This window comes from Nocardioides sp. NPDC004968 (assembly GCF_040608935.1).
GTDB lineage: Bacteria > Actinomycetota > Actinomycetes > Propionibacteriales > Nocardioidaceae > Nocardioides.
The window spans coordinates 1-53243 of the sequence record NZ_JBEXJF010000003.1 but is presented as its reverse complement, the minus strand read 5'-3'; the positions used below and the strand labels follow the sequence as shown (position 1 = coordinate 53243).

70 protein-coding genes (1 of these 70 running past the window's edge) are annotated in these 53243 nt (G+C 68.0%); 11 read left to right on the top strand and 59 right to left on the bottom strand.

The window, feature by feature from the left end:
- Nucleotides 1-596, bottom strand: partial view of a tRNA pseudouridine(38-40) synthase TruA gene (truA, locus tag ABZU72_RS04960; protein WP_355017768.1) — the 5' portion only. 271 nt of this gene lie to the left of the window's left edge; only the first 596 of its 867 coding nucleotides appear in the window; its start codon is at nt 594-596; the stop codon falls past the left edge of the window.
- 44 nt (nt 597-640) lie between these two features.
- On the opposite strand from truA, the gene ABZU72_RS04955 reads away from it, so the two are divergent.
- Nucleotides 641-1588, top strand: coding sequence for a 2-dehydropantoate 2-reductase (locus tag ABZU72_RS04955; RefSeq protein WP_355017767.1), 948 nt, complete (start codon nt 641-643; stop codon nt 1586-1588).
- A gap of 71 nt (nt 1589-1659) precedes the next feature.
- A complete protein-coding gene (locus ABZU72_RS04950) occupies nt 1660-2331 on the top strand; it encodes a hypothetical protein (protein WP_355017766.1) in 672 nt (223 codons plus the stop codon).
- A 48-nt stretch (nt 2332-2379) separates the two neighbouring features.
- Here ABZU72_RS04950 and rplQ read toward each other — a convergent pair whose 3' ends face one another.
- The 39 genes from rplQ to rpsJ form a co-directional block, all read right to left on the bottom strand.
- On the bottom strand, nt 2380-2880 hold the full coding sequence (rplQ, locus tag ABZU72_RS04945) for a 50S ribosomal protein L17 (RefSeq protein ID WP_355017765.1): 501 nt from the start codon (nt 2878-2880) through the stop codon (nt 2380-2382).
- 73 nt (nt 2881-2953) lie between these two features.
- Entirely contained in the window at nt 2954-3970 is a 1017-nt protein-coding gene (locus ABZU72_RS04940; protein ID WP_008361061.1) for a DNA-directed RNA polymerase subunit alpha, read from the bottom strand.
- Nucleotides 3971-4119: 149 nt separating this feature from the next.
- The gene (gene rpsD, locus ABZU72_RS04935; protein WP_141806200.1) at nt 4120-4728 is read right to left on the bottom strand and encodes a 30S ribosomal protein S4; all 609 of its coding nucleotides are present in this window, start codon (nt 4726-4728) and stop codon (nt 4120-4122) included.
- A gap of 34 nt (nt 4729-4762) precedes the next feature.
- On the bottom strand, nt 4763-5164 hold the full coding sequence (gene rpsK / locus ABZU72_RS04930; protein ID WP_091052417.1) for a 30S ribosomal protein S11: 402 nt from the start codon (nt 5162-5164) through the stop codon (nt 4763-4765).
- Between the two features lie 86 nt (nt 5165-5250).
- Nucleotides 5251-5628 (bottom strand): 30S ribosomal protein S13, encoded by a 378-nt coding sequence (gene rpsM / locus ABZU72_RS04925; protein ID WP_008361056.1) that lies wholly within the window; start codon nt 5626-5628, stop codon nt 5251-5253.
- A 160-nt stretch (nt 5629-5788) separates the two neighbouring features.
- On the bottom strand, nt 5789-5902 hold the full coding sequence (gene rpmJ, locus ABZU72_RS04920) for a 50S ribosomal protein L36 (RefSeq protein ID WP_008361054.1): 114 nt from the start codon (nt 5900-5902) through the stop codon (nt 5789-5791).
- A gap of 27 nt (nt 5903-5929) precedes the next feature.
- Nucleotides 5930-6151 (bottom strand): translation initiation factor IF-1, encoded by a 222-nt coding sequence (gene infA / locus ABZU72_RS04915; protein WP_011757309.1) that lies wholly within the window; start codon nt 6149-6151, stop codon nt 5930-5932.
- Nucleotides 6152-6384: 233 nt separating this feature from the next.
- Nucleotides 6385-7638, bottom strand: coding sequence for a styrene monooxygenase/indole monooxygenase family protein (locus ABZU72_RS04910; RefSeq protein WP_355017764.1), 1254 nt, complete (start codon nt 7636-7638; stop codon nt 6385-6387).
- 33 nt (nt 7639-7671) lie between these two features.
- A complete protein-coding gene (locus tag ABZU72_RS04905) occupies nt 7672-8262 on the bottom strand; it encodes an ATP/GTP-binding protein (RefSeq protein ID WP_141806202.1) in 591 nt (196 codons plus the stop codon).
- Nucleotides 8240-8587, bottom strand: coding sequence for a DUF742 domain-containing protein (locus tag ABZU72_RS04900; RefSeq protein WP_355017763.1), 348 nt, complete (start codon nt 8585-8587; stop codon nt 8240-8242). The genes ABZU72_RS04905 and ABZU72_RS04900 overlap by 23 nt, the downstream gene beginning before the upstream one ends.
- Nucleotides 8584-9033 carry a roadblock/LC7 domain-containing protein gene (locus ABZU72_RS04895; RefSeq protein WP_091052410.1) on the bottom strand — a complete coding sequence of 150 codons (450 nt, stop codon included), beginning with the start codon at nt 9031-9033 and terminating at the stop codon, nt 8584-8586. Before ABZU72_RS04895 ends, ABZU72_RS04900 begins: the two co-directional genes overlap by 4 nt.
- A gap of 29 nt (nt 9034-9062) precedes the next feature.
- A complete protein-coding gene (locus ABZU72_RS04890) occupies nt 9063-10346 on the bottom strand; it encodes an ATP-binding protein (protein ID WP_355017762.1) in 1284 nt (427 codons plus the stop codon).
- Nucleotides 10347-10672: 326 nt separating this feature from the next.
- Nucleotides 10673-11710, bottom strand: coding sequence for an LLM class flavin-dependent oxidoreductase (locus tag ABZU72_RS04885; RefSeq protein WP_355017761.1), 1038 nt, complete (start codon nt 11708-11710; stop codon nt 10673-10675).
- Between the two features lie 30 nt (nt 11711-11740).
- On the bottom strand, nt 11741-12925 hold the full coding sequence (locus ABZU72_RS04880) for an enterochelin esterase domain-containing protein (RefSeq protein WP_355017760.1): 1185 nt from the start codon (nt 12923-12925) through the stop codon (nt 11741-11743).
- Between the two features lie 171 nt (nt 12926-13096).
- Nucleotides 13097-13708, bottom strand: a complete 612-nt coding sequence (locus ABZU72_RS04875) for a 4'-phosphopantetheinyl transferase superfamily protein (protein ID WP_355017759.1) — start codon at nt 13706-13708, stop codon at nt 13097-13099.
- Between the two features lie 8 nt (nt 13709-13716).
- The gene (gene map, locus ABZU72_RS04870) at nt 13717-14532 is read right to left on the bottom strand and encodes a type I methionyl aminopeptidase (RefSeq protein WP_355017758.1); all 816 of its coding nucleotides are present in this window, start codon (nt 14530-14532) and stop codon (nt 13717-13719) included.
- 30 nt (nt 14533-14562) lie between these two features.
- Nucleotides 14563-15138, bottom strand: coding sequence for an adenylate kinase (locus tag ABZU72_RS04865; RefSeq protein WP_355017757.1), 576 nt, complete (start codon nt 15136-15138; stop codon nt 14563-14565).
- On the bottom strand, nt 15135-16445 hold the full coding sequence (gene secY, locus ABZU72_RS04860) for a preprotein translocase subunit SecY (protein ID WP_355017756.1): 1311 nt from the start codon (nt 16443-16445) through the stop codon (nt 15135-15137). The genes ABZU72_RS04865 and secY overlap by 4 nt, the downstream gene beginning before the upstream one ends.
- 183 nt (nt 16446-16628) lie before the next feature.
- Nucleotides 16629-17069, bottom strand: coding sequence for a 50S ribosomal protein L15 (gene rplO / locus ABZU72_RS04855; RefSeq protein WP_091052397.1), 441 nt, complete (start codon nt 17067-17069; stop codon nt 16629-16631).
- A gap of 1 nt (nt 17070) precedes the next feature.
- On the bottom strand, nt 17071-17253 hold the full coding sequence (gene rpmD, locus ABZU72_RS04850; RefSeq protein ID WP_008361029.1) for a 50S ribosomal protein L30: 183 nt from the start codon (nt 17251-17253) through the stop codon (nt 17071-17073).
- Nucleotides 17253-17864 (bottom strand): 30S ribosomal protein S5, encoded by a 612-nt coding sequence (rpsE, locus tag ABZU72_RS04845; RefSeq protein WP_160027014.1) that lies wholly within the window; start codon nt 17862-17864, stop codon nt 17253-17255. Before rpsE ends, rpmD begins: the two co-directional genes overlap by 1 nt.
- A 34-nt stretch (nt 17865-17898) precedes the next feature.
- On the bottom strand, nt 17899-18282 hold the full coding sequence (rplR, locus tag ABZU72_RS04840; RefSeq protein ID WP_355017755.1) for a 50S ribosomal protein L18: 384 nt from the start codon (nt 18280-18282) through the stop codon (nt 17899-17901).
- Nucleotides 18282-18836: a 50S ribosomal protein L6 gene (gene rplF, locus ABZU72_RS04835; RefSeq protein ID WP_355017754.1), complete on the bottom strand. Its 555-nt coding sequence runs from the start codon at nt 18834-18836 to the stop codon at nt 18282-18284. Before rplF ends, rplR begins: the two co-directional genes overlap by 1 nt.
- 22 nt (nt 18837-18858) lie before the next feature.
- The gene (rpsH, locus tag ABZU72_RS04830; protein ID WP_040755997.1) at nt 18859-19266 is read right to left on the bottom strand and encodes a 30S ribosomal protein S8; all 408 of its coding nucleotides are present in this window, start codon (nt 19264-19266) and stop codon (nt 18859-18861) included.
- 86 nt (nt 19267-19352) lie between these two features.
- Entirely contained in the window at nt 19353-19538 is a 186-nt protein-coding gene (locus ABZU72_RS04825) for a type Z 30S ribosomal protein S14 (RefSeq protein WP_017932844.1), read from the bottom strand.
- A 1-nt stretch (nt 19539) separates the two neighbouring features.
- Nucleotides 19540-20100 carry a 50S ribosomal protein L5 gene (gene rplE / locus ABZU72_RS04820; RefSeq protein WP_091052391.1) on the bottom strand — a complete coding sequence of 187 codons (561 nt, stop codon included), beginning with the start codon at nt 20098-20100 and terminating at the stop codon, nt 19540-19542.
- 2 nt (nt 20101-20102) lie between these two features.
- Complete coding sequence (gene rplX, locus ABZU72_RS04815; protein ID WP_091052390.1) at nt 20103-20462, bottom strand: 50S ribosomal protein L24; 360 nt, start codon at nt 20460-20462, stop codon at nt 20103-20105.
- Nucleotides 20462-20830, bottom strand: coding sequence for a 50S ribosomal protein L14 (gene rplN / locus ABZU72_RS04810; RefSeq protein WP_008361015.1), 369 nt, complete (start codon nt 20828-20830; stop codon nt 20462-20464). Before rplN ends, rplX begins: the two co-directional genes overlap by 1 nt.
- A 172-nt stretch (nt 20831-21002) precedes the next feature.
- Nucleotides 21003-21284 carry a 30S ribosomal protein S17 gene (rpsQ, locus tag ABZU72_RS04805; RefSeq protein WP_336734596.1) on the bottom strand — a complete coding sequence of 94 codons (282 nt, stop codon included), beginning with the start codon at nt 21282-21284 and terminating at the stop codon, nt 21003-21005.
- Nucleotide 21285: 1 nt separating this feature from the next.
- Entirely contained in the window at nt 21286-21528 is a 243-nt protein-coding gene (gene rpmC / locus ABZU72_RS04800; protein WP_292648878.1) for a 50S ribosomal protein L29, read from the bottom strand.
- Nucleotides 21528-21947, bottom strand: a complete 420-nt coding sequence (gene rplP, locus ABZU72_RS04795; RefSeq protein WP_141806215.1) for a 50S ribosomal protein L16 — start codon at nt 21945-21947, stop codon at nt 21528-21530. Before rplP ends, rpmC begins: the two co-directional genes overlap by 1 nt.
- Nucleotides 21948-21950: 3 nt before the next feature.
- Nucleotides 21951-22778 (bottom strand): 30S ribosomal protein S3, encoded by an 828-nt coding sequence (rpsC, locus tag ABZU72_RS04790; RefSeq protein WP_355017753.1) that lies wholly within the window; start codon nt 22776-22778, stop codon nt 21951-21953.
- Nucleotides 22778-23197 (bottom strand): 50S ribosomal protein L22, encoded by a 420-nt coding sequence (gene rplV, locus ABZU72_RS04785; RefSeq protein ID WP_091052384.1) that lies wholly within the window; start codon nt 23195-23197, stop codon nt 22778-22780. The genes rpsC and rplV overlap by 1 nt, the downstream gene beginning before the upstream one ends.
- Nucleotides 23194-23475 carry a 30S ribosomal protein S19 gene (gene rpsS / locus ABZU72_RS04780; protein ID WP_008361004.1) on the bottom strand — a complete coding sequence of 94 codons (282 nt, stop codon included), beginning with the start codon at nt 23473-23475 and terminating at the stop codon, nt 23194-23196. The genes rplV and rpsS overlap by 4 nt, the downstream gene beginning before the upstream one ends.
- A 3-nt stretch (nt 23476-23478) precedes the next feature.
- Nucleotides 23479-24315 (bottom strand): 50S ribosomal protein L2, encoded by an 837-nt coding sequence (gene rplB / locus ABZU72_RS04775; protein WP_355017752.1) that lies wholly within the window; start codon nt 24313-24315, stop codon nt 23479-23481.
- 16 nt (nt 24316-24331) lie between these two features.
- Entirely contained in the window at nt 24332-24628 is a 297-nt protein-coding gene (gene rplW, locus ABZU72_RS04770; RefSeq protein ID WP_008360999.1) for a 50S ribosomal protein L23, read from the bottom strand.
- Nucleotides 24625-25518, bottom strand: a complete 894-nt coding sequence (rplD, locus tag ABZU72_RS04765; protein WP_355017751.1) for a 50S ribosomal protein L4 — start codon at nt 25516-25518, stop codon at nt 24625-24627. Before rplD ends, rplW begins: the two co-directional genes overlap by 4 nt.
- Nucleotides 25519-25520: 2 nt before the next feature.
- Complete coding sequence (gene rplC, locus ABZU72_RS04760; RefSeq protein WP_355017750.1) at nt 25521-26177, bottom strand: 50S ribosomal protein L3; 657 nt, start codon at nt 26175-26177, stop codon at nt 25521-25523.
- 10 nt (nt 26178-26187) lie between these two features.
- A complete protein-coding gene (rpsJ, locus tag ABZU72_RS04755) occupies nt 26188-26496 on the bottom strand; it encodes a 30S ribosomal protein S10 (protein ID WP_008360994.1) in 309 nt (102 codons plus the stop codon).
- Nucleotides 26497-26911: 415 nt separating this feature from the next.
- Here rpsJ and ABZU72_RS04750 point away from each other — a divergent pair, with 415 nt between their 5' ends.
- From ABZU72_RS04750 to ABZU72_RS04730, 5 genes are all read left to right on the top strand, one after another.
- Complete coding sequence (locus tag ABZU72_RS04750) at nt 26912-28018, top strand: hypothetical protein (RefSeq protein ID WP_355017749.1); 1107 nt, start codon at nt 26912-26914, stop codon at nt 28016-28018.
- Complete coding sequence (locus ABZU72_RS04745) at nt 28015-28626, top strand: DUF4129 domain-containing protein (protein WP_355017748.1); 612 nt, start codon at nt 28015-28017, stop codon at nt 28624-28626. The genes ABZU72_RS04750 and ABZU72_RS04745 overlap by 4 nt, the downstream gene beginning before the upstream one ends.
- Complete coding sequence (locus tag ABZU72_RS04740) at nt 28623-29765, top strand: DUF4350 domain-containing protein (RefSeq protein WP_355017747.1); 1143 nt, start codon at nt 28623-28625, stop codon at nt 29763-29765. The genes ABZU72_RS04745 and ABZU72_RS04740 overlap by 4 nt, the downstream gene beginning before the upstream one ends.
- Nucleotides 29762-30745: a MoxR family ATPase gene (locus ABZU72_RS04735; protein WP_350660676.1), complete on the top strand. Its 984-nt coding sequence runs from the start codon at nt 29762-29764 to the stop codon at nt 30743-30745. The genes ABZU72_RS04740 and ABZU72_RS04735 overlap by 4 nt, the downstream gene beginning before the upstream one ends.
- A 103-nt stretch (nt 30746-30848) precedes the next feature.
- A complete protein-coding gene (locus ABZU72_RS04730; protein ID WP_355017746.1) occupies nt 30849-32150 on the top strand; it encodes a DUF58 domain-containing protein in 1302 nt (433 codons plus the stop codon).
- Here ABZU72_RS04730 and ABZU72_RS04725 read toward each other — a convergent pair.
- On the bottom strand, nt 32147-33142 hold the full coding sequence (locus ABZU72_RS04725; protein ID WP_355017745.1) for a stage II sporulation protein M: 996 nt from the start codon (nt 33140-33142) through the stop codon (nt 32147-32149). The genes ABZU72_RS04730 and ABZU72_RS04725 overlap by 4 nt on opposite strands.
- Nucleotides 33143-33165: 23 nt before the next feature.
- Here ABZU72_RS04725 and ABZU72_RS04720 point away from each other — a divergent pair, with 23 nt between their 5' ends.
- Complete coding sequence (locus ABZU72_RS04720; RefSeq protein ID WP_355017744.1) at nt 33166-34020, top strand: RDD family protein; 855 nt, start codon at nt 33166-33168, stop codon at nt 34018-34020.
- Here the strand turns inward: ABZU72_RS04720 and ABZU72_RS04715 are convergent.
- The 9 genes from ABZU72_RS04715 to ABZU72_RS04675 all read right to left on the bottom strand — a co-directional run bounded on the left by ABZU72_RS04715 (nt 34017) and on the right by ABZU72_RS04675 (nt 42056).
- Nucleotides 34017-34634, bottom strand: coding sequence for a hypothetical protein (locus ABZU72_RS04715; RefSeq protein WP_355017743.1), 618 nt, complete (start codon nt 34632-34634; stop codon nt 34017-34019). The two genes, ABZU72_RS04720 and ABZU72_RS04715, sit on opposite strands and share 4 nt — an antisense overlap.
- Before the next feature lie 57 nt (nt 34635-34691).
- On the bottom strand, nt 34692-35420 hold the full coding sequence (gene trmB / locus ABZU72_RS04710; protein WP_355017742.1) for a tRNA (guanosine(46)-N7)-methyltransferase TrmB: 729 nt from the start codon (nt 35418-35420) through the stop codon (nt 34692-34694).
- Between the two features lie 115 nt (nt 35421-35535).
- The gene (gene tuf / locus ABZU72_RS04705) at nt 35536-36729 is read right to left on the bottom strand and encodes an elongation factor Tu (RefSeq protein WP_355017741.1); all 1194 of its coding nucleotides are present in this window, start codon (nt 36727-36729) and stop codon (nt 35536-35538) included.
- Nucleotides 36730-36813: 84 nt separating this feature from the next.
- Nucleotides 36814-38928: an elongation factor G gene (gene fusA, locus ABZU72_RS04700; protein ID WP_355017740.1), complete on the bottom strand. Its 2115-nt coding sequence runs from the start codon at nt 38926-38928 to the stop codon at nt 36814-36816.
- 83 nt (nt 38929-39011) lie between these two features.
- Nucleotides 39012-39482: a 30S ribosomal protein S7 gene (rpsG, locus tag ABZU72_RS04695; protein ID WP_141806234.1), complete on the bottom strand. Its 471-nt coding sequence runs from the start codon at nt 39480-39482 to the stop codon at nt 39012-39014.
- Nucleotide 39483: 1 nt separating this feature from the next.
- Complete coding sequence (gene rpsL / locus ABZU72_RS04690) at nt 39484-39855, bottom strand: 30S ribosomal protein S12 (protein ID WP_091052356.1); 372 nt, start codon at nt 39853-39855, stop codon at nt 39484-39486.
- Nucleotides 39856-40120: 265 nt separating this feature from the next.
- Complete coding sequence (locus ABZU72_RS04685) at nt 40121-41371, bottom strand: MFS transporter (protein WP_355017739.1); 1251 nt, start codon at nt 41369-41371, stop codon at nt 40121-40123.
- Nucleotides 41368-41829 (bottom strand): MarR family transcriptional regulator, encoded by a 462-nt coding sequence (locus ABZU72_RS04680; protein ID WP_355017738.1) that lies wholly within the window; start codon nt 41827-41829, stop codon nt 41368-41370. The genes ABZU72_RS04685 and ABZU72_RS04680 overlap by 4 nt, the downstream gene beginning before the upstream one ends.
- 77 nt (nt 41830-41906) lie before the next feature.
- Nucleotides 41907-42056, bottom strand: a complete 150-nt coding sequence (locus ABZU72_RS04675; protein ID WP_091052351.1) for a DUF1059 domain-containing protein — start codon at nt 42054-42056, stop codon at nt 41907-41909.
- Between the two features lie 90 nt (nt 42057-42146).
- Between ABZU72_RS04675 and ABZU72_RS04670 the strand changes: the two genes are divergently transcribed.
- Nucleotides 42147-42536 carry a DUF2530 domain-containing protein gene (locus ABZU72_RS04670; protein ID WP_355017737.1) on the top strand — a complete coding sequence of 130 codons (390 nt, stop codon included), beginning with the start codon at nt 42147-42149 and terminating at the stop codon, nt 42534-42536.
- Nucleotides 42537-42546: 10 nt separating this feature from the next.
- Here the strand turns inward: ABZU72_RS04670 and ABZU72_RS04665 are convergent, their stop codons facing one another.
- The 5 genes from ABZU72_RS04665 to ABZU72_RS04645 all read right to left on the bottom strand — a co-directional run bounded on the left by ABZU72_RS04665 (nt 42547) and on the right by ABZU72_RS04645 (nt 48207).
- Nucleotides 42547-43368 carry a DUF3027 domain-containing protein gene (locus tag ABZU72_RS04665; RefSeq protein ID WP_355018090.1) on the bottom strand — a complete coding sequence of 274 codons (822 nt, stop codon included), beginning with the start codon at nt 43366-43368 and terminating at the stop codon, nt 42547-42549.
- 164 nt (nt 43369-43532) lie between these two features.
- Nucleotides 43533-44084: an ATP/GTP-binding protein gene (locus ABZU72_RS04660; protein WP_084101379.1), complete on the bottom strand. Its 552-nt coding sequence runs from the start codon at nt 44082-44084 to the stop codon at nt 43533-43535.
- Between the two features lie 40 nt (nt 44085-44124).
- Nucleotides 44125-44475 carry a DUF742 domain-containing protein gene (locus ABZU72_RS04655; RefSeq protein ID WP_008360948.1) on the bottom strand — a complete coding sequence of 117 codons (351 nt, stop codon included), beginning with the start codon at nt 44473-44475 and terminating at the stop codon, nt 44125-44127.
- Nucleotides 44476-44503: 28 nt separating this feature from the next.
- Nucleotides 44504-44899 carry a roadblock/LC7 domain-containing protein gene (locus ABZU72_RS04650; RefSeq protein ID WP_008360946.1) on the bottom strand — a complete coding sequence of 132 codons (396 nt, stop codon included), beginning with the start codon at nt 44897-44899 and terminating at the stop codon, nt 44504-44506.
- Nucleotides 44896-48207, bottom strand: coding sequence for a nitrate- and nitrite sensing domain-containing protein (locus tag ABZU72_RS04645; protein ID WP_355017736.1), 3312 nt, complete (start codon nt 48205-48207; stop codon nt 44896-44898). Before ABZU72_RS04645 ends, ABZU72_RS04650 begins: the two co-directional genes overlap by 4 nt.
- 461 nt (nt 48208-48668) lie before the next feature.
- On the opposite strand from ABZU72_RS04645, the gene ABZU72_RS04640 reads away from it, so the two are divergent.
- Nucleotides 48669-49067: a cold shock domain-containing protein gene (locus tag ABZU72_RS04640; protein WP_160026974.1), complete on the top strand. Its 399-nt coding sequence runs from the start codon at nt 48669-48671 to the stop codon at nt 49065-49067.
- Nucleotides 49068-49072: 5 nt separating this feature from the next.
- Here ABZU72_RS04640 and ABZU72_RS04635 read toward each other — a convergent pair whose 3' ends face one another.
- From ABZU72_RS04635 to ABZU72_RS04625, 3 genes are all read right to left on the bottom strand, one after another.
- On the bottom strand, nt 49073-49780 hold the full coding sequence (locus ABZU72_RS04635; RefSeq protein WP_355017735.1) for a M50 family metallopeptidase: 708 nt from the start codon (nt 49778-49780) through the stop codon (nt 49073-49075).
- Nucleotides 49781-49859: 79 nt separating this feature from the next.
- Entirely contained in the window at nt 49860-50705 is an 846-nt protein-coding gene (locus ABZU72_RS04630) for an ExsB family transcriptional regulator (RefSeq protein ID WP_355017734.1), read from the bottom strand.
- Between the two features lie 9 nt (nt 50706-50714).
- Nucleotides 50715-51794: a nitrate- and nitrite sensing domain-containing protein gene (locus ABZU72_RS04625; RefSeq protein ID WP_355017733.1), complete on the bottom strand. Its 1080-nt coding sequence runs from the start codon at nt 51792-51794 to the stop codon at nt 50715-50717.
- A 113-nt stretch (nt 51795-51907) separates the two neighbouring features.
- Here ABZU72_RS04625 and lepB point away from each other — a divergent pair, with 113 nt between their 5' ends.
- On the top strand, nt 51908-52672 hold the full coding sequence (gene lepB, locus ABZU72_RS04620; protein WP_355017732.1) for a signal peptidase I: 765 nt from the start codon (nt 51908-51910) through the stop codon (nt 52670-52672).
- A 78-nt stretch (nt 52673-52750) separates the two neighbouring features.
- Here the strand turns inward: lepB and ABZU72_RS04615 are convergent, their stop codons facing one another.
- A complete protein-coding gene (locus ABZU72_RS04615; protein WP_355017731.1) occupies nt 52751-53110 on the bottom strand; it encodes an FHA domain-containing protein in 360 nt (119 codons plus the stop codon).
- Nucleotides 53111-53243 lie beyond the last annotated feature (133 nt).

Here is a 53243-nt window from a genome sequence, read left to right as displayed (position 1 = left end):
ATCCCGTCGGGGCGCCGGTCCCAGGTGAGCTGGCGCAGATCGCGGATCGTGGTCGCGCCCTCCCGCGGCTTGCAGAAGGAGGCGAAGTCGTTGAGCCCGACGAGGTCGGCGGAGGCGACGTTCATCAGCGACAGGTCGAGCGGCCGCGTCCGGTAGAGCACGTGCCCGCGCTGCAGCGGGTCGACGTACGCCGGGTCGTCCACGATCCGGTAGACGTAGCGTCGCCACAACGCCGAGAACCGGGCGTTGAAGCCCACCGGTGCCTCGACCGCGGCACGAACGCGCAGGTCGGCGGGGAGGATCCCGTTCAAGCGCCGCACCAGCGAGTCGAGCGGCGACTGCTCCGACCGTCCCCGCGAGGACTCGAGCACCTCGGCGTCGATGTCGAAGTGGGCGACCTGTCCGCGGGCGTGCACACCCGAGTCCGTACGCCCGGCGACCGTCACCCACACCTGGGACCGCTCCCCCGTCGCCGGCACCCGCAACGCGGTCGCCAGCGCGGCTTGGAGCTCTCCCTGGACCGTACGCAGCCCCGGCTGGGTCGCCCAGCCGTGGAACATGGTGCCGTCGTAGGCGAGGTCGATCCTGATGCGCACGGGCCCATTCTCGCAGCGACCACGTCGTTTGCCAGACTCGACGCATGCGCTACGTGATCTTCGGAGCAGGAGCGGTCGGCGGCGTCGTGGGCGGCCTGCTGCACAGGGCAGGGCTCGAGGTCACCCTGGTGGCCCGCGGCGAGCACCTCCGCGCGATCCAGGACGCAGGCCTCAGCCTCGACACCCCTGACGGCGTGCTGCTGCTCGACGTCCCCGCCGTCGAGGACGCGAGCCAGCTGGCCTGGACCGAGGACACCGTCGTGCTCCTCGGCGTCAAGGGGCAGCAGACAGAGGCCGCACTCGAGGACCTTGCGGCGTACGCCCCGCCGGGCACCCCGGTCGTCTCCCTGCAGAACGGCGTCGCGAACGAGCCGCGGATCCTGCGGCACTTCGCCCGGACGTACGCCATCCATGTCATCCTCCCCGCCACCTTCCTGACCCCGGGGGCGGTCGTCCAAGACTCCGGCAACAAGCCCGGCATCCTCGACATCGGCCGCTACCCCACCGGCGTCGACGAGACCGCCACCGCGATCGCGAACGACCTGGTCAAGGCGGGGTTCCTGAGCGAGCCGCGCGCCGACATCATGGCCTGGAAGCACCGCAAGCTCCTCAACAACCTCGGCAACGGCATCAACGCCGCGATCGCACCCGGCCCCAGTGACGAGGAGATCTACGCCCGCTGCCTGGCCGAGGCGGAGGCCGCCCTCGCTGCCGCCGGCATCAGCGTCGTGACCGCCGACCAGGACCGTACGCGGCGAGCCGGCCACATCACCGGACGCGGCGGCGCCAACAACAGCTCGACCTGGCAGAGCCTCACCCGCGGCACCGGCGTCGAGATCGACTACCTCTCCGGCGAGATCGTGCTGCTCGGTCGCCTCCACGGCATCCCGACGCCCGCCAACGAGGCCATCCAGCACGCTGTCCACGACATCGCCCGCACGGGCGCCGAGCCCGGCAGCATCGACGGCATCACCTTCCTCGCCAGCCTCTGACAGCCGGTCTCTGACAACTCCGGTCCGAAAGGGGTGGTCAGGTACACAGCGAGTCCGGCAGGCTGCCTGCCATGAGCCACGCCGCGCCGCCTCCTCCCCCGCCTCCCCCGACGCCGCTGCCACCGACCCACACCACCGGGCCCGCCCCTCGATCGACCATGGGCGCCACCATCGCCGTGATCGTCGCCGTGCTGATCCTGCAGATCGCGATCGCCCTGATCGGCTTCGCCCTGACGTACCTCCTCGGCGGCACGATCGCCAGCATGTCCATCTCCAACATCGTGACCATCGTGCTCAACGCGCTGCTGTACGCAGTGGTGGCGGGCGGCGCGGCGTACATCGCCCGCACCCCGACGGGCCGGCTCCTCGGCATCGTGCTGCCGATGCTCTCCTGGCTGTTGAGCACGGTGTTCTGGTACGGCCTCATCCGACTGCTGGACTTCTACAACCCAGCCGTCATCGGCTTTCTCGCACCACTGTTCCTCATGCTGGTGCTGGCCGGCTGGGGGTGTGCTGCCTGGGCCGGTCACCGTTGGCTGTTCGGACTGCCCATCACCTACGTGCTGCTCATCGTGGTGCAGGTGCCGCTGTCGCTCGCGCTGGCGCCGGCCATGTCGCTCGACAACATCGCCGCCGCGCAGCTGCTCTCGACCCTCTCGACCGTCGCGACGACCGTGGTCATGGTGGTCGGCGGAGTCATCTGCTGGCTGCTGGCCCGATCCGAGCAGGTTGCCGGGAAATGACAGTGGCCCGTCACCCTCGCGGGTGACGGGCCACAGTTCAGAACCAGATCAGGCCTTGGCCTCGTCCGTGGTGGTCTCCTCAGCGGGAGCCTCCTCGGCAGCAGCCTCGGTCGCGACGACCTCGGTCTCGTCGGCGGCGGTCTCCTCAACCGGAGCCGCGGCAGCCGGAGCAGCCTTGGTCTTCGGCTCGTAGGCCTCGTTGACGAGCTCGATCACAGCCATCGGAGCGTTGTCGCCCTTGCGGGGACCGATCTTGGTGATCCGGGTGTAGCCACCCGGACGCTCCGCGAACTGCTCGGCGATCTCGGTGAAGAGGGTGTGCACGACGGACTTGTCGCGGATGGTCTTGAGGACCTCGCGACGGTTGTGCAGGTCACCCTTCTTGGCCTTGGTGATCAGCTTCTCCGCGACGGGGCGGAGGTGCCGAGCCTTGGCCTCGGTGGTGGTGATGCGGCCGTTCTCGAACAGCGCGGTGGCGAGGTTCGAGAGGATCAGCTTCTGGTGCGCGGGCGAACCGCCGAAACGGGCACCCTTCTTCGGGGTAGGCATCGTGCCTGCTCCTTCTCTCCGGCCGTATCAGGTACCGGGGTAGACGCCCCTCACGGGGCGGTTTGGTGGAAACTCAGTACTGCTCGTCCTCGACGAACGCGTCGTCGTCATCGTCGCCGTAGGCGGCGAGGGCGGCGGACGGGTCGAAGCCCGGAGCGCTGTCCTTGAGGGACAGGCCCATCTCGTGCAGCTTCAGCTTGACCTCGTCGATCGACTTGGCGCCGAAGTTGCGGATGTCGAGCAGGTCCTGCTCCGAGCGCGAGATGAGCTCACCCACGGTGTGGATGCCCTCACGCTTGAGGCAGTTGTAGGAACGAACGGTCAGCTGCAGGTCCTCGACCGGGAGGGCGAGGTCGGCGGCGAGCTGCTCGTCGACCGGCGACGGGCCGATGTCGATGCCCTCGGCGTCGACGTTCAGCTCGCGGGCCAGACCGAAGAGCTCGACCAGGGTCTTACCGGCCGAGGCGATCGCGTCGCGGGGAGCGATCGACGGCTTGGTCTCGACGTCGATGACGAGCTTGTCGAAGTCCGTGCGCTGCTCGACACGGGTGGCCTCGACCTTGTAGCTGACCTTGAGGACCGGCGAGTAGATCGAGTCGACCGGGATGCGGCCGATCTCGTTCTCGGCGCCCTTGTTCTGGACGGCGGAGACGTAGCCACGGCCACGCTCGACGACGAGCTCGAGCTCGATCTTGCCCTTGTCGGACAGCGTCGCGATCTTCAGGTCGGGGTTGTGCACCTCGACACCGGCCGGCGGCGCGATGTCGGCGGCGGTGACGTCACCGGCACCGGACTTGCGCAGGTACATGGTGACGGGCTCGTCGTGCTCCGAGGAGACGACCAGACCCTTGAGGTTGAGGATGATCTCGGTGACATCTTCCTTGACGCCCTCGATGGTCGAGAACTCGTGGAGGACGCCGTCGATCTTGATCGAGGTGACCGAAGCACCGGGGATCGAGGAGAGCAGGGTGCGGCGAAGAGAGTTGCCCAGCGTGTAACCGAAGCCCGGCTCGAGGGGCTCGATCACGAAGCGGGAGCGGAACTCCTCGACGGACTCTTCCGACAGGGTGGGGCGCTGTGCGATAAGCACTGATTTGTCCTTTCCGGGCCGACCGCTATTTGACGGACCCGAACTTCAAGGGGTGATGACGGAAGGCTGTGGGGGCGGCAAGGCCCCGGCGTACGTCTTCTATGAAGTTTGAACGCCGGGGACTCACCGTGGTTACTGCGTGGGTCTGATCAGAGCTTCGAGTAGTACTCGACGATCAGCTGCTCCTGGACCGGGACGTCGATCTGAGCCCGGACGGGGAGCTGGTGAACCAGGATGCGCATCCGGTTCGGGACAGCCTCGAGCCAGGCCGGGACGACGCGCTCGCCGTGGGTCTCGCGAGCCACGATGAACGGGGTCATCTCCAGCGACTTCTCGCGAACGTCGATGACGTCGTGAGCCGAGACCTGGAACGAAGGCACGTTGACCTTCTTGCCGTTGACCAGGAAGTGGCCGTGAACGACCAGCTGGCGGGCCTGGCGGCGGGTGCGGGCGAAGCCGGCACGGTAGACGACGTTGTCCAGGCGGCCCTCGAGGAGCACCAGGAGGTTGTCGCCGGTCTTGCCACCGCGACGGTGGGCCTCGGCGTAGTAGGAAGCGAACTGCTTCTCCATCACGCCGTAGGTGAAGCGAGCCTTCTGCTTCTCACGAAGCTGGAGGAGGTACTCGCTCTCCTTGATGCGGCCGCGGCCGTGCTGGCCGGGAGGGTAGGGGCGCTTCTCGAACGCCGCGTCGTTGCCGACAAGGTCGACACCGAGACGGCGCGACTTGCGGGTCATGGGTCCGGTGTAACGGGCCATTACTCTTCAGTCTCCTTCTATGTCTCGGTGGGGATCAAACGCGGCGGCGCTTGGGCGGACGGCAACCGTTGTGCGGAGCCGGCGTGACGTCCTGGATGGTGCCGACCTCGAGGCCGATCGCACCCAGGGAGCGGATCGCGGTCTCGCGGCCCGAGCCCGGGCCCTTCACGAAGACGTCGATCTTCTTCATGCCGTGGTCCATCGCGCGACGGCCAGCGGCCTCGGCGGCCATCTGAGCGGCGAACGGGGTGGACTTACGCGAGCCCTTGAAACCGACGGTGCCGGCCGAGGCCCACGAGATCACCGCACCGGTCGGGTCGGTGATCGTGACGATCGTGTTGTTGAACGTGCTCTTGATGTGGGCCTCGCCCTGAGCGACGTTCTTCTTCTCCTTGCGACGAACCTTCGTCGCACCCTGTCGGGTCTTCGGAGGCATGCATTAACTCCTGTGTTGGCTGGTCTGTGAGATCGAGGCGAAAGCCGGATCAACGCTGCCCGGAAAAATCCGGTACAGGCGTCGGATCACTTGGCCTTCTTCTTGCCGGCGACGGTGCGCTTCGGGCCCTTGCGGGTGCGCGCGTTGGTCTTGGTGCGCTGACCGCGGACCGGAAGGCCCTGACGGTGGCGGCGACCCTGGTAGCTGCCGATCTCGATCTTGCGACGGATGTCAGCCTGGACCTCACGACGGAGGTCACCCTCGGTCTGGATGCCCTGGGCTTCGATCTCGTCACGGAGCTTGACCAGCTCGTCCTCAGCCAGAGCGTGCACCCGGGTGTTCGGGTTGACGCCGGTGGCCTCGAGGAGCTTCTGCGAGGTGGTACGGCCGATGCCGTAGATGTAGGTGAGAGCGATCTCCACGCGCTTGTCGCGCGGAAGGTCAACACCTTGGAGGCGTGCCATTGTGTTCCTTACGTTTCGACAGAGGTGTCGGTCGGGTCGCGCCCCGGGGTGGCACCCTCGGGCTCCGGCCTCTGCTCCGGAGGTGACTTCGGACTCCAGAAATCTGGTTCAGCGTCCTAGCGACTCGATGCGAATATTCAGTTGTTGCTGCGAACTGGGCTCAGCCCTGGCGCTGCTTGTGGCGCGGGTTCTCGCAGATAACCATGACGCGGCCGTGGCGACGGATCACCTTGCACTTGTCACAGATCTTCTTCACGCTCGGGTTGACCTTCATGTCAGCCCTTTCTTGATCGTCGGCTGGTTACTTGTACCGGTAGACGATCCGACCGCGCGTCAGGTCGTAGGGAGACAGCTCCACCACCACGCGGTCCTCAGGAAGGATCCGGATGTAGTGCTGTCGCATCTTGCCGCTGATGTGGGCGAGAACCTTGTGTCCGTTGCTCAGCTCCACACGGAACATGGCGTTGGGGAGGGCCTCCACTACGGTGCCCTCGATCTCGATCACGCCTTCTTTCTTCGGCATGCCCTCTGCAATCTGTTGGTCGGTCATCTACCGTTCAAACCACGGATCGGATGACCCGCGGGCGGTCCGGGAACCTCTCCGAGAACTCGGAGTGGACCTCGTGAAGCCATCTGCATGTCTCACCCGCGAGCGCACAGAAGCGCGCTGACCGGGCAGCCGCGAGGCACGACGAGACAGACCCACGTTGGACCGACTACCAAGCCTAGACCCCTAGAACAGCAATGCCCTAATCGTCAAGCCCGGGTGGCCGCGTCCGCCTGAGCGACCTCTGCTACGTACGCGAGCGCCGCCTCCGGGTCGCCGAGGAACGGTCCGAGATCCTCGGGGTGCGGGAAGAGCCGGGTGAACCGGTCCGCCACCGCCTGGTGCTGCGTGGCCGCGCCGAGCACCTGCTGCACGTGGTCGGGAAGCGGGTTGAGCAGCGCGTCGGTCAGGCCGGTCGAGTGCTGGGCACGGGTCTCCCAGAAGGTCTCGAAGGTCGCCTGCATCCATTCGGGGTCGAACGGCCGGTCACCGCGCTCCAGGATCGCCTGGGTGTAGATCCCGGCACAGTGGGCGGCGTTGTTGGAGCCCTGCCCCGCGATCGGGTCGTTGACCACGACGACGTCGCCCATGCCGAAGACGAACGTGCCGTCCGCGACCTCGGCGTACGGCTTGCGGATCGTGCCGGTGAAGGCGCCCGAGAGCGAGGCGCGGGCGTCGGTGGGCTCGCAGTCCAGCATCAGCTCGCCCTCCCACGGCATGTGCTCCAGCATCACGTGCTGCAGCCGGCGCAGGTGCTCGTCGGGGCGGGGGCGGTCCCAGAAGCAGTCGAAGGGACCGTCGGGGATCGCCTCGACGAACGCGACCCGGCTCGGCCCGAACTGGGTCAGGGCGCTGATCACGAACAGCTCCCCCACCCCGGGCGCGACGTTGATCCGCATGCTCCCGGCCGGGAAGTCGTCGGGCTCGACCATGCCGTGGAGGTAGATCGCCGAGAGCGCACGGCCGGGGGTGTCGTACTTGGAGCGGACCGGGTCGCGGTCGAACAGATCGACGATCTCGCCCTTGCCGGCCGCGATCAGGGTCAGCTCGTACATCGAGGCCAGGCCGGCGAGGTCGGAGGTCATCACCGGGTGGTAGATGATCCGGCCACCCCGGTCCTCGAACAGCTCCAGCCAGGAGGACATCTTCAGGCGCTGGTCGACGGACATGGCGTACGGCTCCCAGGGCCCGTCGAACTTGAGCGCGCGGACCCCTGGCTCCGGGCTGACCGAGATGCCGACCGCGGGGATATGGGGCGCCTCGTCCTCCCACAGGTTGAGGTCGTAGACGCGCTCGTACTGCAGCGCAGGGTCGAACATGACCTGCGTCGACGTCGGCCAGCCGTCGCGCAGCTCATCGGGCGTGCGCGCGGACATGACCGTCACCTCGTAGCCCTCGGCCTGGAGGCTGAGAGCGAGCTGCATGCCCGCCTGTCCGGCGCCGACGATCAGGATCTTGCGCAATGAAACTCCTTCGGAGTTGGGACGCCTCCGGGCTCAGGCGCGTGTGGGGGTGGTTTTCATCGTGTGCGACAGGCAGGCGACCAACGTCTTGGCCGTCGACCTGCGGTCGCGGGCGTCCACGGTCACCAGTGGCGTCCGCTCGTCGAGGCAGAGCGCGTCGCGCACCTTCTCCAGAGAGTGGGTCAGCTTCCCGTCGAACAGGTTGACCGCCACGATGAACGGGACGTCGGTGTCGTTCTCGAAGTAGTTGACCGCGGGGAAGGAAGCGTCGAGCTGGCGGGTGTCGACGAGTACGACGGCACCGCTGGCACCGCGGCACAGGTCGTCCCACATCGGCCAGAACCGGGGCTGGCCAGGGGTGCCGAACAGGTAGAGCAGCAGGTCGGGGGCGAGGGTGACCCGGCCGAAGTCCATCGCGACCGTGGTGGTCGTCTTGGCGCTCGCGTCCGAGAGCGGGTCCACCGACTCACCGGCCTGCGTCATCCACGCCTCGGTGTTGACCGGCGGGATCTCTGAGACCGAGGCGACCAGGGTCGACTTCCCGACGCCGAACCCTCCCGCGATCACGAGCTTTGCAGAGGTGACGGTCAGTGCCGGGCGGTCAGCCGAGCTCGGAAAGGCCATCGATAACTCTCTTCAACAGACGGTGGTCGAACGGGGAGTCGTAAGCCCCCTCATTGATCTGCAGGTGCTCGGTCGAGGCAAGATCCTCGAGCAGCACGCGCGTCACCCCGAGCGAGATCCCGCAATGTGCGGACAGCTCCGCGACCGACTGTGGCCCGAGGCGTACGCGGTCGTAGAGCCTCCGCGACTCGGGCGTCAGCTTCGCCGCCGCGCGCGCGTCGAAGTGCGCCGAGGAGACCAGCGTGTGCACATACAGCTGGTGGTTGGTCTTGGTGCGGCCGCCGGTGAGCACGTAGGGACGTACCCAAGGGTTCTGCTGGCTCACGCCCGCTCCCCCGCCATCGAGCTGACCGTCATCTGGCGCAGCTCGTCGCGCATCTGGGGAGTGAGTACGTGGCCGACGGCGTCGACCATCTGGGCCATCTTGTGGGCGACGACGCCCAGGTTGGCACCGGCGCCGACAAGGACGGCGAAGCCCGCGAGGTCTCCGATGCCCATGAAGAGGAAGTGTCCGGTGTGGAACTTCAGCATCACCTGGTCACAGCCGGGCTCTCCCACCTCGCGCGCGATGTTGTTGCCGAGACTGATCACTCCCGCCGTCATCGCGGCGAGCGGGTCGGCGACGTTGGCGGACATGCCGCCGGCACCGATCAGCGGGAGTCCGTCGGAGGAGACGATGAGCGCATGGGTCACACCGGGGGTGGAGCTGGCAAAGTTGTCGATCAGCCAGCTGAATTCCTTGGGGTCGCGGGGGACGACCGGGCTTTCCATTACGAAAGGGTTCCTTTCACTGCTGGGTCTTAGCTACCAAGGGAGAACGCGTCGAGATCGTCGGCGAAGGAGTACCGGGCCGCCGACTGGTCCTCGGGCGAGGACTCTTCCATCTGCGGTCCAGCGGCTGCTTCGGGCACGGTCGGCGTGCTGCGCAGGCTGACCGGCTCCCGGCGCGGGAGCGCGCCTGACTCTACTGGGCTGCTCTGCTCAGCGGACACGGAGGCCTCATTCGTCTCATCCGTCCCTTCCGTCTCGCCGGGAAGCGGGATCGACGTCTTCATGGTGTCGGTGGCGAGATCCGGCGACGGCTGCTCGCTGGGCGCCGGCGCGAATTGGGCCGCCGGCTGCTGCCCAGGCTGCTGCACAGGCTGTTGCAGCGCGGGCTGTTGCCCGGTCTGTGGCGCAACCTGTTCGGCCGGTGGCATCGGCCGGCGCAGCGACTCGAGCGAGGACGGTCGCATCTCGCGCCGCACGGGCTGGGCGGCCGGCTGCGGCACGGACTGGGGTCCACGCCGCCGCGGGGCGGGAGGCAGGACCGCGACGCTGCTCGCGCTCGAGGCCCTCGGCAGCTCGGCCGGCTCGAGCGGGACGACCGGCACCTCGCACAGGAGCTGGGCCGGGACCGTCACCATCGCGATCATCCCGTTGCCGGGCGCGGGGCGGGTCGCGAGGCGTACGTCGATGTCGTACTTGCGGGCGATCCGGTGCACCACCGGGAAGCCGGTGTGGCTCCCGGACTTGCTGACCAGCTCCACGATCGGGCCCGCGAGCAGCGCGTTGAGGCGGCCCACCGACCGCTCCGGGATGCCGATGCCGGTGTCCTCGATGCGGAACAGCACGTCGCCGGCGTCGGCCAGGTGGACGTTGACCGTCACCGCACCCGGGGAGTACTTGGTCGCGTTGTCCAGCAGCGCGGCGATCAGGCAGGAGACATCGTCGGCGGCGTAGCCGATGACGGCGAGGTCACTCACCCGGCCGATCGAGACCTGGTTGTAGCGCTCGATGCCCGACAGCGCCATCCGGATGATGTCCAGCAGCGAGGTGTCGATGCCACCCATCTCGTCCTCTGCGCGGCCGGCGAGCGTACGCAGGTCGCGGCTCGCGCGCCGCATGCGGGTGACGGCGTGGTCGACCTCATAGAGCTTCTTCAACCGATCGGGGTCGTCCTCGTCGGCCTCGAGGCCGTCGAGAGAGATCCGCATCTGCTCGGCGAGGCTGATCAGGTGGAGCCCGAACTGCTCCATGATCTCGGGCCAGGCCTCGTCCTCTTCCTCCTGGAGGGGAGGTGGCGTGGAGGAGAGCTGTGGCATGGCGGGGTTCGATGGCACCGGCGGAAAAGGCGCGGCCTGACCCCCGGTCGGAGGGAATGAGCGAGCAAGACCCGGATCTGACTGCTCAGCGAGCGTCGCAGTCTGGGGCCCCCGGCGCTTCAACCAGCGCAGGCTCCAGCGTGTCATGAGGCGGCACTTTCAAATGTGGAGAACGAAACAGAGCGGTGATCAGACTGGCACAACCGGTGCGCGAGCGCAGAGTTACGCACCCAGAAGCAGACAGTGTCCTAGGTCCCTCGTCCCAAGTGGCTCAGGCGCGCCGTCGCCGCCCGACGAGGTGGCCCGATCCTACGCGGCCGCCCAACTCAGCTGGCCAACAGGCGCAGCGTCTCCTCACGGGCCGGCGCGGTGCGCGGGTCCGTGCCCTCGTACGCCGAGCCGACCGGGTTCACCATGACCTCGTCCACGCCGTACTCCTCGGCCATCCCGGCCAGGCGGGCCTTCGCGTACGCGGCGGAGCCGATGATCCAACGGCCACGCATCGTGTCGATCAACCCCTGGTGGGCTTCGGGGATCTCCGTCTTCTCGGCCTCGTCGATGCTGGGCTGCGCGGTCAGCGGCTGGCCGGTGCGCAGCTTGAGCATGGTCAGCAGCTGGGGCAGCGCCCGGCGGTCGGCCTCCTCCGAGGTCTCGGCCACGCTCGCGTTCACGGTCAGGAACGTCTTCGGCTCGCTGAGGAGCTCGGAGGGCTGGAAGGTCGAGCGGTAGAGCTCGATCATCGCCTTGGTGTCGGTGCCGTTGCCCGCGAAGTGGTGGGCGAAGACGTAGGGCAGACCCTTCTCGGCGGCCAGACGCGCGGAGTAGTCGGAGGAGCCGAGCAGCCAGAGCTCGGCGACCGACGCGGCCGACGGGGTCGCGTGCAGGACGTGCTGGCGGCCGCCGGCCATCAGGCCGACGCCCTCCGGCGCCATCATCGCGACGATGTTGTCGAGGTACTCCGGGAAGCGGTTGACCGCGTCGTCGCTCACCCCGCCGGCGCCGTGACGCAGCGCCCAGGAGGTCACCGGGTCGGTCCCCGGGGCGCGGCCGATGCCGAGGTCGATCCGCCCCGGGAACGCCGCCTCGAGCAGCGAGAACTGCTCGGCCACCACCAGCGGTGCGTGGTTGGGCAGCATCACTCCCCCGGACCCGACCCGGATCCGCTCGGTGACGCCGGCCACCAGCGAGATCAGCACCGGCGGGTTGGTCGACCCGACCGCCGGCATGTTGTGGTGCTCGGCGAGCCAGTAGCGCTCGTACCCGAGCTCGTCGGCCACCTTCGCCAACGACAGCGTCGCGGCCAGGGCATCTGCGGAGGACTGGTCCTTGCGGACCGGGACGAGATCGAGAACGCTCAGCTTCACGTGAAGTCTCAACCCGCCCCGGGGCGTCGCTTATTCCGGCGGCAGCAGCGCGCGCAGGCCGTCGGCGACGGCCGAGCGCCACCAGGCGTAGTCGTGGCCGCCGTTGTGCTCGGCGGAGGTGACGTCGATCCCAGCCGCGCGGAGACGGTCGACGAGGTCGTGGTGGAGCTCGTCGAGGACCCACTCCTGAGTGCCGTGCGCCAGGTGGACACGCGTCTTCGCCTCCGCCGTGACAGCGTCCGCGAGGTCGTCGAGCCACAGCGAGGCCGACTGGCTGGCGACACCGTGGATGTGCTCGGGATAGGTCAGGCCGGCGCGCAGCGCGGTGACGCCGCCGAGGCTCTGACCCAGGACGTACGTCTCCTCAGAGACCGCGCGACGCTCGCGCACCCACGGCAGCAGCTGGTTGACGATGTAGTCGGCACCCTCGCCGCCGGCGAGCTCCTCCCACCGCTTGTCGCGGCCACCGGAGGCGGGCAGGACGCAGCGTACGTGGCGGAGGTGGCCGTCGGCGATCAGGTTGTCGAGCGTGGTCGGCAGCGAGTGGTGGTCGGTCCAGATCTCACCGTCGAGGGCGACCACGAGTGGCAGGTCGACGTTGAGACCGGCGCCGGCGGGGTCGTAGAGCCAGACGTCGCGGCCGTCAGGACCCACTTCCAGGGTCACCGTGCCGGCGACGACGTCGTCGCGGCGGAACAGCCACGGCTGCAGCGGAGCATCGGGCAGGGAGACGACCGACTGCTTGATGCCCTGCCTGTTGTGGCACCAGTCGGGGTTGAGCGGGTCGAGGTAGCCGCGGTGCAGCACGGCACGCAGCTCGACCTGACCCTCGCTCTCCCACGGGGCCGGCTCGCCGGGGTGCTTGCACAGGAAGGAGTACGACGCCCGCCAGTCGCCCTTCATCAGGAACGAGGCGTGCCACAGGTCGGTGCCTGCCTTCCGCTCGAGCATCGTCTCGGTGAGATGACGCTCGTCGGTCAGCCTGTTGGCGAAGAGGAGCACCTCCTCGGCCTCGGCATCGCGCCAGCAGAAGGTGACGATCACCTCATGGTCCTCGGCGCCGGCGCCCGTCTCCTCGACGAGCGGGAGCGAGGTGGCGATCTGGTCCCAGAACATGTCGATGTCCTCAGGACTGAGGCGGTCGATGATCGCGCTCCGCGTCCGTGCTGATGGATTGGGTCGCGCCGCCGTGGGTGGTCGCAACTGCGTACTCATCCGGTTCTTCCTCCCGAGTACGGGGCTCTCTCTGTCCCCGCGGGCTGACCAAGTTACTCACAGTCGGGGCCTCACGCGAGATGCCGAGGTCCCTTTCTCTGTCAACTGACAGGTGATGTCGCATATCCGCTAGTCAAACGCGTTGATGAGCGGGGATCCTTCAGTTTCCTATCAGTTTTCGGTCCACATGTCGGCACAGATCGCGACCGCGCCGAGGAATCCTGAGCCCTCCCACTGGGTGAGCCGGACCTTCCCGACCTGGCCCGCCGGGACGTCGCCGGCGAGGACGTCGAGGCGCTGCGCCGCCGCCATGCTTCCGTGGCCGGCCTTGACCAGCGCCTCCTTGCGCACCCACAACCGCGTGAACGCGTACGCAGCGTCCTCCTGCCCCGCCACCCAGGCCGCCTCGCGCGGCGAGAGCGCCCGGTCGGGCCCGCGCGAGACCTTCTCAACGTCGATGCCGCAGCGTCGGCCAGCCGCAACCGCGGCGACCTGGCCCCGGGTGTGGCTGAGGCTCACCCGGACGGCTGCGGCACCGGACACCGACGGGGCTCCGTGCTCGGTGCTGCCGCAGCGAGCACAGCGCTGCTCGATCACGATCTCGTCGCGCGCGGTGCCCAGCAGCTCCGCTGCGCACTCGCGGACAAGGATGTGCGCGGCGGCGTACGCCTGCTTGTCGGCGTCGGCGACCAGCCGCTCATGACGCGCCCGCTCCGCGGTGGAGAGCAGCCCGAGATCGGCGTCGATCTCGGCCACTGCCGCGAAGCGCACGACCCCGGTCATGCCGCGGCTCAGTGACCGCCCCAGGGCACCCCGAGCTTGCCGAGCATCTCCTCGCCGCCGTCGAGCGCGGTGAGCACCCAGGCGCCGTCGGAGGTGAGCGCGAAGGTGTGCTCGAAGTGGGCCGCCCAGGAGCCGTCGTCGGTGACGACGGTCCAGTCGTCGTCCAGGGTGGTGACCGCGGGGCCACCGAGGGTGAGCATCGGCTCGACGGCGAGCGCGATGCCACGCTGCAGCTTGGCGCCCTTGCCGGGCTTGCCGTAGTTGAACACCGACGGCTCCATGTGCATCTCGGTGCCGATGCCGTGGCCGCTGAAGTCCTCGAGGATGCCGTAGTCGCCCTGGGAGTCGACGTAGGTCTCGATGGCGTGCGAGATGTCGGTGACCCGTCCGCCGAGGCGGGCAGCGGCGATGCCGTGCCACATGGACTCCTCGGTGACGCGCATCAGCTCGGAGACCTTCTCAGGCACCGAGCCCATGGCCACCGTGATCGCGGCGTCGCCGTGCCAGCCCTCGACGATCGCGCCGCAGTCGATGGAGATGATGTCGCCCTCGGCGAGCACCCGGGAGCCCGGGATGCCGTGGACCACGACCTCGTCGACCGAGGCACAGATCGAGCCCGGGAAGCCGTGGTAGCCCTTGAACGACGGGACGCCACCCCGGGACCGGATCGAGTCCTCGGCGATGGCGTCGAGCTCGAGAAGGGTGACTCCGGGCCGCGCGGCGACCCGGAGCACCTCGAGCGTCTCGCCGACCACGAGGCCGGCCTTACGCATCTTCTCGATCTGCTCAGGGGTCTTGATCTGGACCTTGTTCAAGAAGCCCACTGCTCCCCCGTTGCGTGCAAGATGTTTGTCTCAGGACTCGGTGACGATGTCGAGCTCGTCGAAGATCCGCTTGGTGACGTCGTCGACGTCGCCCATGCCGTCGATCTCGTGGACCAGGCCGCGGCCCTTGTAGACCTCGATCAGCGGCGCGGTCTCCTCGAGGTAGACCTCCTGGCGGCGGCGGATGACGTCCTCGGTGTCGTCGGCGCGACCCTCGAGCTCGGCACGCTGAAGCAGCCGCTGCACGATCTCGTCCTTGTCGACCGTCAGCACGACCACCGCGTCCAGCGCGTGGCCGGTGTACTTGATCATCCCGTCGAGCTCCTCGACCTGCGCGAGCGTGCGCGGGTAGCCGTCGAGCAGGAATCCCTGGGCTGCGTCGGGCTCGTCGATGCGGTTGCGGACCATCAGGTTCGTGATCGTGTCCGGGACGTACTCTCCCTTGTCCATGTAGGACGCCGCCTCGACACCCAAGGGCGTGCCCTGGGAGACGTTGGCGCGGAAGATGTCGCCGGTCGAGATCGCCGGGATCTCGAAGTGCTCGGCGATGAACTTCGCCTGGGTGCCCTTACCGGCTCCAGGCGGGCCCATGATGATCAGTCTCATCGGAGGAACCCTTCATAGTTGCGCTGCTGGAGCTGGCTCTCGATCTGCTTCACCGTGTCGAGGGCGACGCCGACCATGATGAGGATCGAGGTGCCGCCGAACGGGAAGTTCTGGTTCGCGTTGATGAGCGCCAGCGCAATCAGCGGGATGAGCGCAACCAGACCGAGGTAGAGCGAGCCCGGCAGTGTGATACGGGACAGAACGTAGGACAGGTAGTCCTCGGTCGGCTTCCCGGCCCGAATTCCTGGAATGAAGCCGCCGTACTTCTTCATGTTGTCGGCGACCTCCGGCGGGTTGAAGGTGATCGACACGTAGAAGTAGGTGAAGAAGATGATCAGCGCGAAGTACGTCGCCATGTAGATCGGGTGGTCGCCCTGGACGAAGTAGTTGTTGATCCAGTCGACCCACACCGGCGGGTTCTGCGCGTTCTGGTTGAACTGCGCCGCCATCGCCGGCAGGTAGAGCAGCGACGAGGCGAAGATAACCGGGATGACACCGGCCTGGTTCACCTTGAGCGGGATGTAGGTCGAGGAGCCGCCGAACATCTTGCGACCGACCATGCGGCGCGCGTACTGGACCGGGATCCGGCGCTGGGCCTGCTCGATGAAGATGACCGCCGCCATGATCGCCAGACCGATGACGATCACGATCGCGAAGGTCCACCAGCCCTTGTCGTTCTTGACCGCCCACATGGTGGCCGGGAAGGTGGCGACGACCTGGGTGAAGATGAGGATCGACATACCGTTGCCGATGCCGCGCTCGGTGATGAGCTCACCGAGCCACATGATGACCGCGGTGCCGGCGGTCATGGTGATGACCATGACCAGGAAGGTGGCGGTGCCGTCGTCGTGCAGCAGCGGCTGGGTGCAGCCCTGGAGCAGGTCGCCGGAACGGGCCAGGGCGACGATGCCGGTGGCCTGCAGGACCGCGAGACCGAGGGTCAGGTAGCGGGTGTACTGCGTGATCTTCGTCTGCCCCGCCTGGCCCTCCTTCTTGAGGCGCTCGAGGCGAGGGATCACCACGACGAGAAGCTGCAGGATGATGCTCGCGGTGATGTACGGCATGATGCCGAGCGCGAAGATCGTCAACTGCAGCAGTGCGCCACCGGAGAAGAGATTGACCAGGTTGTAGAGGCCGGCGCTGTCACCGGTCTGAGCTGCGTCAAGACACTGCTGGACGTTCGCGACGTGAACGCCAGGAGCCGGGATCTGGGACCCAGCCCTGAAGATCACGACGATGAAGAGAACGAAGAGCAGCTTCTTGCGCAGGTCCGGAGTACGGAACGCTGATGCGAACGCGCCAAGCACGAATGGTTCCTCTTTCGACAATCAGGGGTCGCAGGGCCTGCGCCGATGCGAAAACCCGTGGCAGCCTAACAGCCCCCACGGCAGTTCTTGCACGTAGGGCTGAAACAGCGGGAGCGCGGTCGGGACCCCGAAGGGGCGACCCGGCCGCGCTCCCACGTGACAGGCTCTACGTTAGTAGAACTGTCAGAGAACCGTGACAGTTCCGCCAGCGGCCTCGATCTTCTCCTTGGCAGTGCCGGAGAAGGCGTTGGCGCTGATCTCGACCTTGACGGTCAGGTCACCCTGGCCCAGGACCTTGACCGGGTGGCCCTTGCGGACAGCACCCTTCTCGATCAGGGTCTCGGGGGTGACGACGCCACCCTCGGGGAAAAGCTCGTTGAGCTTGTCGAGGTTGACGACCTGGAACTCCACCTTGAAGGGGTTCTTGAAACCCTTCAGCTTGGGGAGTCGCATGTGCATCGGGGTCTGGCCACCCTCGAAGTAAGCGGGGACCTGGTAACGGGCCTTCGTGCCCTTGGTACCACGGCCGGCCGTCTTACCCTTGGACGCCTCACCACGACCCACACGGGTCTTGGCCTTCTTGGCACCGGGAGCCGGCGCCAGGTTGTGCACCTTGAGTGCCATATCAGTCGACCTCCTCGACCGTCACCAGGTGACGGACGGTCTGGACCATGCCGCGGATCTCCGGGCGGTCCTCCTTGACGACCACGTCGCCGATCCGCTTGAGACCGAGCGTACGCAGGGTGTCTCGCTGGTTCTGCTTCAGACCAACGAGGCCCTTCTTCTGCTGGACCTTCAGCTGCGCCATCAGGCCGACACCTCCACGGCGGGAGCCGTAGCCTCGGCCTGCGCCTTGAGCAGCGCGTCGGGGGCGACGTCCTCGACCGGGAGACCACGGCGGGCGGCGACAGCCTCAGGCGTCTCGAGCATCCTGAGGGCCTCCACCGTCGCGTGGACGATGTTGATCTGGTTGGACGAACCGAGCGACTTGCTCAGCACGTCGTGGATGCCGGCGCACTCCAGGACGGCGCGCACCGGACCACCGGCGATGACACCGGTACCAGGGGCGGCCGGACGAAGAAGGACCACACCAGCGGCCTTCTCACCCTGCACCGGGTGCGGGATCGTGCCCTGGATGCGGGGAACGCGGAAGAAGTGCTTCTTCGCTTCCTCGACACCCTTGGCGATCGCCGCGGGAACTTCCTTCGCCTTACCGTAGCCGACGCCGACCAGACCTTCACCGTCACCGACGATCACAAGGGCGGTGAAGCTGAAGCGACGACCACCCTTCACGACCTTGGCAACTCGGTTGATCGCGACGACCTTCTCGATGTAGGCGGTCTTGTCGGCGCTCTGGTTGCGACGGTCGTCGCGACCTCGGCGCTCGCCACCACGCTGTCCGCGCTGGGCTCCGCTCATCAGACTTTCCTCTTCTCTCGTTCGATCGTTGCGATCAGAAGGTCAGACCGGCCCCGCGCGCGCCATCGGCGAGCGCGGCGACACGGCCGTGGTACTTGTTGCCGGCACGGTCGAAGACGACGGTCTCCACCCCAGCGGCCTTGGCACGCGACGCAACCAACTCGCCGACCTGCTTGGCCTTGGCGGTCTTGTCACCGGAGGCCGACCGCAGGTCGCCCTCGATGGTCGAAGCCGAGGCAAGCGTCTTGCCGGCCAGGTCGTCGACGATCTGGGCGGTGATGTGCTTGGCCGACCGGGTCACGACGAGGCGCGGGCGCTCCGGCGTACCCTCGATCTTCTTGCGACCGCGGGCCTGACGACGCAGGCGCGAGCGGACACGGGAAGCGGTGTGCTTGTTGTTCGACAGCGAGATGGCCATCACTTACCAGCCTTTCCGACCTTGCGGCGGATGTTCTCGCCGGCGTAACGAACGCCCTTGCCCTTGTAGGGCTCCGGCTTGCGCAGCTTGCGAATGTTGGCCGCAACCTCACCGACGAGCTGCTTGTCGATGCCGACGACACCGAGCTTGGTCGGACCGTCGGTGGTGAAGGTGATGCCCTCGGGCGCGTCGAAGACGATCGAGTGGGAGTAACCCAGCTGGAACTCCAGCTTGGTCGGGCCCTTCGACAGCACGCGGTAACCCACGCCGACGATCTCGAGCTTCTTCTCGTAGCCCTCGGTGACACCCAGGACCATGTTGTTGATCAGCGTGCGGGACAGGCCGTGGAGGGCCTTGTTGTCCCGGCTGTCGTCGGGGCGCTTGACGTCGAGGACGCCACGGCCCTCGTCGTCCTGGCCCTTCTCGACGGTGATCGGGGCGGCCACGGTGTGCGACAGGGAGCCCTTGGGACCCTTGACGCCCACGACCTGGCCGTCGATGGTGACGTCCACGCCGGCCGGAACCGGGACGGGGAGCTTGCCAATACGCGACATTTCTCTTCTCTCCCTTCCCTGATTACCAGACGTAGGCGAGGACTTCCCCACCTACGCCCTTCTTGTTCGCCTGGCGGTCGGTCAGCAGACCCTGGCTCGTCGAGATGATCGCGACGCCGAGGCCGCCGAGCACCTTCGGGAGACCGGTGTGCTTCGCGTAGACACGCAGACCGGGCTTGCTGATGCGGCGTACGCCGGCAATCGAGCGCTCACGGTTGCGGCCGTACTTGAGGGTGATCGACAGGGTCTTGCCGACCTGGCCCTCGGTGGGCTCCAGCACCTCGTACTTGGTGATGTAGCCCTCCTGCTGGAGGATCTCAGCGACGCCCTGCTTCAGCTTGCTGTACGGCATCGAAACCGCATCGTGGTACGCCTGGTTGGCGTTACGCAGACGAGTGAGCATGTCTGCGATCGGGTCAGTCATCGTCATTGGCCGAACGGCCCTTTCTCGTAGTGGTTTCCTCACGACACAAAGTCATGAGGACCTTCAACGTCAGTGGTTGGAACGGTGATCGCTCACCAGGAGGACTTGGTGACGCCGGGCAGCTCGCCCCGGTGGGCCATCTCGCGCAGGCAGATTCGGCACAGGCCGAACTTGCGGAACACAGCCTTCGGGCGGCCGCAGCGCTGGCAGCGGGTGTAACCGCGAACCGCAAACTTCGGCTTGCGGGCGGCCTTCACCTTGAGAGCGGTCTTCGCCATCTCAGTTCTCCTTGAACGGGAAGCCGAGCGCCTTGAGCAGCGCGCGACCCTGGTCGTCGTTGGTGGCAGTCGTCACGAGGGTGATGTCCATGCCCCGCGAGCGGTCGATCTTGTCCTGGTTGATCTCGTGGAACATGACCTGCTCGGTGAGACCGAAGGTGTAGTTGCCGTTGCCGTCGAACTGCTTGCCGTTCAGGCCGCGGAAGTCCCTGATGCGGGGCAGCGCGAGCGAGAGCAGGCGGTCGAGGAACTCCCACATGCGGTCGCCGCGCAGCGTGACGTGCGCACCGATCGGCATGCCCTCACGCAGCTTGAACTGCGCGATGGACTTCTTCGCCTTGTTGATCAGCGGCTTCTGGCCGGTGATCGCGGTCAGGTCGTTGACAGCGCCCTCGATCAGCTTGGAGTCGCGAGCAGCCTCGCCCACACCCATGTTGACGACGATCTTGGTCAGACCGGGGATCTGCATGACATTCGGGATCTCGAACTCGGCCTGTAGGGCCGGGGCGATCTCCTCGCGGTACTTCGTCTTGAGGCGCGGGGCCACAGCGGTGTCGGTCATGATCAGATGTCCTTACCGGTCTTGCGCGAGATGCGAACGCTGCGCTCGGCGGCGTACGTCGACCCGTCGGGGCGACGCTTCTGGACCGTCTCACGGCGGTAGCCGACGCGAACCGGCTCGCCACCCTCGAGCAGCTGGACGTTGGAAACGTGGATCGGGGCCTCGGTGTTCACGATGCCGCCGGTGGTGCCGGCGCGGCCGCCCTGGTCCTGGACCTTGGTGTGCTTCTTGACGAGGTTGATGCCCTCGACGATCACACGGTCCTCCTGGGTGAGGACAGCGATCACCTTGCCGGAGCCGCCCTTGTCCTTACCAGCGATCACCTTGACGGTGTCGCCCTTCTTGATGTGCGAGCGACCCATCACAGCACCTCCGGCGCAAGCGAGATGATCTTCATGAACTTCTTGTCGCGCAGCTCGCGGCCGACCGGGCCGAAGATGCGGGTGCCTCGCGGCTCGCCGTCGTTCTTGAGAATGACGGCGGCGTTCTCGTCGAAGCGGATGTACGAGCCGTCAGCGCGGCGGCGCTCCTTGACGGTGCGCACGATGACGGCCTTGACGACGTCACCCTTCTTCACGTTGCCACCGGGGATAGCGTCCTTGACGGTGGCGACGATGGTGTCGCCGATGCCGGCGTAGCGACGACCGGAACCACCGAGCACACGAATGCAAAGGATCTCCTTCGCACCAGTGTTGTCGGCGACCTTGAGTCGCGACTCCTGCTGGATCATTACTTCTCCTTGTCGAGCTGGTTCTCAACCGCATCCAGGGCGGTCGAGCCTTGCCGAACGTAATGGGATTTGATGGGCACAGGCCCAGCGAACAATGGTCGCTGGACCTGCGCCCTTTGGTCAATTTGGCGACGTTTGCCGCCTGCCGGATCCGTCTCTTACGAGACGAGAATCACTTGGCGCGCTCGACGACCTCGACGAGGCGCCACCGCTTGGTGGCGGACAGCGGCCGGGTCTCCATGACCAGGACGCGGTCGCCGATGCCGGCGGTGTTCTGCTCGTCGTGAGCCTTGAGCTTGCTGCTACGGCGCATGACCTTGCCGTAGAGCGGGTGCTTCACGCGGTCCTCGACCTCGACGACGATGGTCTTGTCCATCTTGTCGCTGACGACGAGGCCCTCGCGCACCTTGCGCGTGTTGCGCTCGGTGGTGTCCTGGGTGGACTCAGTAGCCATCTCAGGCCTCCTCAGTGGTCTCGGCACCCGGGGCCACGCGGATGCCGAGCTCGCGCTCACGCACCACGGTGTAGATCCGGGCGATGTCCTTCTTGACGGTGCGGAGCCGACCGTGGCTCTCCAGCTGGCCGGTGGCCGCCTGGAACCGGAGGTTGAACAGCTCCTCCTTCGCCTCGCGCAGCTTCGCCTCGAGGTCGACGTCGGTGAGCTCGTCCAGCTCGAACGCCTGCAGGGAGTTAGCCATCAGAACTCACCAGCCTCTCGCGTGATGAAACGGCACTTCATGGGCAGCTTGTGGATCGCGCGGCGCATCGCCTCGCGGGCCGTGGTCTCGTCGACACCGGAGAGCTCGAACATGACGCGGCCCGGCTTGACGTTGGCAACCCACCACTCGGGGGAACCCTTACCGGAACCCATGCGGGTCTCGGCGGGCTTCTTGGTCAGCGGGACGTCGGGGTAGATGTTGATCCACACCTTGCCGCCTCGCTTGATGTGACGAGTCATCGCGATACGCGCTGCCTCGATCTGGCGGTTGGTCACGTAGTGACCCTCGATCGCCTGGATGCCGTATTCACCGAAGGCCAGCTTCGTGCCACCCTTGGCCACGCCAGTGCGCTTCGGGTGGTGCTGCTTGCGGTGCTTGACGCGACGGGGCATCAGCATGGGTCAGCCCTCCTGGGACGTGGTCTCGGCGGCGGGAGCCTCAGCGGCAGCCGGCGCCTCAGTCTTCGCCGCGCGGTCAGCGCGGTTCGGGCGGTCACCACGGGAGCCACGCGACGGACGGTCGCCGCGGCCACCGCGACGGTCGTTGCCACCGCGACCCGGGACGCCCGCACGGGCGGCCTGGGCGGCCTGACGCTCGGCGCGCGATCCGGAGACCTCGCCCTTGTAGATCCAGACCTTCACGCCGATGCGGCCGAAGGTCGTACGGGCCTCGTAGAAGCCGTAGTCGATGTCCGCGCGAAGGGTGTGCAGCGGCACGCGACCCTCGCGGTAGAACTCGGTACGCGACATCTCAGCACCGTTCAGACGACCCGAGCACTGGATCCGGATGCCCTTGGCACCGGAGCGCATGGTGGTCTGCATGGCCTTACGCATCGCGCGACGGAACTGCACGCGACCGCTGAGCTGCTCGGCGACACCCTGGGCGACCAGCTGAGCGTCGACCTCGGGGTTCTTGACCTCGAGGATGTTCAGCTGGACCTGCTTGCCGGTGAGCTTCTCCAGCTCGGTACGGAGGCGGTCGGCCTCGGCGCCGCGGCGACCGATGACGATGCCGGGACGCGCGGTGTGGATGTCCACACGGACGCGGTCACGGGTGCGCTCGATCTCGACCTTGGAGATGCCGGCCCGCTCCATGCCCTTGCTGAGCAGCTTGCGGATCTTGACGTCCTCGCCGACGTACTCCTTGTACTGCTTGTCGGCGTACCAACGCGACTTGTGGTCGGTCGAGATGCCCAGGCGGAAGCCGTTCGGGTTGATCTTCTGACCCATTACTTCTTACCGCCCTTCTCGACGACGTCGGCCGGCTGCACGACCAGGGTGATGTGCGAGGTCCGCTTGTTGATGCGGGTCGCACGACCCTGGGCGCGGGGACGCCAGCGCTTCATGGTCGGACCTTCGTCGACCATGGCGACCGAGACGACGAGGTCGTCACGGTCCAGACCCTCGGTCGACACCGCGTTGGCGATGGCGCTCTCGAGAACCTTGTAAACAGTCTCGGAGGCTGCCTGCGGCGCGAACTGCAGCAGGGACAGAGCCTCGTCGACGGGCAGGCCGCGGACCAGGTCGACGACGCGGCGTGCCTTCAGCGGGGTGATCCGCACGAAGCGGGCACTCGCGAAGGCACCCGGCTGGTCGCCGAGCAGGGAGTCGCGGCGGGCGCTGATGCGCTGCCGTTCGGTGGTGGTCATCGACGGCGTCCCTTCCGGTCGTCCTTGATGTGACCCTTGAACGTGCGGGTCGGGGCGAACTCGCCCAGCTTGTGACCGACCATCGAGTCGGACACGAAGACCGGGACGTGCTTGCGACCGTCGTGCACCGCGATGGTGTGACCGATCATCTCGGGCACGATCATCGAGCGGCGCGACCAGGTCTTGATCACGTTGTGAGTCCCCTTCTCGTTCTCGGCGTCGACCTTCTTCTGAAGGTGATCGTCGATGAAGGGGCCCTTCTTCAGGCTGCGAGGCATTGCTTACTTCCTACCCTTCCCGCTCTTACGGCGGCGGATGATCTGCGAGTCAGAGGCCTTGCGCTTACGCGTACGGCCCTCGGGCTTACCCCAGGGGCTGACCGGGTGACGGCCACCGGAGGTCTTACCCTCACCACCACCGTGCGGGTGGTCGACCGGGTTCATGACGACACCGCGGACGGTCGGGCGAACGCCCTTCCACCGCATACGGCCGGCCTTACCCCAGTTGATGTTGGACTGCTCGGCGTTGCCGACCTGGCCGACGGTGGCGCGGCAGCGCACGTCGACGAAGCGCATCTCACCCGAAGGCATGCGGAGCGTGGCCTTGGAGCCCTCACGAGCGACCAGCTGGGCGCTCATGCCGGCGGAGCGGGCGATCTTCGCGCCGCCACCGGGACGCAGCTCAACATTGTGGATGGTGGTACCAACCGGGATGTTGCGCAGCGGGAGGTTGTTGCCGGGCTTGATGTCGGCGGTGGGACCGGACTCCACGACGGTGCCCTGGCTGACGCCGACGGGCGCGAGGATGTAGCGCTTCTCGCCGTCGAAGTAGTGCAGCAGGGCGATGCGGGCGGTGCGGTTCGGGTCGTACTCGATGTGAGCGACCTTGGCCGGCACGCCGTCCTTGTCGTAGCGACGGAAGTCGATGATCCGGTACGCACGCTTGTGACCGCCACCCTTGTGCCGGGTGGTGATCCGACCCTGGTTGTTGCGGCCACCGTTCTTGGGCAGCGGAACCGTCAGGGACTTCTCCGGCGTGGTCCGAGTGATCTCGGCGAAGTCGGCCACCGACGAGCCACGACGGCCCGGGGTAGTCGGCTTGTACTTACGAATAGCCATGTTCAGTCAGTCCTTCTCACGCGCCGAAGATGTCGATGCGGTCGCCCTCAGCCAGGGAGACGATCGCGCGCTTGGTGTCGGGGCGCTTGCCCAGGCCGTAACGAGTACGACGGGCCTTGCCCTTGCGGTTGATCGTGTTGACCGAGGTCACCTTGACGTCGAACACCTTCTCGACCGCGATCTTGATCTCGGTCTTGTTCGCGTCGGGGCGAACGATGAAGGTGTACTTGTTCTGGTCGAGGAGGCCGTAGCTCTTCTCGGAGACCACCGGCGCGATCAGGATGTCGCGGGGGTCGTAGTGCAGCGTGCTCACTTGTCGGCCTCCTTCTTCTTGCCGGCCTCAACGAAACCAGCCGCGATAGCGTCCTCGGCGGACTTGAAGTAGAACTCCGCCTTGGTGGACTCGTACCAACGGCCGCCCGGGGCGTGGAACTTCTTGTCCTTGCCCTTGACGTTGCCCTTGATGTCGAAGCCCTCGGGGGCCGAGCCGTCCTCGAGCGGCGCGACAGCGCCCTCGGGGAGGTCGATCTCCTTGGCGGGCTCGACGGCAGCCTCCTTGATCGCGTCCTTCTCGACCTCACCGATGGTGACGGTCTCCTTGGCGGCGACGACCGGCTTGTCCGAGATGAAGACCTCGAAGGCCGGCTTGGAGAAGACAACGTCGTCGGAGACGAGGACGTCGTAGGTGTTGAGCTGGTCGGCCCAGAGCAGGTGCACCTCAGGGGCGTTGCGCAGGCTCAGTGCGGCGACGGACTCGGAGCGGTCCAGGACGACGAGGTAACGCTTGACGTCCGAGATCGCCTTGAGGGCGGTCAGCGCGGTCTTGGTGGAGGGCGCCTCGAGGGTGAACTCGGCCACGTGGATCTGGCCGGCACGAGCCCGGTCGGAGAGGGCACCGCGGAGGGCGGCAGCCTTCATCTTCTTGGGGGTGCGCTGGCTGTAGTCACGCGGCTGCGGGCCGTGGACGGTGCCACCACCGGCGAACTGCGGCGCGCGGGTCGAACCCTGACGGGCGCGACCGGTGCCCTTCTGCTTGTAGGGCTTGCGTCCACCGCCGCGGACCTCGCCGCGGGTCTTGGTGGAGTGCGTGCCCTGGCGCGCAGCGGCCTGCTGCGCGACGACGACCTGGTGGATCAGCGGGATGTTGACCTCAACATCGAAGATCTCAGCCGGGAAGTCGACCTTGACAGTCTTGATAGCCATGATCAGGCCTCCAGCTTCTTAGCAGCCGAGCGGAGGACCACGAGGCCACCCTTGGGGCCAGGAATGGCGCCCTTGACCAGGATGAGGCCCTTCTCGGTGTCGACGGCGTGCACGGTCAGGTTCTGGGTGGTGACGGTGTCAGTACCCATGTGACCGGCCATGCGGACGCCCTTGAACACGCGACCCGGGGTGGCGCAAGCGCCGATCGATCCCGGCTTGCGGTGGTTGCGGTGGGCACCGTGGGAGGCACCGACACCGTGGAAGCCGTGACGCTTCATGACACCAGCGAAACCCTTGCCCTTCGAGGTGCCCGTCACGTCGATCTCCTCGCCGATGGCGAAGGTGTCGACGGGGAGCTCCTGGCCGGCGGAGTACGTCGCGGCGTCGGCGGTGCGGATCTCGGCCAGGTGGCGGCGCGGCGTGGTGCCGGCCTTCTCGAACTGGCCGGCGCCCGGCTTGTTCACCTTGCGGCCGTCGATCTCGCCGTAGCCGATCTGCACGGCGTTGTAGCCGTCAGCCTCGGGGGTGCGGACCTGGGTCACGACGTTGGTGTTCGCCGCGATGACGGTCACGGGGACGACGACGTTGTTCTCGTCCCACAGCTGGGTCATGCCGAGCTTGGTGCCCAGGAGACCCTTCACGTTGCGTTCGATCGTCATGTCGTCAACCTCAGAGCTTGATCTCGATGTCGACACCAGCAGGCAGGTCGAGCCGCATGAGGGAGTCAACAGTCTTCGGGGTCGGGTCGATGATGTCGATGAGGCGCTTGTGGGTGCGCATCTCGAAGTGCTCGCGCGAGTCCTTGTACTTGTGGGGCGAGCGGATGACGCAGTACACGTTCTTCTCGGTCGGCAGCGGCACCGGGCCGGCGACCTTGGCACCCGTACGGGTGACCGTGTCCACGATCTTTCGCGCCGAGGTGTCGATCACCTCGTGGTCATAGGCCTTGAGCCTGATGCGGATCTTCTGTCCCGCCATCTGTCTCTCTCGTCCTTCTTGGTCAGCGTGCCGCGTGCTACAGGCTTCCTCCGGCTGAGTCGGCCCGGTTGCTCACCTCTGGCTCCGACCCCCGCGGTCGGGCGTGTCGCTTATTTTCCAACAAGCGTCGCCGGACTTCTCGACGGGACTTTCACCATCAGCTTCACTGGAACCACGCCTTCGGGATGGGCACACGGCGACCACAGACCACATCCGGACAGGCTGATCAGCCTGCTCAGGTGACGCGATTCAGTAGTCAAGGTGTGCGCACCCCAGCGAACAGTTCACTGGAGCAACCAGAGAATCTTGTCACGCGTACGCAGGTGGCTCCAAATCAACGATGTCGTCTGGGTCGCTCTGAGAGGATGCCCCCAACCGAGCGAGTTCGCCGGTCGTCGCGACGAGGAGCATCCAGATGTCAGGAGTGTGGCCACCCCCACCGGGTGAGCAACCTCAGCAGGGCGCGGCGAACCCGTCGACCCCACCCCCGCCCGGCCAGCCGGTGCAGGCCCAACCGGTGCACGCCCAACCGGTGCAACCGGGGTGGGCCCAACCGCTGCCACCCGCCCACAAGCCGGGAGCGATCCCGCTGCGCCCACTGGGCCTCGGCGACATGCTCGACGGCGCCTTCCGGCTCGTACGCTTCAACCCCGGCGCCACGGTCGGCGCCTCGGTCCTCGTGGCGGCGGTCGCGATGGCCATCCCGCTGGGCGTGACCGCGGCGATGACCTTCACCGGCGACAGCCTGGAGTGGTTCGGGGCCAGCATCGAGGACCCCGCCTACTCGCCCGGCGGCTCCGAGGTGATCGGCATGCTGGTGGCCTTCGGCTCCTTCTTCCTCGGCTCGATCCTGCAGGCGATCGGCGCGATCCTGGTGGCCGGGATGATCTCCCACGTCGCCCATGCCGCCGCGATCGGCCGCAAGCTCACCCTCGGCCAGGCGTGGGCGGCGACCCACGGCAGCCGCTGGCGGCTGATCGGGCTGGCACTGCTGAGCGGGGTGGCCTTCACCCTGCTCCTGGCGGTCGCGACGACTCCCGTGGTGATGCTCGCGCTCGTCGTCGACAGTCCCGTCCCCGCCATCCTGGTCGGCATCCTGATGTTCCTGCTGCTGATCGTGGCCGCCCTCTTCATGACGGTGCGGCTCTACCTGCTCGCGGTGCCGGCACTGATGCTCGAGCGCACCGGCGTCTTCGGTGCCATCGGGCGGGCCTGGCAGCTGTCGGCGAGACAGTTCTGGCGGCTCTTCGGGATCTGGCTGCTGGCCGCCATCATCGTCGGCTTCGCCTCCCAGATCGTCGCCTTCCCGATCAGCCTGGTCGCCAGCGTCGTGGGCATCGTCCAGCCCGACCTCTACTTCCTCGCGACCATCGCCGGCAGCGCCGTCTCCACCGTGGTCTCCGCAGCGATCGTGACCCCGTTCAGTGGCGCGGTGACCAACCTGCAGTATCTCGACCAGCGCATCCGCAAGGAGTCCTACGAGGTCGAGCTGATGGAGCAGGCCGGGCTGCTGAGCAGATGATCCTCCTCCAACAGAACCCTCCTCTGACGCCGACGCCCGAGGAGGGTCGCTCCTGGCTCCGGCGCGAGCTGGCCGGGCCGGAGTACCACGACCTCGACCTCATCGAGCGGATCCTGCGCTGGATCGAGCGCACCCTGTCCGACGGCCTGCCGTCGGTCGGCGACGTGCCCTGGGCCCAGACCGTCGCCGCGATGGTCGTCTTCGCGGCGCTCCTGGTCGGGATCGGCCTGCTGGTCTCGCGGGCCCGGCGCAGCCCCCGGGTCGCCCGCGACCGCAACGGCGACGTCCTCACCGACGCATCGCTCTCCGCGGCCGCGCTCCGGGCGCGGGCCGAGGCTGCGTACGCCTCGGGGGACCACGGCGCTGCGGTGATCGACGGGTTCCGGGCACTGGCCAGACGACAGGTCGAGCGCGGCCGGCTCGCGGAGGACCCTGGGCTGACCGCTGCCGAGGTCGCGGCGAGCCTGGAGCGGGAGATGTCGCTCGAGGGCCGCGCCGGGCAGGCCGCGGAGCTGTTCAACGAGGTGCTCTACGGCGACCATCCCGCCACGCGTGAGCAGGCCGAGGGCGTACTCGCTCTCGAGCAGGAGCTGGCGGTGGCGCGATGAGTACGCAGGCCCCGGCGAGCCCGGGCTCGACCGCCGGACGATTGGGCTGGTTCCGACGGAACCGGCCGCTTCTGATCGTCGCGCTGGCCTTCGTGATCGCGGTCGTGCTGGCCTACATCGCGACGCCGAAGGGCGGAGAGTCCTTTGCCGCGTATGACCCCGAGAGCCCCGACCCCGACGGCACCCGGGCGCTGGTCGAGGTGCTCGAGGACCACGGTGTCGAGGTCGAGATCGTCCGCTCCTCGAAGCGCCTGGAGAGCACCGAGATCGGGCGGGACACGACGGTCTTCGTGACCGGCACCGACGCTCTCGGCGAGGACACCGCAGCCCGGCTGCGCGAGCGCACCGACGATGCCGCCGACCTGATCCTGGCCGAGCCCGCCCCCTACGTGTCGGCGATGCTCGGCATCCCCTATGCGGTCGCCCAGACGCCCGAGAAGGTCGAGGCGGGCTGCGACGACCCGCGCTGGGACGGGCTCAGCATCCAGGCCGATGCGGTCACCGCGTACGACGCCGGCTCCTGCTTCCCGCACGAGGGCGGCGCGGTGCTGGCGCCCGCGGAGGGGCTCACCGTCTGGGGTGCGCCGCAGGTGCTGACCAACGACCAGATCCTGCGAGCGGACAACGCGGCGGTGGCGCTGCGGCTGATGGGCCAGAGCGATCATCTGGTCTGGTACGTCCCCTCCTTCGAGGACCTCGCGCCCGACGAGGCCCACTCCCCCAGCTCGTTGCTGCCACGCTGGATCAATCCGGCCCTGTGGCTCCTGCTGCTCGCGGTCGTCGCCTTCGCCATCGCGCGCGGGCGGCGGCTGGGTCCGCTGGCGGTCGAGCCGCTGCCGGTCCACGTCCGGGCCGGGGAGACGACGCGCAGCCTGGGCCGGCTCTACCGCCGTTCCGGTGACCGCACGCACGCCGCATCGACGCTGCGGCAGGCCGCCCGCACCCGCCTCGCCCGGCGACTTCGGCTGGGGCGCGATGCCACCCCGGAGGCCGTCGTACGCGCCGTCGTCCAGCGCACTGAGCGATCCGATCTCGAGGTCTCCGCGCTGCTCACCGATGCCCCGATCGAGAACGACCAAGACCTGATCACGCTGGCCAACGCGCTGGCGGCCCTTGAGGAAGAGGTACGACACCCATGACCCAATCCGAGACCATCGCCAACGTGTCGCCCGACGGCGCGCGGGAGCGGCTCACCGCGGTCCGGGCCGAGGTCGCCAAGGCGGTCGTCGGGCAGGACGCCGCGGTCTCCGGGCTGCTGGTCGCGCTGGTGTGCGGCGGCCACGTGCTCATGGAGGGCGTACCCGGCACCGCCAAGACTCTGTTGGTGCGGTCGCTGTCAGCGGCGCTCTCGGTCGAGACCCGGCGGGTGCAGTTCACCCCCGATCTGATGCCCGGCGACATCACCGGGTCGATGGTGGTCGAGTCGTCCCACGGCGAGCTCACCTTCCGCGAGGGGCCGGTCTTCACCAACCTGCTCCTGGCCGACGAGATCAACCGCACCCCGCCGAAGACACAGTCGGCGCTGCTCGAGGCGATGGAGGAGGGCCAGGTCTCCGTCGACGGGGTCACCCGCCCGCTGCCGCGCCCGTTCCTGGTGGCCGCGACCCAGAACCCGATCGAGTACGAGGGCGTCTACCCGCTCCCCGAGGCCCAGCTGGACCGGTTCCTGCTGAAGGTCGTCCTCCCGGTGCCCTCGCGTTCCGACGAGGTGCAGATCCTCAACCGGCACGCCTCCGGCTTCGACCCGCGCGACGTCGCCGGTGCCGGGGTCACCGCGGTCGCCTCGGGCGCCGACATCGAGGCCGCCCGGCAGCACGTCTCGACGGTCCAGGTCTCCCCCGAGGTCACCGGCTACATCGTCGACATCGCCCGGGCGACGCGCGAGTCCCCGTCGCTGTCGGCCGGGGTCTCCCCGCGAGGCGCCACCGCGCTGCTCCGCTCCGCGCGTGCCTGGGCCTGGCTCGCGGGCCGCGACTTCGTGACTCCCGACGACGTGAAGTCGCTCGCCCACGCGACCCTCGCCCACCGCCTGGCCCTGCGCCCCGAGGCCGAGCTCGAGGGCGTCCAGGTCTCCCAGGTCCTGAGCTCCGCCATCGGCGCCGTCCCAGTCCCCCGATGACTCGCCGAGAAGTCAGTTTCTGGCGCCGAGAGGTCAGTTTCTGGGCGCGAGACGTCAGTTTCTGGGCGCGAGACGTCAGTTCTTCCGTGTCGAGGCGGCCCTGATGGCGATCACCTGGCGCGTCCCACTGCTCATGCTGGCCGGCATCGTCCCGGTCGTGCTACGCCCGGCCGCGAGCACGGCGGCGGTGTGGATCCTGCTCGTGGTGGTGCTGGTCCTCCTCGACGTGCTCCTGGCGCCCAAGCCGGCGACCCTGGAGATCAGCAGGGTCCCGCTCGGCGGGATCAGGCTGGGCGAGTCGACGACGTCGGAGCTGATGGTCCGCTCCCCCGCCCGCGGCGTCCGGGCGCTGGTGCGCGATGCCTGGCAGCCCACCGCCGGCGCCGGTCACAACCGGCATCGGATCCGGCTCGGTCGCGGCGACAGCACCCGGCTGCGTACGCCGCTGCAGCCGCGGCGCCGCGGAGATCTGCGGGCGTTGGGCGTGACGGTGAGGGCGTACGGGCCCCTGGGTCTGGGCGCCCGGCAGCGCACGTTCCCGGTGGAGGGCTCGGTGCGGGTGCTGCCCGCCTTCGAGTCGCGCAAGCACCTGCCCTCGCGGCTTCAGCGTCTGCGCGAGCTCGACGGTCGGGCCGCGGTCCGTGTGCGCGGGCAGGGGACGGAGTTCGACTCGCTGCGGGAGTACGTCCGCGGCGACGACGTACGCTCCATCGACTGGCGCACCACCGCCCGCTCCCGCACCGTCGTGGTCCGCACCTGGCAGCCGGAGCGGGACCGGCGCGTGGTGCTGGTGCTCGACACCTCCCGCACCTCAGCCGGCCGGATCGAGGGCGCCGGCGGCGGAGTGCCACGGCTCGACTCCGCGATGGATGCCGGGCTCCTGCTCGCCGCCATCGCCTCGCGGGCAGGCGATCGGATCGACTTCATCGCCGGCGACCTGCGCGTACGCTCCCGGGTCCGGCTCGCCGGCCAGCGCGACGTCACCCAGCGGCTGCAGGAGACGATGGCCGACCTCGAGCCGGTCATCGCCGAGGCCGACTGGTCCAACCTCGCCGGCGCGGTCGCCGGCCTCGGCCGCCACCGCGCCCTCGTGGTGCTGCTGACTCCCCTCGACCCGCACGCGATCGAGGAGTCGCTCCTCCCCGTCCTTCCGGTCCTGACCCAGCACCACCGCGTCGTCATCGCTTCCGTCCGCGACCCCGAGCTCGAGGCCACCGCCGCCTCCCGCGACACCCTCGAGGACGTGTACGCCGCGGCCGCCGCCGAACAGACCCTCCGCCGACGCGACCACACCGCCGCCATGCTCCGCACCCTCGGCGTCGACGTCGTCGACGCCGACGCCGAGTCCCTCCCGCCCGCTCTCGCCGACCACTACCTGCAGCTCAAGGCCACCGGTCAGCTCTAAGCCTGGGTGGCGACGCGGTCCTCGAGCAGGCGGTCGTCGATGTCGCCAGTCTCGCCGTGGGAGGCGGCGGCACGGCCGACGATGAAGACGTACGCGAAGAAGGCGAGCTCGGCGAGGATGCCGATGCCGACGCGGGCCCAGGTGGGTAGGGGCGAGGGGGTGACGAAGGCTTCGATGATGCCGGAGATCAGGAGCACGACGATGAGACCGAGGGCGATGCCGGCGGCGGTGCGGCCCTCACGGGCCATCGACTGCCCGCGGGTCAGCGAGCCGGGGTCGATCCAGGACCAGAAGATCCGCAGGCCGACGGCGCCGGCGACGAAGACCGCGGTCAGCTCCAGCAACCCGTGAGGAAGGATCAGGCCCCAGAAGAGGCCACCGCGGTCGTGGCGGTGCATCAGGGTGCCGAGGATCGCCAGGTTGGAGATGTTCTGGAACATCGAGTAGATCACCGGCAGCCCGAGCACACCCAGGGCGATGCAGATGAACGAGACCCAGACGTTGTTGACCCAGACCTGGGTGGCGAACGACGAGGCGGCGTGCTCGCTGTAGTAGCCCTCGATGTCGTGCTCGACCAGCTGCTTGACCTGCTCCGGTCCGAGCAACGACTGCTCGACCTCCGGGTGGCGCAGCAGCCACCAGATCATCACCCCGGTGACGACGATGTTGGCTGCCATCATCCCCAGCCACCACCAGCGCAGCCGGTAGAGCGCGGCCGGGAACCGATGCGTGAAGAACCGCAGGAAACCCGACCAGGTGCTCGTCCGGGTGCCGGTGGTGCGGTTGCGGGCAGCGGCCAGCAGCACCGAGAGATGCTGGACGGCCGTCGGGTCGGGGGCATTGCTTCGTACGACCGAGAGCTGGGTGCTCACCCGCTGATAGAGCTCGACCAGCTCGTCGGCCTGCGCGCCGCTCAGCCGGCGCTCGGCCAGCAGCTGCTCGAGCCTGGTCCGGTCGGCGGCAGTAGCGGCCAGATACGCGTCGAGATCCACGCCCGCAGCGTACGCTGACCGCCATGACCTCCGCGCCGCAATCGCCCGAGCGACGCCCCCAGGAGCAGCGCCCCCAAGAACGGGAACTGCTCACCGACGACGACCTGATCACCGGGGACGCGGTCGCCCTCGATCTGCCGGCCGCCGGGCTGGGGATGAAGCTGCTGTCGGGCCTCATCGACGTGATCGTGGTGATGGCGCTGCTGATCGTGACGCTGTTCGTCTTCATGACCGCCGCTCCTGCGACCGACGAGGCCCTGGCCTGGGCCGCCTACATCGCCGCCACCGCTTCGGTCCTCGTGGTCTTCCCGACGGCCATCGAGACGCTCACCCGCGGCCGCTCGCTCGGCAAGCTCGCGCTCGGCCTCCGTACGGTGCGCGACGACGGCGGGGCGATCAGCTTCCACCATGCGTTCGTACGCGCCCTGATCGGCGTCGTCGAGATCTACGCCACCAGCGGCGCCGCCGCATTCCTCACCGCGATGATCCACCCGCGCGGCAAGCGGCTGGGCGACATCGCGGCCGGGACGTACGCCATCCGCGTGCGGGTGCCGCTGCATCCCCCGGCTCCGATCCAGATGCCTCCGGGGCTCGCGGCCTGGGCCTCCAGGGCGGACGTTGCCACCATCCCGGTCGGCCTGTCCCTGGCGGTGCGACGGTTCCTCTCCGGCGAGGTCGGCACCTACACCGACCCGGTCCGCCGCCACGCCCTCGCCGAGCGTCTGGCGACCCACATGCAGACGTACGTCGCCCCTGGCCCACCTCCGGGCACCCCGCCAGAGGCCTATCTGGCTGCCGTGCTCGCCACCCGCCGCGATCGGGACGCGGCCCGGCTCGCCCGCGACGAGGAGCTCCGGTCGCGGCTCACCGCGCGCTAGGACGTCTTGAGGCGCTTGGCGCTGAGCCCGACCGCCTTCAGCTCCAGCTCGGCCAGCCTCGCCACCACATCGGCGTCGCCGTCCCGCCAGGCCCTGACCGGGTCGTCGCTGATCTTGACCAGCTTGTACAGCGGCTGGGTCGCCATCGCGCGCAGCGCCACCAGATCGGCGGCGGTGCCGGCCTCCAGGAACCGCTGGGTCGAGGTCGCGTTGCGGATGTACCGCCACCGAAGAGGCACGTAGATCATCAGCCACATCAGCACCGGGATGAGCACGACCGCGATCGCCAGCCCGATCGCGATGCTGGAGACGGCCTCGACCTGCGCCTCCCCGGCCGCACGGAGCTGGTCGGCGGCCTTCGCGGCGCCCTCGAACGGGACGGCGATGCCGTCCTTGACCAGCGGCAGGTCATCGACCTTCCCGGCCGCCTCGAGCAGCTTCACGGAGAGCGAGGTGCCGGCGTCGTCCATCTTCTCGCCGGGTACGGCGAGCGCCGAGACCATCTCGTGAACGAATCTGCCGAGAAGGACCCAGCCGGCGATCCACGCCACCGTCAGCAGGTCGGCGAACAGCTGGGCGGCGAGGCGTGGGGGCCTGTCGGCGTACAACTTCATGCCGCTGATCTTCGCGGTTCCGCGCCTACAGATCAGTCACGACACGGGTAGTTCGGGTCAACGTCGGTAGAGCAGGTCGGTGATGACCCGGTCCTTGGCCAGTCCCTTGCGCTCGAACTTGGTCACCGGGCGCTCGCCCCAACGCTCGACGACACCACCGCTCAGCAGCGGCTCGGCGTCGAGGACCTCGACCATCTGCTCGGCGTACTCGACCCAGTCGGTCGCCAGCCGCCAGATCCCGCCGGGCGCCAGCCGCTCCGCGATCATCCGCGCGTTGGTGGGCGTCACCAGGCGCCGCTTGTGGTGGCGGGTCTTGTGCCACGGGTCGGGGAAGAACGTCCAGATCTCGCTGACCGACCCCGGCTCGACCAGGTTCTCGAGCGTCCAGAGCGCGTCGACGCTGCAGAACCGTACGTTCGTCGCGCCCGCGGCGCCCACCCGGGCGAGGCTCTCCGCGACCCCGGGGCGCCACACCTCCAGCGCCAGGATGTTGGCCTCGGGACGGTTGGCCGCCAGCACCGCCGTCGCCTCTCCCACGCCACCGCCGATGTCGACGATCAGGGGCGACTTGCGACCGAACCAGCTCTCCAACGAGAACCCGGGCTCGTCGACCGCCTCGTCCGGGATCACCCACTCCGCCGCGTACGCGTCCCAGGCGCGCTGCTGCTTGGGGTCCAAGCGGCTGCCGCGTCGGGTGTAGGTGAGGACCTCGCGGACTGTGCGGCCGTCGTCCAGGAGCTTTTGGTGGGGGCGTGCGGGTCGTACGCCGTTGTCTGGGTCTGTCACTTCTCTTGCCTTGGTCTCGTGGCGCGCCGAGTCAGCGCGCGTTCGATCGCTTGACCACAGCAAAGGACCCCCTTCGCCTTGCGGCTCCGGGGGCCCTTCACTGTGGATCAGACGATCACTTGATGATCTTCGTGACCCGACCCGCGCCGACGGTGCGACCGCCCTCACGGATAGCGAACTTCAGACCCTCGTCCATCGCGATGGGCTGGATGAGCTCGACCGACATCTCGGTGTTGTCACCCGGCATGACCATCTCGGTGCCCTCGGGGAGGGTCACAACGCCGGTCACGTCCGTGGTCCGGAAGTAGAACTGCGGACGGTAGTTGTTGAAGAACGGGGTGTGACGGCCACCCTCCTCCTTCGAGAGGATGTAGACAGAGCCCTCGAAGTTGGTGTGGGGGGTCGTGGTGCCCGGCTTGATGACAACCATGCCGCGCTCGACGTCCTCGCGCTTGGTGCCACGGAGCAGCAGCCCGACGTTCTCGCCGGCCTGGCCCTCGTCGAGCAGCTTGCGGAACATCTCGACGCCGGTGACGGTCGACTTCTGCGAGGTCTCGCGGATGCCGACGATCTCGACCTCCTCACCGACCTTGACGATGCCGCGCTCGATACGACCGGTGATGACGGTGCCACGACCGGTGATCGTGAAGACGTCCTCAACGGGCATCAGGAACGGCTTCTCGGTCTCGCGAGCCGGGGTCGGGATGTAGTCGTCGACGGCCTGCATGAGCTCGGCGACGGAGTCCATCCACTTCTGCTCGCCCTGCAGGGCGGGGTAAGCGGCAACGCGGACGACCGGCAGGTCGTCACCCGGGAACTCGTACTCGCTGAGGAGCTCGCGCACCTCCATCTCGACGAGCTCGATGAGCTCCTCGTCGTCGACCATGTCGCACTTGTTGAGCGCGACGACGATCGACGGCACGCCGACCTGGCGGGCCAGGAGCACGTGCTCCTTGGTCTGCGGCATCGGGCCGTCGGTGGCGGCGACCACGAGGATCGCGCCGTCCATCTGCGCGGCACCGGTGATCATGTTCTTGATGTAGTCCGCGTGACCGGGGCAGTCGACGTGCGCGTAGTGGCGCACCTCGGTCTGGTACTCGATGTGCGCGATCGAGATCGTGATACCCCGCTGGCGCTCCTCGGGGGCCTTGTCGATGTCCTCGAACGCGAACTCCGGGTTCAGGTCCGGGTACTTCGCGTGCAGCACCTTCGAGATCGCCGCGGTAAGGGTGGTCTTACCGTGGTCGATGTGACCGATGGTGCCGATGTTGACGTGCGGCTTCGTCCGCTCGAACTTCGCCTTAGCCACTGTGGGCTCCTCCTGGTGTGATTTTCTTACTGACTCGTACTGAAAGGTGTTGCTGCCGAAGTCCCTGGACGGGCGACCCGAAGGTCACTCGCCACGGGCCTTCTTGATGATCTCGTCGGCGACGTTCGTGGGAACCTCGGCGTACGAGTCGAACTCCATCGAGTACGACGCCTGACCGCTGGTCTTGGACCGCAGGTCACCGACGTACCCGAACATCTCTGAAAGCGGGACGAGAGCCTGGACGACCATGTCGCCGTGGCGCTCCTCCTGCGACGACACCTGGCCGCGGCGGGAGTTGATGTCGCCGATGACGGTGCCGAGGTAGGTGTCGGGGGTCGTCACCTCTACCGCGAACATCGGCTCCAGCAGGACGGCCTTCGCCATCCGCGCGGCCTCCTTGAACGCCTGGTTGCCGGCGATCTTGAAGGCGAGCTCGGAGGAGTCGACGTCGTGGTAGGCGCCGTCCTCGAGCGAGACCTTCACATCGACCATGGGGAAGCCGGCGAGGATGCCGAACTCCATGGCGTCCTGAGCACCCTGGTCGACCGAAGGGATGTACTCCTTCGGCACGCGACCACCGGTGACGTTGTTGGCGAACTCGTAGCCCGCACCGAGGCCGGTCTCCTCGTCGATGTTGGGCTCGACGGAGATGACGACCTTGGCGAACTGACCCGAACCACCGGTCTGCTTCTTGTGGGTGTAGCTGTGGTTCGCGACCTTCTTGCGAAGCGTCTCGCGGTAGGCGACCTGCGGCTTGCCGACGGTGGCCTCGACCTTGAACTCGCGCTTCATCCGGTCGACGAAGACCTCCAGGTGGAGCTCGCCCATACCGGCGATGATCGTCTGGCCGGTCTGCTCGTCGGACTTGACCGTGAAGGTCGGGTCCTCCTCGGTGAGGCGCTGGATCGCGGTGCCGAGCTTCTGCTGGTCGCTCTTGGTCTTCGGCTCGATGGCGACCTCGATCACCGGGGCCGGGAAGCTCATCGACTCGAGCACCACCGGGTGGGTCGGGTCGCACAGGGTGTGACCCGTCTTCGACTCCTTCAGACCCATGACCGCGACGATCTGGCCGGCGCCCACCGAGTTGATCTCCTCACGCTTGTTCGCGTGCATCTGGTAGATCTTGCCGATGCGCTCCTTGCGGCCGTTGATCGGGTTGACCACGGTCGCACCCGCCTCGACCTTGCCGGAGTAGACACGCAGGTAGAACAGCTTGCCCAGGTGCGGGTCGGAGGCGATCTTGAAGACCAGGCCGGAGAACGGCTCGTCGTCGGAAGGCTTCCGGGAGACCTCGACCTCCTCGTCCTTGACGTCGTGGCCGATGATCGACTCGACGTCGAGCGGGGAGGGCAGGTAGTCGACGACCGCGTCGAGCAGGGGCTGGACGCCCTTGTTCTTGAACGCGGTGCCGGTGAGGATCGGGTTGAGCTTGTCGGCCAGAGTCGCGCGACGGATGGCGGCCTTCAGGGTGGGCACGTCGAAGACGTCGCCCTCCTCGAGGTAGACCTCCATGATGTCGTCGTCGGCCTCGGCGAGGGTCTCGACCAGCTTCTCGCGGTATTCCGCAGCCTTGTCGGCGAGGTCGGCCGGGATCTCCTCGATCACGTAGTCCTCGCCCATCGCGGTCTCGCCGCGCCAGACCTTGGCGTGCATCTCGACCAGGTCGACGACGCCGATGAAGTCGGACTCGGCGCCGATCGGCAGCTGCAGCACCAGCGGGGTGGCGTGCAGCTTGTCGACGATGGAGTCGACGACCATGTAGAAGTCGGCACCGGTGCGGTCGAGCTTGTTGACGAAGCACATCCGCGGGACGGCGTACTTGTTCGCCTGACGCCACACGGTCTGCGACTGCGGCTCGACACCGGCGACACCGTCGAAGACGGCGACGGCGCCGTCGAGGACGCGCAGCGAGCGCTCGACCTCAACGGTGAAGTCGACGTGCCCGGGGGTGTCGATGATGTTGATCTGGTGGTCCTTCCACCAGCAGGTCGTCGCGGCGGACGTGATCGTGATGCCGCGCTCCTGCTCCTGCTCCATCCAGTCCATCGTGGCAGCGCCGTCGTGGACCTCACCGATCTTGTACGAGATACCGGTGTAGAACAGGATGCGCTCGGTGGTGGTGGTCTTACCGGCATCGATGTGCGCCATGATGCCGATGTTGCGGACCACATTGAGGTCCGTGGTGATGTCGACGGCCACTGTCTTCAGCGTTCCTTAAAGAGATTGTCTTCGGTCTGGATGGGCGGGGTGCCCACATTGTGCGGCAGACACCCCGCCGTACGTCACCAGCGGTAGTGCGCGAAGGCCTTGTTGGACTCGGCCATCTTGTGGGTGTCCTCACGCTTCTTCACAGCGGCACCGAGGCCGTTGCTCGCGTCGAGGATCTCGTTCATGAGGCGCTCGGCCATCGTCTTCTCACGACGGTCCTGGGCGTAACCGACGAGCCAGCGCAGCGCGAGCGTGGTGCCACGCGTGCCCTTGACCTCGATCGGAACCTGGTAGGTCGCGCCACCGACACGGCGGGACTTGACCTCGATCGCCGGCTTCACGTTGTCCATGGCGCGCTTGAGCGTGACCACGGGGTCGGTGCCGGTCTTCTCACGGCAGCCCTCGAGCGCGGTGTAGACGATGCGCTGGGCGACCTGCTTCTTGCCGTCCTGGAGGACCTTGCTGACGAGCTGGGTTACGAGCTGCGAGCCGTAGACGGGGTCGACGACGAGCGGACGCTTGGGAGCGGGACCCTTACGAGGCATGTCACTTCTCCTTCTTCGCGCCGTAGCGCGAACGGGCCTGCTTGCGGTTCTTGACACCCTGGGTGTCAAGCGTGCCGCGGATGATCTTGTAGCGCACACCGGGGAGGTCCTTCACACGACCGCCGCGGACGAGCACGATGGAGTGCTCCTGAAGGTTGTGACCCACACCCGGGATGTAAGCGGTGACCTCGACGCCGGAGGAGAGGCGCACACGGGCGACCTTCCGGAGGGCGGAGTTCGGCTTCTTCGGGGTGGTGGTGTAGACGCGCGTGCAGACGCCACGGCGCTGCGGCGATCCCTTGAGGGCAGGCGTCTTCGACTTCGTCGCCTTGTCCTCGCGGCCCTTGCGGACCAGCTGGTTGATTGTGGGCACCTCGGTGGTTCCCCTTCTTTTCTGCTCTCACTACGCGGCGCTCTGCCGCGAAGGATCCAATGTTGTGCGTCCAGGTGGTGCGATACCAACTGGTCCCGCCTCGCCCCCGAGGTCGGGCGTGTCGCCCTTACCTCAACGCACACGTTGGCGGATCTTTCGAACCGAATCCCCGTACTGAGGGCGCCGAACCCGGGTCCGAGACCTATCTCTCGAGCTTGTTCCGGGCACGCGCGACGGCCTGGTTGTCCCAGACACGCTTCAGAGGCTACCCGGCGGCTTGAGAGGGGGTCAAAACGGCCCGGATACCACCTCTGAGTGCGGCGAGGACCAGCACCCCCGCAAGCGTACCCAACAGCACCAGAGCGCCACTCGCGTACAGGGTCGTGCGAGCGCCGAAGTGCTCGCCGACGAAGCCGATGAGCGGGGCACCCAGCGGGGTGCCGCCCATCAGAACCGTCATGTAGATCGCCATCACCCGGCCGCGGAACTCCGGGGCCGCCTCGGTCTGCATGGTGGCGTTGCAGGCGTTGAGGGTCGTGATCGTGAAGAAGCCGAGCACCGGCGAGATCAGGGCGAAGAGGGCGTACGTCGGCATCAGCCCGGACACGATGACGGTGAGGCCGAACCCGGTCGCCGCCAGCACGATCAGCTTGAGCGGGATCCGGGTGCGGCGGGCGCCGAGCAGGGCGCCGGAGAGCGAGCCGATGGCCAGGACGGTGCCGAGCAGGCCGTACTCGCTGGCGCCCTTGCCGAACTCCTCGGTCGCCATCAGCGCCGAGGTGATCGGGAAGTTCGCCCCGAAGGTGCCGACGAAGAAGATGATCACCAGGACCATCAGCATCTTGGGCTGCGTACGGATGTAGCCGATGCCCTCGCGCAGCATCCCGCTCCGCCGGGCGACGGGGTCGGGCGAGTGCAGCTCGGCGGTGTTCATCCGCTGCAGCTGGCCGATCACGGCGAGGTAGGAGACGGCGTTGATGAGGATCACCCAGCCGGTCGCCTCGGGGCCGCTCCCCAGAGAGCCGATGAGGAGCCCTGCCAGCGCCGGTCCGATCAGACGGGCGAGGTTGAACGAGGCCGAGTTGAGGCCGACGGCGTTGGTGAGGTCGTCGGGGTGGACCATCTCCGAGACGAACGACTGCCGGCCGGGGCCGTCGAAGGCGGCGCCGGTGCCGAAGAGGAACGCGATCACGTAGACCATCCACACCTCGGCGTGGCCGCTCACCGCCAGCACACCGAGGAGCAACGACATCAGCGCCATCCAGCCCTGGGCCACCTGCAGCAGGCGGCGCTTCGGGAAGCGGTCGGCGATGACCCCGGCGTAGGGGCTGAGCAGGAGGATGGGCAGGAACTGCAGGCCCGTGGTGATACCGAGTGCCGCTCCCCCGCCGCCGAGGCTCAGGACCAACCAGTCCTGGGCGATGCGTTGCATCCAGGTGCCGACGTTGGAGACGACACTGCCGGCTAGGTAGAGGCGGTAGTTGTGGCTGCGCAGGGAACGGAACGTAGGGCTCAACTGGTGGCTATTCTCTCCATGATCGAAGCGGCTGTGCGGAGGGCGGCGAGCTCGTCCGCATCGAGGTCGACGAGCTGCTGGGCGAGCCAGGCGTCCCGGCTGAGCCGGTCCTTGCGTACGGTCCGGCGGCCCTCGTCGGTGATCGAGACCAGCACCTGGCGGCGGTCGGTCTCACCCTGGCGGCGGACGACGTAGCCGCCCTCCTCGAGGAAGTTGACCATCCTGGTCATGCTCGGCGGCTGGACGCGCTCGCGCCCGGCGAGAGCGCCGAGGGTCATCTCGTCGTTGGCGTACAACGCCCCGAGCACCGCCATCGACCCCAGGGAGAGGTCGTTGTCGGGGTGGCGCTCGTTGGCCAGTCGGCGGCGCATCCGCATGACGGAGGTGCGCAGCACCGAGGCGACCTCGGGGATGTCGGAGGCCGCGTCGGGCGCGGAGGCTGGCTGTGCGGTAGGCATGTCGGCAAGCATAACTGCTTACCGGCGCTAACTATTCCGCCAAGAGACGGCGCCCGGGTGAGGGCGCCGTCACAGAGTCAGGACATCGCGGCGAGCATCAGGATGTCGTCGCGGCTGTACGTACGGCCGGGGTGAGCCTCCGCGAGGTGCTCCTGCACCTTCTCGACCAGCTCGTCGTCGGTCTCCGTGCGGAAGTTGGTGCCACAGGGGCAGCGGAGCGAAGCCATCAGGGACCTCCCAGGTCGTCGGGGCCATGCCGAGAAATGCTCGACAGCCCCAGACTATCGCCCACCCAAGGGCCACTAAGGTTGGGAGGCATGAGCGACCAGTACCCCGACGACGACTATTCCGGCACCTACCCGGAGCAGCAGTACGAAGGGTACGACGGCGGCGACTATTACACCGAGGACGGCGGCTACCCCCAGGACTACGGCTACGACGAGCCGCCTGTCGAGGAGCCGGTCCAGGCCGCTCCCGAGCCGAAGATCGAGCTCGTCGACCAGGATGGCATCCGCGCCTTCGAGCTCGCCACCCTCGGCTGGCTGGTCGGGTTCGTCGCCCTGCTCCCCTTCTGGGGCCTGCTCAACGACCGCGGCTGGACCTGGTGGATCTGGACCTGCCTGGCCGCCTTCGGCATCGGCGCGATCGGCATCGAGCTGACCCGGCGCCGCAAGGCCCGCCGGCTGCGCGCCGAGGGCCTCGCCTAGAACCGCTCGGCTAGAAGGCCTCGGCGTCGTCGCTGATCGTGTCGAAGACCGGGTCCGGCAGCGGCTGCGGCTCGTGCTTCTTCGCCAGCCGCACCTCCGAGTGCGCACCACACCCGTGGTTGAGGCTGACCACCTTGCCGTCGTCGTTGGCGTCGCCGTTGGCGCAGACACCGAAGCTCGTGGCCAGGTGGCCGGTCAGCCGGACCAGGAAGCCACAGCTGTGGCACTGGTCGGGGGCTGCCTGCGCGAGCGGCGCCTCGGGGCCGCCGTCACCGGCGTACCACCGCTCGGCGGCGGCGTCGAAGCCGGAGACGGACAGCGTCCGGACACGGCCGAGGCCGAGGTCCTTGGCGACCTCGCGCACCTGAGCCTTCTCGTCGGCGTCGAGCGGGTCGTCACCGAAGGCGTACGTCGGGACCAGCCGCGCGTCGTCGTCCTCGACCGGGAGCAGATCACCGGGCGAGAGGTCGCCCGGCTTGATCCGTTCGCGGTAGGGCACCCAGGCCGGCGCGACGATCGCGGCGTCACCGGGAACGAGGACGACCTCGTTGATGGTCACCGGAGCATCGACACCGAATCCCGGGCCGTCGAGCGAGGGCACGGTGACGAGCGTGACCGACCAGTGCCACCCGACGTAGCCCTTGCGGGTGCAGGCGAACAGGTGGGTCACTACGCCCGGGCCGGCACCCTTCTCGACCACATGGCCGAGATGTTCTCCGACGTCACCGGCTGGCACGTCGGACAGGAGCGCGGCGCGGGCCTCGTCGACGGCAGCGACGGCCGTCGCATCGGCGTACGGGGTCGTGATCACGGACCACATCTTCACCCACATGCGCCTCAGGTGCCACTTCGGGGTCACCTTGCGCCACCACAACCTGAACTTCCGCACAACGCGTGATCCTCCCAGACGTACGCCTCTACTGCACAGTCACGACAGCCCTTGAAATGGCCAACACCCGCCGGAGCGTGGCTACGGCGGGTGTTGGTGACGCTTGGCTACTGAAGAGCGCGCGTGGAGACCATGGAGAGGACGTACTCGACGAGCGAGATCAGCGTCGCCTTGGTCGACTGACGGTCGCGAGCATCACAGGTGACGATCGGGATGTCCGGGCGCAGAGCCAGGGCCTCGCGGATCTGCTCCGGCTTGTAGGCCTGGTTGGCGCCGAAGACGTTGTGGGCCACGACGAACGGCACGTTGCGGGACTCGAAGTAGTCGATCGCGCCGAAGGAGTCGGCGAGGCGACGGGTGTCGATGAGCACCACGGCGCCGATGGCGCCCTGGGTCAGGTCGTCCCACATGAACCAGAAGCGGTTCTGACCGGGGGTGCCGAACAGGTACAGGATCAGGTCGGAGTCGAGGGAGACTCGACCGAAGTCCATGGCGACCGTGGTCGTCTTCTTGTTGGGCACTGCGGAGAGGTCGTCGACGCCGGCGGTCGCCTGCGTCATCACGGCCTCGGTCGTCAGGGGGACGATCTCCGAGACGGAGCCCACGAAGGTCGTCTTACCAACGCCGAACCCGCCGGCGATGACGATCTTCGCAGACATCGTCGCCTGCTTGGAGTCGGTGGTCACTGCATTACTCCTGTCAAAGCTTCCTCAGGCCGGACAGCACGCGCTCGAGGAGAGCGGTGTCCGGGGCGTCCGGGACCTTGCTGGCGTGCACCTGCACCACGCCGCGCTCCGCAAGGTCACCGATCAGGACTCGGGCGACACCCAGGGGCACCCGGATGAGCGCCGCGACCTCAGCGACGGAACGGCTCTCGCGGCAGAGCTCTGCGATCGTCCGCTCCTCGGGCGACCGGACGTAGCCGTCGATCACGTAACGGTCAGTGATCACCAGTGCTTCCATCGGGAAGACGCGCTTGGGTTGCGTGCGGCCACGGGTCAGGGCATAAGGCCTGACCAGCGGCGGCGGTTCGGATGCGTGGTTGCTCACGATCTCGGTCCTAGGGTCGGGGCACTGATCAGGCGCCGGTTCTGGTATCGGGGGTGAGGGCGGTGGCAACACGCGAGATCAACAGCTGCATCTGGTAGCCAACCTGTCCCAGATCGCAGTCGGGGGCGGCGAGGGCAGCAAGGCTGGAACCCTCACCAACCGCCATGAGGACCAGATAGCCACCGTCCATCTCGATGACCATCTGCTGGACATTACCCGCCGCGAAGCACCGAGCTGCTCCTTGGGTAAGACTGGTGAGACCGGAGGCGATCGCCGAGAGCTGGTCGGCCCGGTCCGGGGGGAAGTCGACGGAGCTGGCCATCGGCATGCCATCAGCCGACACCAAGATCGCGTGAGCGATGTCAGGGGTGCGCTGGGTCAGGCTGTCGACAAGCCAGTCCAGTCCTGCGGGGGCCGTTGTCACTGCTGCTCCTCACCTTCGGGGTTGCTTTCCGCATCAGCGGGGTTGTTGCGGGCGCGGCTGACGCCCTTCTGGAAGCTGGACATGCCACGGGTGCGGCGCGCGTCCATGTTACGCGGACCTGATGACGGTGGTGTGACCGCCGGGGCAGCACCTGGGATCAGGTTCTGACCCGGGACACGGACGGGGAGGCCACCCTGGGTGATCGTCGCCGGCTCCTGCTCCTGCAGCTGCTCCAGCTCCTGCGCCCGGCGCCAGCCCTCGTCGCCCGGCGAGGACCAGCTCGTCGGCGTGGTCGGCTCGTCGTCCTGAGCGACCGGTTCGTCGACCGGCTCGCTCGCGGGGGCGGGCGCCGGACGGGGAACGTCGGGCTTGGGTCCCGGACCGGCCTTGGCGGCCGGGGCGATCGGGTCGCTGAGCGGGTCGCCCTTGGTCTCCATCGCCCGGCGCGCGCCGAGCGGGCGACGACGGGTGAACCACTCGGACTGCAGGTCGTCGAAGATCGAGCTGCCCTCGTCGTCGAGGATCGGAACCTCGGTGGTCGAGTCGAGCGGGTTCGGCGAGTTGGTCGGCTCCGGAGCCATCGGGCCCATCGGGCTCGGGGCGATCGCGTCACCGGCCGGACCGAACGGGTCGTCGTCGGGACCGAAGCCCGGCGGCGGCGTACGCGGCGCCGTGCGCTCGTTGGGGCGCTCGAAGGTACGGAACGCGCCCGTGTCGGTGCCGAACGGGCTGCCGCCCTGCATGCCCGGGTCGCGACGCGGCAGCTCGCCGGTCTCGGTGCTCGGGTCGAAGCGACCGTCGGGGAAGCGCGCGGCCAGGTCCTCGGCCTTGCGAACCGGCAGCATGTTGGACAGGAAGTTCTGCTGCTGGCCGCTGGGGCTCTGCTGCGGGGCCGGCGGCTGGTTGGCGCCGAACGGGTCGCCGCCGAACGGGTCTCCCCCGTACTGCGGCTGGCCACCGCTGAACTGCTGCGGCTGCGCCGGGAAGCTGCCCGTACGCGCACCCGGACCCTCGAACCCCGGGTCGCCCGGCATCGGCGGGACACCACCGTATGCGGGCAGCTGGCCCGTCTGCGGGCCGCTCTGACCGAAGCCGTTGTGCTGGCCCGAGTGACCGTTGGCACCCTGCTGCTGGAAGGCCGGCGCACCGCCGTTGGACAGGTTGGGGTGGTTGGACGCACCGGGCGTACGGCTCGGCAGGGCCGGGGGTGCTGCGGCGGAAGCCGCGGGCGCCTCGGGGGCCGGAAGGGCGCCGACCGGCACGTCGTAGGGGTTGCCACCTGCGTACGGCTGGGCGTCGTAGGCGGGCATCCCGTACTGCATCTCGTAGGGAAGCTCGCCGGTGCCCGGGTAGGCGCCGGCCTGCTGGCCGTAGCCGCCCTGCTGGAAGGCGTAGGCGTCGAAGCCCTGCTGCTGGCCCGACGGGGCCTCGGCGTGAGCGCCGACGATCGTGGTGACCGGCATCTCGACGCGCGCGACCACACCGCGGGGGCGGTTGGGAACGAGCTCGATGTAGAGACCGTGACGCGCCGCCAGGCGCGCGACCACGACCAGACCCATCATCCGGGCGACGTCGGCGTCGAGGCCCGTCGCACGGCGCAGCTTCATGTTGGCCGCGTCGAGCTCCTCCGGCGTCATGCCGATTCCGAGGTCCTCGATCTCGACCAGCAGCGGCGCGGCGGGGCCGGCGCGGAAGGTGCGGATCGTGACCGCGGTGTCGGGCGGGGAGAAGTTGGTGGCGTTCTCGATCAGCTCCGCGAGCAGGTGCACGAGGTCACCCGCGATCGCGCCTTCGAACTCGGCGTTCTCGTCGGAGTCGATGTCGACCCGGGCGAACTGCTCGATCTCGGAGGCGGCGGCACGGAGCACGTCGAGGACCGGGACCGGACCACGAGCCGCGTGGCCGATCTCGCCACCGGCGAGAACCAGGAGGGACTCGTCGTTGCGGCGCATTCGGGTGGCGAGGTGATCCAGGCGGAACAGGTTCGCGAGGTCGTCGGGGTCCTGCTCATTGGCCTCGAGCTGGTCGATGAGCTGGAGCTGACGCTCGACGAGGCTCTGCGAACGGCGCGAGAGGTTCATGAACATCTTGTCGACGTTCGTACGCAGCTCGGCCTGCTCGCCCGCCAGCCGGATCGCCTCGACGTGGACCGCGTCGAACGCGTCCGCGACGTCACCGATCTCGTCTCGACGCGCGATGTCCAGAGGCTCCACATGTGTATCCACCGGGCCTTCGGCCTGGTTCATGTAGGCGACTCGCTCGGGCAGGTCGTGGTTGGCCAGGTTGTAGGCCAGACGACGCAGCTGGCTCAGCGGCGACAGGATCGAGCGGGCCGCGACCAGACCGACGGCGAGGGCGAAGATCAGAACACCGAGAACGAGGAGACCGATGACGATGGCGTCGCGGGTCGCGTCGCTCTTGATCTGCTCGACGTCGTCGCTGATCTCCTGCGCGGTCTGGACGATCATCTTCTGCAGGCCACGGATGAACTCCGTGCTGGCCTGGGTGTACTGGTCCGGGGTCATCTTGACCCGGTCCATGCTGCCGCTGGAGATCACCTGGTTGACGACCCGGTGGGCAGGCGCCCCGACCGAGCCCTGGTCGGTGGTCTCGTTGGTCAGCTCGTCGAGCTGCTGCCGGATGTTGTCGGACGTCTTGGCGTAGTAGTCAGCCGTGGACAGACGCCACTTGGCCTCGGCGCGGGCGAGCTCTGCGAACTGTTCGTCGGTGAGAACGTCGGGGTTGACCGCGCCGTCCTTCTCCTTCGCCGCCTTGGCGCCCAGCGCCTGCATCATGATCATGCGCTCGACGCCCATCGCCTCCGAGGCGGGACGTACGTTGCTGATCGCCGAGATCTTGGAGAAGACCTCGTCGTTCTCCAGCGTGGGCATCTGCGCCGAGATCCCGAAGAGGTTGTTCATCACGGTCGTGTAGGCCAGCTGGGCCTCGACCGCGGTGTCCCGCTCCTGGATCTGCGCCCGCAGGTCGTCGATGCCGTTCAGCGCCTGCTGGATCTCGACGATGCTGTTCTCGAGGTCCTTGTCGTCGCCGGCGTCGATCTCCTTCGCCTTGGCGCTCCAAGCCTCGATCGACTCGTCGGTCTTCTGCTGCAGAGGCCGCATGACGACCTCGGGAACACCCGCGAGCGCACCGTCACGCTCGAACAGGATGTTGATCGCGAGTTGGTAGGTGTCAGGCAGTGCCTGGGCGACAGTCTCGGCCTGGCGTGCTTCCGCCTGGGCTGAGAGGGCGCGCGAAATGCTCAACCCGCCGAACACCATCGCCGCGATGGTCGGGATGAGCAGCACGAAGATGAGGCGCGCTCGAATTCCCTGCCAGGGCTTACGTTCCGGACGGTGGGTTGTGCTTGCGTATGGCTCGGCCATTACTCCCTCTCGTGGCCATGTCACATCATTCCCGAGAGGCATGCACCGTCTGTGGCGCATACCCCAGTCCCCCGCCGCGAAGTCTGCTGGCACCCGGGCGTACCTGTCTGCAGTCTTTGGCGACGCAAACTTACGTCATAAGTGGTCTCGATTACCAATGGTGTACGAAATCATTTGCAAATCTATGGAGGGGTAGGCGGAGTATAGGCCCCACCCGCACGAGGGACGACATGGCGAGCCATCCGTGGATGCCGTCGACGCCGGAGAGGGGAATACCTCACGCGTCCCTGGGCGCTGAGGACTAGGCTCTCCCGCGTCGGCCGTCACAGTCGCCGGGCGACGTACGTTCATAGCGCTGATGCGCGAGGAAGGGGCAAGCTGCCGTGCCTACTGGCAAGGTCAAGTGGTTCGACGCCACCAAGGGCTTCGGGTTTCTGTCGCAGGACGACGGTCCGGACGTGTACGTCCACGCCGACGCGCTCCCCGAGGGCGCTGCCAAGACCTTGAAGGCCGGCACCCGGGTGGAGTTCGGCATCGCCCAGGGGCGCCGCGGTGAGCAGGCGCTCTCGGTGACCATTCTGGAGCGCTCCCCGTCCGTCGCCGGGCGCCAGCGTGCCGCCAAGCGCCGCAAGCCCGAGGAGATGGAGCTGATCGTCGAGAACGTGATCAAGCTCCTCGACGACATCCGCGACGGCTACGCCCAGGGCCGCCCGCCCACGCGCGAGCTGGCCAAGAAGGTCTCCCCCGCGCTGCGCCAGATCGCCGACGAGTTCGAGCTCTAGGTCCGCTAGATCCAGCTCAGGTCGGGGATCAGGGTCTGCACGCCGACCACGAGGCCGGCGACGTTCACCGCCAGGAGGACGAGGATCCAGAGCACCGACGGGATGCCGGTCAGACCGGCGAGCTGGTCGGGGTCGGAGCCGCGGCGACCTCGCTCGCCGCGGCCGAGGAGCTCCAGGAGCGGCCTCGGTGAGGCGAGCAGGAGCAGCCAGGTGACCAGCGTGGCGACGATGGTCTGGATGCGGCCGTCGGCGTACCAGCTGATCGCGCCCAGGGCGGCGCCGAGGACCAGCAGGACGACGAGGCCGTAGCCGTTGCGTACCCACAGCAGCAGCACGAGCATCGCCGCCACCAGGAGCCACAGCAGCCCCAGGGCGTGCCCCGCGGCGAGCATGGTCGCGCTCAGCAGGCCCAGGAGCGCCGGGGCGAGATAGCCGGCGGCGAGCATCGCCACCATCCCCGGCCCGGACGGCTTGCCGCGCGAGAGGGTCACGCCCGAGGTGTCGGAGTGGAGCTTGATCCCGGCCAGGCGTCTTCCCACCAGGACCGCGACCACTGCGTGACCGGCCTCGTGGACGACGGTGACGCCGAGACGTACGGTGCGCCAGCTCCCACGCCACACGACCAGCACCAGCGCGACGAGCCCGGCGCCGATCAGCCAAGGCGCTTCGGGGACGGTCTGGGTCGCGGTGATCGTGTCCCAGAACTCCCTCACGCCGCCGCCTCCGTAGCGCAAACGCCAGAATACGAAGGCGACGGCGTGTTGTGCTCGTGGTTCACTCGCTGACGCTCGCTCACTTCGCCGCCTTCTGGTTCATCGATCCGGAGCGGAAGCCCCGTGGGTCGATCTCCGCGGCGGGGAATCCTGCTTCGGTCACTGTCTTGAGCACCTCGTCGGCATGGTGGGGGTCGAGAGGCAGGAGGGTAGCTGACAGCTCCACGGTGGCCTTCTCCCCATGGTCACGCACGCGCAGGTCCACCCTGGCGGCGTCGTGTCCGCGGGCGGCTAGGACGCTGCGTATGCCCTGCTCTGCTCTCTCCACGCGCGCGAGGCGCCTCGGGGTGACCTCGAGGCCATAGGCGATCCGGCTGGAGAGGCAGGCCGCGGCCGGCTTGTCCCAGGTCGGCAGCTCCCAGCGGCGCGAGGCCTCGCGGATCTGCGCCTTGGTCAGCCCCGCGTCCCTGAGCGGGGTGATCGCACCACGCTCGGCGGCCGCACGAATGCCGGGCCGGAGGCCGTTGAGACCCTCGATCGCGTCGTCGGCGTTGGTGCCGGTGGCCACGTGGGCCAGGCCCAGCTCACGGGCCAGCGGCACGAGGATGTCGAGCAGCTCCGCCTTGCAGAAGAAGCAACGGTCGGTGCCGTTGGCCCGGTAGCCCTCCCGCTCCATCTCGTGGGTCTGCGGGGTGATCAGGCGTACGCCGAGGCCCTTCGCGAACTCGGCGGCCGGGTCCCTCTCGGCGATCGGAAGACTGTGCGAATAGCCGGTCGCGGCGGCGACGTTGTCGCTGCCCAGAGCTCTGGCCGCGGCCCCCAGGAGGAAGGCGCTGTCGGCGCCGCCGGAGAAGGCGACCAGCACGCTTCCCCGAGTCTTGAGATCCGCTTCGAGAGCGTTGAGCCGTTGGTCGAGGTCGGACACGCTCCGACCCTATCCACGGACTCCACGCGTGTTCGTGGATCGGCGCCGGGAGACCAGAACCACCAGCAGGACCACGAGCACGATCAGAATGACGACGAGGACGCTCACGACCGCGAGCGTGAGAACCACCGCGGCGAGCGCGGTGCGGGTTGCGTCGTCGCGGTCGGCCCGCATCTCCTTGGCGATCTCCTGGGCGGAGGCGACGAGCACCTCCTGCAGACCGCGCACGAAGTCGTTGCTGGACGCGACGTACGACTCCAGGGTCAGTGCGGTGCCGCCACCGGCGATGACCTCATTGACGGCCTGGTGGGCCGGCACGCCGGTGACGCCCTCCGAGGCCGTGCCGTTGGTCAGCCCGTCGAGCGCCCGACGCTGGTCCGCCGACGACCCCTCATAGAAGGCGGCGAGCGAGCGCCGCAGTCCGGCCTCCGCCTCGGTGAGCGCCATGATCTCGTTGTCGCTGATCTGCTTCTTGCCGGGCGGCTGTGACCTGCCGAGTACAGCCATCATGATCGCGCGCTCCTGGCCCAGCGCCTCCCATGCCTCGGGCATGTGGCCGATCGCCTCGATCGACGAGGCGACCTGGCCATCGCCCGGGTTCGGCAGATCGCCCGCGATGCTGAACAGGTCGTTGGTCAGGGCTGTATATCCCTCCGTCCCCTTGGCGCGATCGTCCTGCATCTGCGTACGCAGCTCGTCGATGCCGTCGACGCCTTCGGCGATCCGGGTGAGCGTCGCGTCGAGTTCCTTGTCGCCGCCGTCGATCTCCTGCGCGCGAGCGCGCCACGCCTGCGCCGACTCATCGGTCATCTGCTGTATCGGCCGGAGCACGACCGGAGGTACGCCGGCCGCCATCGCATCGCGTTCGAATGACAGGTTGGCCGCGAGGTCGAAGGTCTCCGGAAGAGCCTCGGCGAGCGTCACCGTCCGCGCGCTGGGTCCCGCCTGGCTGGTCGCCCGCGAGATGCCCAGATAGCCGAGGACACCTGCCACGATGGCGACGATCACGGCCAGGGCCAGGACGGTCCAGATCGCCCACGCGCCCTTCTTGGCACGCTCGTGGGTCGGGGATTCCAGTGTGTCGGTCATGACGCCCTCTCGGGTCCGGATGAGTGAGGAACCCTAGGGCAGGAGCGGCGCCGCGCGCCCGTGAATTCTGGATAGCGCCCGGGTCCGACCCGGCGTCTGGATAGGGTCTCATCATGGGGGCAGAGCGGGAGGCGTCGGTGGGGTCAGGCCGACGGCAGAGGGGAGTTCTGGGGTCGCTCGTCGAGATCCTGATCATCGCGGTGACCGCGATCCTGCTCGCCGTCATCATCAAGACGTTCCTCGCCCAGGCGTTCTACATCCCCTCCGAGTCGATGCAGCCCGGGCTGGATGTCAACGACCGCGTCCTGGTGGAGAAGCCGTCCTACTGGATGGGCGGCACGCCCGAGCGAGGCGACGTCGTCGTCTTCACCGATCCCGGCGGCTGGCTCTCCGCCAACCAGATCGCACCTGCCCCTACCGGCTTCAGGGCCGTGCTCGCCAAGATCGGGCTCTACCCGACCGGCGACCACCTGGTGAAGCGGGTCATCGGCGTCGCGGGCGACACCGTGGAGTGCTGCGAGTCGGGCCGCGTCGTCGTCAATGGCACGCCCTTGGACGCGTCGTCCTTCATCGCTCCTGCCGACACCTGCGACGGCCCGATGGCGCAGGACAACGGGTCGTACGTCAAGGGCGGCTGCCGAGGCTGGAAGGCAGTCGTCCCCGAGGGCCGGATCTTCGTGATGGGTGACAACCGCGCCAACTCCGCCGACTCGTCCTTCCATCTGTGCAGCCCCGAACGCCAGGAGTCAGGGGACGAGGCCTGCTCGAACGCCTTCGTACCCGTCTCCGACGTCGTCGGCCGCGTCGCCGTCGTCTTCTGGCCCACCGACCGCTTCGGCGTCGAGCACCGCCCGGAGACCTTCGACTCCGTCGACTGACCTCGCCGAGGCGTCACGCGCGTCGGCCGAGACGTCAACGGTGTGACGTCTCGGCCGGCGCGGGTGACCTTTCGGCGGTCAGGCCTCGCGAACCACATCCATGGTGCGGTCGCCGAACTTGACCTTGTCGCCGTCGACGAGAGCCGCGGGGCGGCGGGCGCCGAGGGCTCGTGCGGCACCCTGGCGGATCAGGGTGGTGCCGTTGGTGGAGCCGCGGTCCATGACCACGAGGGTGCCGTCGGCCGCGATCTGGAACTGAGCGTGGGTCTTGGACAGGGACATGTCGCTCGAGGAGAGGGCTACCCGGTGGGCGACCTCCTCGCCCGGACGCGGCTCGGGGCCGCGACCGACGATGGCGAGACCCTCGACCACGAAGCTCTGACCGGTGTCGAACGTGACCCTCCAGCGAGCCGTCGCCGCGGGCTGCGGAGCAGGCACGGGAGGCGGCGGAGGGGCAGGCTGCGCTACCGCTTGCGCTGCCGCTTGCGCTGCCGAAGCGACCGGCGGCGCGGGCGGCCCGGCGACCGTTCACGGCATGCTAGCGGACTATCGTACGGGCTGAGCGTCGATG

Bases quoted from the DNA above. Each gene is read 5' to 3' on its own strand.
- rpmC (WP_292648878.1), bottom strand. From the start codon at position 21,528: ATGGCTAACTCCCTGCAGGCGTTCGAGCTGGACGAGCTCACCGACGTC.
- ABZU72_RS04625 (WP_355017733.1), bottom strand. From the start codon at position 51,794: ATGACCGACACACTGGAATCCCCGACCCACGAGCGTGCCAAGAAGGGC.
- rpmD (WP_008361029.1), bottom strand. From the start codon at position 17,253: ATGGCGCAGCTGAAGGTCCAGCAGAAGAAGGGCCTCGTTGGTCTGAAG.
- rpsE (WP_160027014.1), bottom strand. From the start codon at position 17,864: ATGAGCGGAGCCCAGCGCGGACAGCGTGGTGGCGAGCGCCGAGGTCGC.
- ABZU72_RS04865 (WP_355017757.1), bottom strand. From the start codon at position 15,138: ATGAGACTGATCATCATGGGCCCGCCTGGAGCCGGTAAGGGCACCCAG.
- rplE (WP_091052391.1), bottom strand. From the start codon at position 20,100: ATGACCGACACCGCTGTGGCCCCGCGCCTCAAGACGAAGTACCGCGAG.
- rpsD (WP_141806200.1), bottom strand. From the start codon at position 4,728: ATGGCCCGTTACACCGGACCCATGACCCGCAAGTCGCGCCGTCTCGGT.
- rplF (WP_355017754.1), bottom strand. From the start codon at position 18,836: ATGTCGCGTATTGGCAAGCTCCCCGTCCCGGTTCCGGCCGGCGTGGAC.
- rplN (WP_008361015.1), bottom strand. From the start codon at position 20,830: ATGATCCAGCAGGAGTCGCGACTCAAGGTCGCCGACAACACTGGTGCG.
- ABZU72_RS04955 (WP_355017767.1), top strand. From the start codon at position 641: ATGCGCTACGTGATCTTCGGAGCAGGAGCGGTCGGCGGCGTCGTGGGC.
- rplV (WP_091052384.1), bottom strand. From the start codon at position 23,197: ATGACCACCACCGAACGGCAGCGCATCAGCGCCCGCCGCGACTCCCTG.
- ABZU72_RS04720 (WP_355017744.1), top strand. From the start codon at position 33,166: ATGACCTCCGCGCCGCAATCGCCCGAGCGACGCCCCCAGGAGCAGCGC.
- ABZU72_RS04740 (WP_355017747.1), top strand. From the start codon at position 28,623: ATGAGTACGCAGGCCCCGGCGAGCCCGGGCTCGACCGCCGGACGATTG.
- rplD (WP_355017751.1), bottom strand. From the start codon at position 25,518: ATGGCTATCAAGACTGTCAAGGTCGACTTCCCGGCTGAGATCTTCGAT.
- rplX (WP_091052390.1), bottom strand. From the start codon at position 20,462: ATGGGTCGCTCGCACATCAAGAAGGGCGACACCGTCAAGGTGATCGCT.
- rplB (WP_355017752.1), bottom strand. From the start codon at position 24,315: ATGGCTATTCGTAAGTACAAGCCGACTACCCCGGGCCGTCGTGGCTCG.
- rplO (WP_091052397.1), bottom strand. From the start codon at position 17,069: ATGGCACTCAAGGTGCACAACCTGGCGCCGGCTCCCGGTGCCAAGAAG.
- rplP (WP_141806215.1), bottom strand. From the start codon at position 21,947: ATGCTGATGCCCCGTCGCGTCAAGCACCGCAAGCAGCACCACCCGAAG.
- rplQ (WP_355017765.1), bottom strand. From the start codon at position 2,880: ATGCCTACCCCGAAGAAGGGTGCCCGTTTCGGCGGTTCGCCCGCGCAC.
- rpsS (WP_008361004.1), bottom strand. From the start codon at position 23,475: ATGCCTCGCAGCCTGAAGAAGGGCCCCTTCATCGACGATCACCTTCAG.
- ABZU72_RS04890 (WP_355017762.1), bottom strand. From the start codon at position 10,346: ATGCCACAGCTCTCCTCCACGCCACCTCCCCTCCAGGAGGAAGAGGAC.
- rpsH (WP_040755997.1), bottom strand. From the start codon at position 19,266: ATGACGATGACTGACCCGATCGCAGACATGCTCACTCGTCTGCGTAAC.
- ABZU72_RS04660 (WP_084101379.1), bottom strand. From the start codon at position 44,084: ATGTCTGCGAAGATCGTCATCGCCGGCGGGTTCGGCGTTGGTAAGACG.
- rpmJ (WP_008361054.1), bottom strand. From the start codon at position 5,902: ATGAAGGTCAACCCGAGCGTGAAGAAGATCTGTGACAAGTGCAAGGTG.
- ABZU72_RS04730 (WP_355017746.1), top strand. From the start codon at position 30,849: ATGGCGATCACCTGGCGCGTCCCACTGCTCATGCTGGCCGGCATCGTC.
- ABZU72_RS04675 (WP_091052351.1), bottom strand. From the start codon at position 42,056: ATGGCTTCGCTCCGCTGCCCCTGTGGCACCAACTTCCGCACGGAGACC.
- ABZU72_RS04670 (WP_355017737.1), top strand. From the start codon at position 42,147: ATGAGCGACCAGTACCCCGACGACGACTATTCCGGCACCTACCCGGAG.
- rpsQ (WP_336734596.1), bottom strand. From the start codon at position 21,284: ATGGCTACTGAGTCCACCCAGGACACCACCGAGCGCAACACGCGCAAG.
- rplC (WP_355017750.1), bottom strand. From the start codon at position 26,177: ATGACGATCGAACGCAACGTGAAGGGTCTCCTGGGCACCAAGCTCGGC.
- ABZU72_RS04825 (WP_017932844.1), bottom strand. From the start codon at position 19,538: ATGGCGAAGACCGCTCTCAAGGTGAAGGCCGCCCGCAAGCCGAAGTTT.
- ABZU72_RS04950 (WP_355017766.1), top strand. From the start codon at position 1,660: ATGAGCCACGCCGCGCCGCCTCCTCCCCCGCCTCCCCCGACGCCGCTG.
- ABZU72_RS04735 (WP_350660676.1), top strand. From the start codon at position 29,762: ATGACCCAATCCGAGACCATCGCCAACGTGTCGCCCGACGGCGCGCGG.
- ABZU72_RS04905 (WP_141806202.1), bottom strand. From the start codon at position 8,262: ATGGCCTTTCCGAGCTCGGCTGACCGCCCGGCACTGACCGTCACCTCT.
- ABZU72_RS04745 (WP_355017748.1), top strand. From the start codon at position 28,015: ATGATCCTCCTCCAACAGAACCCTCCTCTGACGCCGACGCCCGAGGAG.
- infA (WP_011757309.1), bottom strand. From the start codon at position 6,151: ATGCCGAAGAAAGAAGGCGTGATCGAGATCGAGGGCACCGTAGTGGAG.
- rplR (WP_355017755.1), bottom strand. From the start codon at position 18,282: ATGGCCATCTCGCTGTCGAACAACAAGCACACCGCTTCCCGTGTCCGC.
- rpsM (WP_008361056.1), bottom strand. From the start codon at position 5,628: ATGGCACGCCTCCAAGGTGTTGACCTTCCGCGCGACAAGCGCGTGGAG.
- rpsK (WP_091052417.1), bottom strand. From the start codon at position 5,164: ATGCCTCCGAAGACCCGACAGGGTGCGACGAAGGTTCGTCGCAAGGAG.
- rpsC (WP_355017753.1), bottom strand. From the start codon at position 22,778: ATGGGTCAGAAGATCAACCCGAACGGCTTCCGCCTGGGCATCTCGACC.
- ABZU72_RS04750 (WP_355017749.1), top strand. From the start codon at position 26,912: ATGTCAGGAGTGTGGCCACCCCCACCGGGTGAGCAACCTCAGCAGGGC.
- ABZU72_RS04680 (WP_355017738.1), bottom strand. From the start codon at position 41,829: ATGCCTACCGCACAGCCAGCCTCCGCGCCCGACGCGGCCTCCGACATC.
- ABZU72_RS04715 (WP_355017743.1), bottom strand. From the start codon at position 34,634: ATGAAGTTGTACGCCGACAGGCCCCCACGCCTCGCCGCCCAGCTGTTC.
- ABZU72_RS04875 (WP_355017759.1), bottom strand. From the start codon at position 13,708: ATGACCGGGGTCGTGCGCTTCGCGGCAGTGGCCGAGATCGACGCCGAT.
- rpsJ (WP_008360994.1), bottom strand. From the start codon at position 26,496: ATGGCGGGACAGAAGATCCGCATCAGGCTCAAGGCCTATGACCACGAG.
- rpsG (WP_141806234.1), bottom strand. From the start codon at position 39,482: ATGCCTCGTAAGGGTCCCGCTCCCAAGCGTCCGCTCGTCGTCGACCCC.
- ABZU72_RS04880 (WP_355017760.1), bottom strand. From the start codon at position 12,925: ATGAGTACGCAGTTGCGACCACCCACGGCGGCGCGACCCAATCCATCA.
- lepB (WP_355017732.1), top strand. From the start codon at position 51,908: ATGGGGGCAGAGCGGGAGGCGTCGGTGGGGTCAGGCCGACGGCAGAGG.
- ABZU72_RS04895 (WP_091052410.1), bottom strand. From the start codon at position 9,033: ATGGAAAGCCCGGTCGTCCCCCGCGACCCCAAGGAATTCAGCTGGCTG.
- ABZU72_RS04665 (WP_355018090.1), bottom strand. From the start codon at position 43,368: ATGTGGGTGAAGATGTGGTCCGTGATCACGACCCCGTACGCCGATGCG.